The 46,353-nt window shown below is 62.9% G+C and carries 49 protein-coding genes; 22 read left to right on the top strand and 27 right to left on the bottom strand.

Annotation, left to right across the window (positions count from 1 at the left end; all coding sequences use genetic code 11):
• Both OKC29_RS20885 and OKC29_RS20880 read left to right on the top strand, forming a co-directional pair.
• Window positions 1-277: hypothetical protein (locus OKC29_RS20885; protein WP_270669607.1), on the top strand; the 277-nt coding region annotated here is incomplete at its 5' end.
• A gap of 89 nt (window positions 278-366) precedes the next feature.
• Complete coding sequence (locus tag OKC29_RS20880; protein WP_026080495.1) at window positions 367-906, top strand: gamma carbonic anhydrase family protein; 540 nt, start codon at window positions 367-369, stop codon at window positions 904-906.
• Between the two features lie 79 nt (window positions 907-985).
• Here OKC29_RS20880 and polA read toward each other — a convergent pair whose 3' ends face one another.
• Window positions 986-3,739: a DNA polymerase I gene (polA, locus tag OKC29_RS20875; protein ID WP_073348612.1), complete on the bottom strand. Its 2,754-nt coding sequence runs from the start codon at window positions 3,737-3,739 to the stop codon at window positions 986-988.
• 399 nt (window positions 3,740-4,138) lie between these two features.
• Here polA and elbB point away from each other — a divergent pair, with 399 nt between their 5' ends.
• The gene (elbB, locus tag OKC29_RS20870) at window positions 4,139-4,789 is read left to right on the top strand and encodes an isoprenoid biosynthesis glyoxalase ElbB (RefSeq protein ID WP_073348611.1); all 651 of its coding nucleotides are present in this window, start codon (window positions 4,139-4,141) and stop codon (window positions 4,787-4,789) included.
• A gap of 72 nt (window positions 4,790-4,861) precedes the next feature.
• On the opposite strand, the gene OKC29_RS20865 is transcribed toward elbB, so the two are convergent.
• The 4 genes from OKC29_RS20865 to fieF form a co-directional block, all read right to left on the bottom strand.
• On the bottom strand, window positions 4,862-5,071 hold the full coding sequence (locus OKC29_RS20865) for a cell division protein ZapB (protein WP_016349028.1): 210 nt from the start codon (window positions 5,069-5,071) through the stop codon (window positions 4,862-4,864).
• Between the two features lie 246 nt (window positions 5,072-5,317).
• Entirely contained in the window at window positions 5,318-6,598 is a 1,281-nt protein-coding gene (locus OKC29_RS20860; RefSeq protein WP_065480264.1) for a hypothetical protein, read from the bottom strand.
• A 21-nt stretch (window positions 6,599-6,619) separates the two neighbouring features.
• On the bottom strand, window positions 6,620-7,399 hold the full coding sequence (cysE, locus tag OKC29_RS20855) for a serine O-acetyltransferase (protein ID WP_011704210.1): 780 nt from the start codon (window positions 7,397-7,399) through the stop codon (window positions 6,620-6,622).
• 8 nt (window positions 7,400-7,407) lie between these two features.
• Entirely contained in the window at window positions 7,408-8,319 is a 912-nt protein-coding gene (gene fieF, locus OKC29_RS20850) for a cation efflux pump FieF (protein ID WP_073348610.1), read from the bottom strand.
• Between the two features lie 86 nt (window positions 8,320-8,405).
• Here fieF and OKC29_RS20845 point away from each other — a divergent pair, with 86 nt between their 5' ends.
• The 3 genes from OKC29_RS20845 (at window position 8,406) to trmL (ending at window position 10,992) form a co-directional block, all read left to right on the top strand.
• Window positions 8,406-9,101, top strand: a complete 696-nt coding sequence (locus OKC29_RS20845) for a response regulator (RefSeq protein ID WP_073348609.1) — start codon at window positions 8,406-8,408, stop codon at window positions 9,099-9,101.
• Complete coding sequence (locus OKC29_RS20840; protein WP_073348608.1) at window positions 9,098-10,453, top strand: ATP-binding protein; 1,356 nt, start codon at window positions 9,098-9,100, stop codon at window positions 10,451-10,453. The genes OKC29_RS20845 and OKC29_RS20840 overlap by 4 nt, the downstream gene beginning before the upstream one ends.
• A 68-nt stretch (window positions 10,454-10,521) precedes the next feature.
• Entirely contained in the window at window positions 10,522-10,992 is a 471-nt protein-coding gene (gene trmL / locus OKC29_RS20835; RefSeq protein WP_162275807.1) for a tRNA (uridine(34)/cytosine(34)/5-carboxymethylaminomethyluridine(34)-2'-O)-methyltransferase TrmL, read from the top strand.
• Window positions 10,993-11,050: 58 nt separating this feature from the next.
• On the opposite strand, the gene dinF is transcribed toward trmL, so the two are convergent.
• The 4 genes from dinF to lexA all read right to left on the bottom strand — a co-directional run bounded on the left by dinF (window position 11,051) and on the right by lexA (window position 14,654).
• On the bottom strand, window positions 11,051-12,436 hold the full coding sequence (gene dinF / locus OKC29_RS20830; RefSeq protein ID WP_073348606.1) for an MATE family efflux transporter DinF: 1,386 nt from the start codon (window positions 12,434-12,436) through the stop codon (window positions 11,051-11,053).
• A 22-nt stretch (window positions 12,437-12,458) separates the two neighbouring features.
• Complete coding sequence (locus OKC29_RS20825) at window positions 12,459-13,085, bottom strand: SCO family protein (protein WP_162275561.1); 627 nt, start codon at window positions 13,083-13,085, stop codon at window positions 12,459-12,461.
• Between the two features lie 221 nt (window positions 13,086-13,306).
• On the bottom strand, window positions 13,307-13,594 hold the full coding sequence (locus tag OKC29_RS20820; protein ID WP_011704202.1) for a hypothetical protein: 288 nt from the start codon (window positions 13,592-13,594) through the stop codon (window positions 13,307-13,309).
• A 436-nt stretch (window positions 13,595-14,030) separates the two neighbouring features.
• Window positions 14,031-14,654, bottom strand: coding sequence for a transcriptional repressor LexA (gene lexA / locus OKC29_RS20815; RefSeq protein ID WP_011704201.1), 624 nt, complete (start codon window positions 14,652-14,654; stop codon window positions 14,031-14,033).
• A gap of 204 nt (window positions 14,655-14,858) precedes the next feature.
• Here lexA and plsB point away from each other — a divergent pair, with 204 nt between their 5' ends.
• Entirely contained in the window at window positions 14,859-17,282 is a 2,424-nt protein-coding gene (gene plsB / locus OKC29_RS20810) for a glycerol-3-phosphate 1-O-acyltransferase PlsB (RefSeq protein ID WP_011704200.1), read from the top strand.
• A gap of 65 nt (window positions 17,283-17,347) precedes the next feature.
• Here the strand turns inward: plsB and ubiA are convergent, their stop codons facing one another.
• Window positions 17,348-18,211: a 4-hydroxybenzoate octaprenyltransferase gene (gene ubiA, locus OKC29_RS20805; RefSeq protein WP_011704199.1), complete on the bottom strand. Its 864-nt coding sequence runs from the start codon at window positions 18,209-18,211 to the stop codon at window positions 17,348-17,350.
• A complete protein-coding gene (locus tag OKC29_RS20800; protein WP_073348603.1) occupies window positions 18,208-18,744 on the bottom strand; it encodes a chorismate--pyruvate lyase family protein in 537 nt (178 codons plus the stop codon). The genes ubiA and OKC29_RS20800 overlap by 4 nt, the downstream gene beginning before the upstream one ends.
• 145 nt (window positions 18,745-18,889) lie before the next feature.
• Here OKC29_RS20800 and OKC29_RS20795 point away from each other — a divergent pair, with 145 nt between their 5' ends.
• Both OKC29_RS20795 and OKC29_RS20790 read left to right on the top strand, forming a co-directional pair.
• The gene (locus OKC29_RS20795) at window positions 18,890-19,324 is read left to right on the top strand and encodes a flagellar basal body-associated FliL family protein (RefSeq protein ID WP_011704197.1); all 435 of its coding nucleotides are present in this window, start codon (window positions 18,890-18,892) and stop codon (window positions 19,322-19,324) included.
• A gap of 105 nt (window positions 19,325-19,429) precedes the next feature.
• On the top strand, window positions 19,430-19,600 hold the full coding sequence (locus OKC29_RS20790) for a hypothetical protein (RefSeq protein ID WP_162847503.1): 171 nt from the start codon (window positions 19,430-19,432) through the stop codon (window positions 19,598-19,600).
• Window positions 19,601-19,613: 13 nt separating this feature from the next.
• Here OKC29_RS20790 and OKC29_RS20785 read toward each other — a convergent pair whose 3' ends face one another.
• The 4 genes from OKC29_RS20785 to OKC29_RS20770 form a co-directional block, all read right to left on the bottom strand.
• A complete protein-coding gene (locus OKC29_RS20785) occupies window positions 19,614-19,955 on the bottom strand; it encodes a DUF2799 domain-containing protein (RefSeq protein ID WP_011704195.1) in 342 nt (113 codons plus the stop codon).
• Window positions 19,956-20,084: 129 nt separating this feature from the next.
• Window positions 20,085-20,207 carry a hypothetical protein gene (locus OKC29_RS20780; RefSeq protein ID WP_016349017.1) on the bottom strand — a complete coding sequence of 41 codons (123 nt, stop codon included), beginning with the start codon at window positions 20,205-20,207 and terminating at the stop codon, window positions 20,085-20,087.
• 74 nt (window positions 20,208-20,281) lie between these two features.
• Entirely contained in the window at window positions 20,282-21,262 is a 981-nt protein-coding gene (acuI, locus tag OKC29_RS20775) for an acrylyl-CoA reductase (NADPH) (RefSeq protein ID WP_044798849.1), read from the bottom strand.
• 29 nt (window positions 21,263-21,291) lie between these two features.
• Window positions 21,292-22,314 carry a LacI family DNA-binding transcriptional regulator gene (locus OKC29_RS20770; protein WP_270669601.1) on the bottom strand — a complete coding sequence of 341 codons (1,023 nt, stop codon included), beginning with the start codon at window positions 22,312-22,314 and terminating at the stop codon, window positions 21,292-21,294.
• A gap of 252 nt (window positions 22,315-22,566) precedes the next feature.
• Between OKC29_RS20770 and OKC29_RS20765 the strand changes: the two genes are divergently transcribed.
• Genes OKC29_RS20765 through OKC29_RS20755 form a run of 3 tightly spaced genes read left to right on the top strand, consistent with a single transcriptional unit; the run spans window position 22,567 to window position 24,647 of the window.
• Window positions 22,567-23,010, top strand: coding sequence for a PTS sugar transporter subunit IIA (locus tag OKC29_RS20765; protein ID WP_005307534.1), 444 nt, complete (start codon window positions 22,567-22,569; stop codon window positions 23,008-23,010).
• Between the two features lie 32 nt (window positions 23,011-23,042).
• Window positions 23,043-23,330 carry a PTS sugar transporter subunit IIB gene (locus tag OKC29_RS20760; RefSeq protein ID WP_073348600.1) on the top strand — a complete coding sequence of 96 codons (288 nt, stop codon included), beginning with the start codon at window positions 23,043-23,045 and terminating at the stop codon, window positions 23,328-23,330.
• Between the two features lie 60 nt (window positions 23,331-23,390).
• A complete protein-coding gene (locus OKC29_RS20755; protein WP_011704190.1) occupies window positions 23,391-24,647 on the top strand; it encodes a PTS ascorbate transporter subunit IIC in 1,257 nt (418 codons plus the stop codon).
• A 69-nt stretch (window positions 24,648-24,716) separates the two neighbouring features.
• On the opposite strand, the gene waaA is transcribed toward OKC29_RS20755, so the two are convergent.
• Together waaA and waaF are read right to left on the bottom strand one after the other, a co-directional pair.
• A complete protein-coding gene (waaA, locus tag OKC29_RS20750) occupies window positions 24,717-25,982 on the bottom strand; it encodes a lipid IV(A) 3-deoxy-D-manno-octulosonic acid transferase (protein WP_073348599.1) in 1,266 nt (421 codons plus the stop codon).
• Window position 25,983: 1 nt separating this feature from the next.
• Window positions 25,984-27,099, bottom strand: coding sequence for a lipopolysaccharide heptosyltransferase II (gene waaF, locus OKC29_RS20745; RefSeq protein WP_016349010.1), 1,116 nt, complete (start codon window positions 27,097-27,099; stop codon window positions 25,984-25,986).
• Window positions 27,100-27,340: 241 nt separating this feature from the next.
• On the opposite strand from waaF, the gene OKC29_RS20740 reads away from it, so the two are divergent.
• Window positions 27,341-28,129 (top strand): glycosyltransferase family 2 protein, encoded by a 789-nt coding sequence (locus OKC29_RS20740; RefSeq protein WP_073348598.1) that lies wholly within the window; start codon window positions 27,341-27,343, stop codon window positions 28,127-28,129.
• A 68-nt stretch (window positions 28,130-28,197) separates the two neighbouring features.
• On the opposite strand, the gene OKC29_RS20735 is transcribed toward OKC29_RS20740, so the two are convergent.
• Complete coding sequence (locus OKC29_RS20735; RefSeq protein ID WP_039214867.1) at window positions 28,198-29,241, bottom strand: glycosyltransferase family 9 protein; 1,044 nt, start codon at window positions 29,239-29,241, stop codon at window positions 28,198-28,200.
• 223 nt (window positions 29,242-29,464) lie between these two features.
• Here OKC29_RS20735 and coaD point away from each other — a divergent pair, with 223 nt between their 5' ends.
• Window positions 29,465-29,947: a pantetheine-phosphate adenylyltransferase gene (coaD, locus tag OKC29_RS20730; protein WP_011704185.1), complete on the top strand. Its 483-nt coding sequence runs from the start codon at window positions 29,465-29,467 to the stop codon at window positions 29,945-29,947.
• Between the two features lie 54 nt (window positions 29,948-30,001).
• On the opposite strand, the gene OKC29_RS20725 is transcribed toward coaD, so the two are convergent.
• From OKC29_RS20725 to radC, 6 genes are all read right to left on the bottom strand, one after another.
• The gene (locus OKC29_RS20725) at window positions 30,002-30,883 is read right to left on the bottom strand and encodes a VirK/YbjX family protein (RefSeq protein WP_044798845.1); all 882 of its coding nucleotides are present in this window, start codon (window positions 30,881-30,883) and stop codon (window positions 30,002-30,004) included.
• A 178-nt stretch (window positions 30,884-31,061) separates the two neighbouring features.
• Window positions 31,062-31,874 (bottom strand): bifunctional DNA-formamidopyrimidine glycosylase/DNA-(apurinic or apyrimidinic site) lyase, encoded by an 813-nt coding sequence (gene mutM / locus OKC29_RS20720; protein WP_017411132.1) that lies wholly within the window; start codon window positions 31,872-31,874, stop codon window positions 31,062-31,064.
• A 29-nt stretch (window positions 31,875-31,903) separates the two neighbouring features.
• The gene (locus tag OKC29_RS20715) at window positions 31,904-32,359 is read right to left on the bottom strand and encodes a hypothetical protein (protein ID WP_039214865.1); all 456 of its coding nucleotides are present in this window, start codon (window positions 32,357-32,359) and stop codon (window positions 31,904-31,906) included.
• A gap of 93 nt (window positions 32,360-32,452) precedes the next feature.
• Window positions 32,453-32,620 carry a 50S ribosomal protein L33 gene (gene rpmG, locus OKC29_RS20710; protein WP_005307500.1) on the bottom strand — a complete coding sequence of 56 codons (168 nt, stop codon included), beginning with the start codon at window positions 32,618-32,620 and terminating at the stop codon, window positions 32,453-32,455.
• Window positions 32,621-32,631: 11 nt separating this feature from the next.
• Window positions 32,632-32,868 (bottom strand): 50S ribosomal protein L28, encoded by a 237-nt coding sequence (gene rpmB / locus OKC29_RS20705; protein ID WP_005307492.1) that lies wholly within the window; start codon window positions 32,866-32,868, stop codon window positions 32,632-32,634.
• Between the two features lie 136 nt (window positions 32,869-33,004).
• A complete protein-coding gene (gene radC, locus OKC29_RS20700) occupies window positions 33,005-33,679 on the bottom strand; it encodes a RadC family protein (RefSeq protein ID WP_073348597.1) in 675 nt (224 codons plus the stop codon).
• A 147-nt stretch (window positions 33,680-33,826) separates the two neighbouring features.
• On the opposite strand from radC, the gene coaBC reads away from it, so the two are divergent.
• From coaBC to OKC29_RS20680, 4 genes are all read left to right on the top strand, one after another.
• Window positions 33,827-35,029 (top strand): bifunctional phosphopantothenoylcysteine decarboxylase/phosphopantothenate--cysteine ligase CoaBC, encoded by a 1,203-nt coding sequence (gene coaBC, locus OKC29_RS20695; RefSeq protein ID WP_073348596.1) that lies wholly within the window; start codon window positions 33,827-33,829, stop codon window positions 35,027-35,029.
• Window positions 35,030-35,069: 40 nt separating this feature from the next.
• Window positions 35,070-35,528 carry a dUTP diphosphatase gene (dut, locus tag OKC29_RS20690; RefSeq protein WP_017411128.1) on the top strand — a complete coding sequence of 153 codons (459 nt, stop codon included), beginning with the start codon at window positions 35,070-35,072 and terminating at the stop codon, window positions 35,526-35,528.
• A 68-nt stretch (window positions 35,529-35,596) separates the two neighbouring features.
• Window positions 35,597-36,193, top strand: a complete 597-nt coding sequence (gene slmA / locus OKC29_RS20685; RefSeq protein WP_011704178.1) for a nucleoid occlusion factor SlmA — start codon at window positions 35,597-35,599, stop codon at window positions 36,191-36,193.
• 186 nt (window positions 36,194-36,379) lie between these two features.
• Window positions 36,380-37,216 carry a mechanosensitive ion channel domain-containing protein gene (locus OKC29_RS20680; RefSeq protein ID WP_060389807.1) on the top strand — a complete coding sequence of 279 codons (837 nt, stop codon included), beginning with the start codon at window positions 36,380-36,382 and terminating at the stop codon, window positions 37,214-37,216.
• Between the two features lie 125 nt (window positions 37,217-37,341).
• Here OKC29_RS20680 and OKC29_RS20675 read toward each other — a convergent pair whose 3' ends face one another.
• A complete protein-coding gene (locus OKC29_RS20675) occupies window positions 37,342-37,530 on the bottom strand; it encodes a holin (protein ID WP_005323764.1) in 189 nt (62 codons plus the stop codon).
• 416 nt (window positions 37,531-37,946) lie between these two features.
• Here OKC29_RS20675 and pgi point away from each other — a divergent pair, with 416 nt between their 5' ends.
• Window positions 37,947-39,596 carry a glucose-6-phosphate isomerase gene (pgi, locus tag OKC29_RS20670; protein ID WP_017411125.1) on the top strand — a complete coding sequence of 550 codons (1,650 nt, stop codon included), beginning with the start codon at window positions 37,947-37,949 and terminating at the stop codon, window positions 39,594-39,596.
• Between the two features lie 148 nt (window positions 39,597-39,744).
• On the opposite strand, the gene ilvC is transcribed toward pgi, so the two are convergent.
• Window positions 39,745-41,226 (bottom strand): ketol-acid reductoisomerase, encoded by a 1,482-nt coding sequence (gene ilvC / locus OKC29_RS20665; protein ID WP_182859679.1) that lies wholly within the window; start codon window positions 41,224-41,226, stop codon window positions 39,745-39,747.
• Between the two features lie 220 nt (window positions 41,227-41,446).
• On the opposite strand from ilvC, the gene ilvY reads away from it, so the two are divergent.
• Window positions 41,447-42,340, top strand: coding sequence for an HTH-type transcriptional activator IlvY (gene ilvY / locus OKC29_RS20660; protein WP_016349000.1), 894 nt, complete (start codon window positions 41,447-41,449; stop codon window positions 42,338-42,340).
• On the opposite strand, the gene OKC29_RS20655 is transcribed toward ilvY, so the two are convergent.
• Window positions 42,329-43,201 carry a substrate-binding periplasmic protein gene (locus tag OKC29_RS20655; protein ID WP_060389811.1) on the bottom strand — a complete coding sequence of 291 codons (873 nt, stop codon included), beginning with the start codon at window positions 43,199-43,201 and terminating at the stop codon, window positions 42,329-42,331. The two genes, ilvY and OKC29_RS20655, sit on opposite strands and share 12 nt — an antisense overlap.
• Before the next feature lie 169 nt (window positions 43,202-43,370).
• Here OKC29_RS20655 and OKC29_RS20650 point away from each other — a divergent pair, with 169 nt between their 5' ends.
• Together OKC29_RS20650 and OKC29_RS20645 are read left to right on the top strand one after the other, a co-directional pair.
• Entirely contained in the window at window positions 43,371-43,562 is a 192-nt protein-coding gene (locus OKC29_RS20650) for a hypothetical protein (protein WP_011704172.1), read from the top strand.
• Between the two features lie 72 nt (window positions 43,563-43,634).
• A complete protein-coding gene (locus OKC29_RS20645) occupies window positions 43,635-46,211 on the top strand; it encodes a bifunctional acetate--CoA ligase family protein/GNAT family N-acetyltransferase (RefSeq protein ID WP_073348594.1) in 2,577 nt (858 codons plus the stop codon).
• Window positions 46,212-46,353 lie beyond the last annotated feature (142 nt).

Here is a 46,353-nt window from a genome sequence, read left to right as displayed (position 1 = left end):
ATATCAAAAATTGTTTTTGATGCTCGATGCTGTGAGTGCCCACACAGATTGCTTGATTCAAATTGTTAAAGAGCGACGCAGCTTTTGGCTGCTGCGGGAGTGGCATTCTACTCAACCGCCTTCTCGAGTCAAGCCTTATTTTCAAAGGCTTTTCGAGGCTACCGACCGGCTGTTTGCGTTGCCGCTTGCCGTGTCGATGGAGGCGCATTATAGGGAACGGATTCTTTCTGGCAACCCCTCATCGGCAATAAAATTGCAAAAAACTGCAGTTTTTTAGTTATTCATATCCAAGCACAGCTTTTATACAAACTTATCCACAGAAACCGGTCTCGAATTGCTAGAATGGCCGAAAACAAGGAGGCCGAGATGGACTTGCGACTGAGACCTTACAAAGGAAAACGCCCGCAATTGGGCAAACGGGTATATGTGGACCCCTGCGCCACCCTGGTGGGGGATATCCAGCTGGGTGACGATGCCAGTATCTGGCCCATGGTGGCGGCGCGGGGGGATGTGAACCATATCCGCATCGGTGCGCGCAGCAATATTCAGGACGGTACAGTGCTGCACCTGACCCGCAAGAGCGCCAGCAACCCCGGCGGCTATCCACTGCTGATCGGCGAGGATGTCACGGTCGGTCATAAAGCCATGCTGCACGGTTGCACCATCGGCAACCGGGTGCTGGTCGGCATGGGTGCCATCCTGCTGGATGGGGTGATCGTTGAAGACGATGTGATGATCGGGGCGGGCAGCCTGGTGCCGCCAGGCAAGCGGCTCGAGGCAGGCTTTCTTTATATGGGCAATCCAGTCCAGCAGGCCCGCGCCCTCAAGCCGGCCGAGATTGCCTTCCTCAAGACCTCGGCTGACAACTATGTACTGCTCAAGGACGAGTATCTGCAAGAAGCCTGACACCCCGCCACCACAAACAGGAAGCCCGGCATCATGCCGGGCTTCTCTTCTTATATAGCTATATGACTGTCAGACGGGGTCAGTGGGCCTGATCCCAGTTGTCACCGGTACCCGCTTCCACCACCAGCGGCACATGCAGCTCGGCTGCGGCTGACATCTTCTCCTTGATGATGGTGATGTACTCTTCCAGCTTCTCTTCGCGGATCTCGAACACCAGTTCATCGTGCACCTGCATCAGCATGCGGATCGACTGGTCTTCAATCCCGCGGATCCAGCCATCCACGTTGATCATGGCGCGCTTGATGATGTCGGCGGCCGTACCCTGCATAGGTGCGTTGATGGCGGCCCGTTCGGCCGCCTTGCGCAGACCGGCGTTGCGCGACTTGATATCCGGCAGATAGAGGCGACGGCCAAACAGGGTTTCGACATAGCCCTGGGCATCCGCCTGCTGGCGGGTGCGCTCCATGTACTCCAGCACACCTGGGTAGCGTTCGAAGTAGAGATCCATGTACTTCTGCGCTTCGGCGCGACCGATCCCCAGCTGCTTGGCCAGACCGAAGGCACTCATTCCATAGATGAGGCCAAAGTTGATCGCCTTGGCACTGCGGCGCATGTCGCTGGTCACTGCCTCGAGCGCTACCCCGAACACCTCGGCAGCGGTCGCCTTGTGGATGTCCTTGCCCTCGGCGAAGGCGGTCAGCAACCCCTTGTCACCGGAGAGGTGCGCCATGATGCGCAGCTCGATCTGGGAGTAGTCCGCCGCCACCAGCTTGTAACCGGCGCACGGGATGAAAGCCTGCCGAATGCGGCGTCCCTGTTCGTTGCGCACCGGGATGTTCTGCAGGTTGGGATCGGTGGACGAGAGCCGGCCGGTCGCCGCCACCGCCTGATGATAGGAGGTGTGCACCCGCCCAGTCTGCGGCTTGATCATCAGCGGCAGCTTGTCGGTGTAGGTGGACTTGAGCTTGGCCAGCCCACGGTGCTCCATCAGCAGTTGCGGCAGCTCATAGGTCTCCGCCAGCTCGGCCAGTACCTCTTCCGCAGTGGATGGCGCTCCCTTGGGAGTCTTTTTGATGATCGGCAGCCCCAGCTTGGTGAAGAGGATCTCCCCCAGCTGCTTGGGCGAGGAGAGATTAAACTCCTGCCCGGCCAGCTCGTGAGCCTGTTTCTCCAACTCTGCCAGACGCACTTCGATCTCCTGACTCTGCTGGTGCAGCAGCTTGGGCTCGATGGTGGTACCGAGTCGCTCCATCCGCGCCAGCACCGGCAGCAGCGGCAGTTCGATCTCGCTGAACACCTTGGCGAGACCCGGTTCGGCAGAGAGCTTGCCCCACAGCGTCTGATGCAGACGCAGGGTGATGTCGGCATCTTCCGCCGCGTAAGGAGCCGCCTGCTCCAGTTCAATCTGGTTGAAGGTGAGCTGCTTGACCCCCTTGCCGGCGATATCCTCGAACGAGATGGTCTCGACGTTCAGATATCTGCGAGCCAGCGAATCCATGTCGTGGCGGCTGGCAGTGGAGTTGAGCACATAGGACTCGAGCATGGTGTCGTAGGCGATGCCCTGCAGCTCGATACCGTGATTGAGCAGCACGTTGCGATCGTACTTGAGGTTCTGCCCCACCTTGAGACGGGTCGGATCTTCCAGCAGCGGTTTGAGCTTGCCCAGTACCACGGCTTCGGTCAGCTGTACCGGCGCCCCCAGATAATCGTGACCGAAGGGCACGTAGGCCGCCTTGCCCGGCTCGATGGCAAAGGAGACACCCACGACGCGCGCTTCCATATAGTCGAGACTGGTGGTCTCGGTATCGAAGGCAAACAGCGGCGCCACCTGCAGACGGGCCAGCCACTCATCGAATTCAGCCTCATCCAGGATGCAGCGATAGTCGGTTTCGATGGCGGCTACCGGGGCAGCGCCTTCATCATCACCCTCGGCGCCGCTCTCCTCCGCGCCGCCGGACTCCAGCTCTTTGATCAGGTTGCGCAGCTCGTACTCACGATAGACCGCCAACAGAGCCTCCTTGTCGATGGGGCCGAGCTGCAGCTCTTCCAGGCTCTGCTCCAGCGCCACGTCGGTCTTGATGGTGGCCAGCACGTAGGAGAGGCGCACCTGCTCTTCCTGCTCGCGGAACTTGTCAGCGAACGCCTTGGAGCCGCGGAAGCCAAGCGCCGCCACCTTGTCGAGGTTGGCGGCAATCTCGTCGATGCTGCCGATCCCCTGCAGCAGGGCCAGTGCGGTCTTCTCGCCGACGCCGGTCATGCCGGGGATGTTGTCCACCTTGTCCCCCATCAGGGCCAGGTAGTCGATGATGAGCTCGGGCGGTACGCCGAACTTCTCGATCACCCCTTCCCGATCGGTCTTCACATCTTTCATGGTGTCGATCAGGGTGACATGGTCGGAGACCAGCTGCGCCATGTCCTTGTCGCCGGTACTGATCAGCACCGGCAGCTGTTTCTCGGTCGCCTGACGGGCCAGAGTACCGATCACGTCGTCGGCCTCCACTCCCTCCACCATCAGGAAGGGGAAACCCATCGCCTTGATCATCTGGTGGATGGGGGCAACCTGGCTGCGCAGATCGTCCGGCATGCTGGCCCGGTTGGCCTTGTATTCGGGATAGATGTCGTCGCGGAAGGTCTTGCCCTTGGCATCGAACACCACGGCCACGTGGCAGTCGGGGTACTGCTTGCGCAGGCTGCGCATCATGTTGGCCATGACACGGACGGCGCCGCTCGGCAAACCGGTCGAGGTGCGCAGATCGGCCTGCTGGGAGGCAAAGAAGGCGCGGTAAAGATATGAAGAGCCGTCGACCAGAATAAGGGGGTTGCTAGGGGCCATGAAATCGTCCTGCCAGAGATAAACAGCCGCTAGGATGCCACAGGGCCCCCCTCACACCAAGAGGGGCAAAGACCCTGTCGGCGGATCCTCACAGGCCATCAATCTGTGGATAACTCTGTGTTCAAAAATGAGGGGCAGTATGAACCACAGTGATAAAACTGTGCGCAAAATATAAAAACCAATAAATAACAACTGGTTGCACATGTAAAAACCGATCGCGAGACGACTTGAATGATCTCGATCAATGTGGAAAAAAATTTAAGGGAGTAAGTACGGCAGGATCCAAAACGAAACAATCCTAGCACAGCAAGATGACTTGACCAGCTGAGGACGAACGATAACCATACAAAAGTACAACAATCCATTCTGGCTCACATTTTCAACAACGAGGAGTCTGTCATGAAAAAAGTGGCCGTGATCTTGAGTGGCTGTGGCGTCTTTGACGGGGCCGAAATCCACGAGGCCGTCATCAGTCTGCTGGCGCTGGCCAGGCAGGGCGCAGCAGTCCAGTGCTTCGCTCCCAATGTTCCACAGCTCCATGTGATCAACCACCTGACCGGGGAAGTGAGTGAAGGCGAGCGCCGCAACGTGCTGGTTGAAGCGGCCCGCATCTGTCGCGGCCAGATAAGGGACGTGGCCGAGCTGGATGCGGCCGACTACGATGCCCTGCTGGTGCCGGGTGGCTTTGGCGCCGCCAAGAACCTGTGCGACTTCGCCATCAAGGGGGCTGAGTGCCAAATCCAGCCGGATGTATTGAAGGCGTGCCAGAGCTTCGCCAAGGCCGGCAAGCCGGCCGCCTACATCTGTATCGCACCGGCCATGATCCCGCTCATCTATGGCGCCGGCACCCTGGCTACCATAGGCCACGACGAGGGTACCGCCAACGCCATCGAGGCGATGGGAGGCAGCCATCTCAACTGCCCGGTCAACGAGTTCGTGGTGGATCAGGAGCGCAAGGTGATCTCTACCCCCGCCTACATGCTGGCCAACAATATAGCGGAAGCGGCGGACGGCATCGAGAAGACCGTCAAACAGCTGCTGGCACTCTGATTGCCAGACTGACCCAAACAAACGGGCCGCTCATGGAGCGGCCCGTTTTCAATTCTCGCGGATGGCGACGACTCAGATGCTTTCGCCCATCTGGTCCATCTTGCCCAGCAGGGCACGCAGACGCTCTTGCCAGGCGACGTGCTCGTTGCGCAGCTGATGGTTCTCGTCTTGCAGCTTGTTGTTCTGCTCTTTCAGCTCGTCCAGCTCCATCTTCAGCAGGGAGATGTTGTCGACGGCGGATTGTACTTTGGATTCGAGTTGCTCAAGGACTTCTAGTGACATATGCATACCTGTATGTTCAATTGCGATGCCCCACAGAGGGCGATTCAAGCGCGTGAAGCCAGCATACCCCGAGCCTATCGGCACAAACAAGCCGGTGCGCTGTAAAATGCGCCTTCCATGGATGTATTGCCTAAATATGCGTCTATTTTTCTCGCATCCTGCGCCCGGGCCACGGCCGGCCCCGCACAAGTCGCCACCCAGCCCCTGCGCAACCTCCCTGCACGCCCTTGCCGAAAGCCCGCATCATCAAGCGTGCAGGGCGATATAAGCCCCCAGCAGCAGACAGGCAACCCCGTACATCAGCAAGCCGTAGAGCAGGTTGCCGCGCAAAATCGCCCCGGCACTCAGGTTGTAGCGGGAGGCCAGCGCCAGGTTGGAGCCGGAGAGCGGGCTGGTGCCGGTGGCCAGCCCCCAACCCAGCAGGAAGCACATGCCGAGCAGGCTGGGATCCGGCGAGAGCGGCCACAGCAGCGGCGCCAATCCTGAGATGCTGATGAGCGGGTGCACTCCGACGATGGCCACCAGCAGGATCAGCAACAGGGTGAGCGAAGACTCCAGCCAACCGAAGTGATGGAAGAAGGGCAAACCGTGGCCGCCACCCAGCTCGAGCACCGACAACGCACTGTTGATGCCGGCGGCCAGCAGACCCGCCCCCAGAAACAGCACCAGTTGGCCACCGATGGCGGGGAAGCGTTCCACCACCTGCCGCTTGAGGGCCGGGCCGCGCCCAGCGCTCGGCATGAAGGCAAAGGCCAGCAATGGCGCCACCAGGGCGATCACCGCCAGGATGCCGAGATCCGGCCAGATCTGCTTGATCAGCAGCACCAGCAGGGCCAGGGCCACCGGCAATCCCAGAGTCTGCAGCCGCAGCGGATAGCCGGCAAAGTCCGCCACCCCCAGCCGCTCCACCTGCCAGGCGGTCAGCCCCATCGCCAGCAGGGTCGCCACCACCCCGAACGGCAGGATGCGCGACAGCTGCAAGCCGGGCGCATAGGTGAGCGCCACTGCCATGGCGACGAAGAAGGGGGACCAGAAGGCCGCCGCGCAGAAGATCCGGCTCAGTACCAGCACCTGGCGCCGCTCAAGGGTGCCGTTACGTTCCAGCCGATCGCCGATGATGAACAGCACCGAGAGGTTGATGACGGCCCCCAGCAGGTTGAGGCTGGCCATGGTGCTCCACAGCCCCTTGCGACCTTGCCATGAGGTGGTGCCGGTCAAGAGGCCCGAGGTGGCGAGATTGAGGGTGCTCACCGCCGCAAACATGGTGAGCATGTTGATGTTGGGCAGCAACCAGTCACCGGCGGTGAGGCTTGCCCCCCGCCAGCAGGAGAAGATCAGCAGCGCCAGCGCCGCCCCGTACAGGGCCAGCGCCTGGCGCCGCGCCGCGCCCACCAGCCAGGGCCAGGTGAGCAGGGAGGCCCCCCAGGCCGCGATGGCCGCCGGCCAGGGGGAGAATCCCAGATAGAGGTGCAGCAGATTGAGCAGCCACATCCCCAGGATCAGATAACCCGACCAGCGCTTGGCCATCGATGCACCTCGGTCAGGGGATCAGAGACACTGATCCATGTCCAGCGAAGGCTTGTCGCACTCCGGACGACCCACGATCTTAGCGGGTACGCCCGCCACCGTGGTGTGTGGCGGCACCGGGTTGATCACCACGCTGCCGGCGCCGATCTTGGCCCCCATGCCCACCTCGATGTTGCCGAGCACCTTGGCGCCCGCCCCTATCATCACCCCTTCCCGGATCTTGGGGTGACGATCGCCGCTCTCCTTGCCGGTACCGCCCAGGGTGACGCTCTGCAGGATGGAGACATCGTCCTCGATCACCGCCGTCTCACCCACCACTATGCCGGTGGCATGGTCAAACATGATGCCCTTGCCGATGCGGGCGGCCGGGTGCACGTCGACCCCGAACACCACAGAAATCTGGTTCTGCAGGTAGAGCGCCAGCGAACGACGCCCCTGGCGCCACAGCCAGTTGGCGACCCGGTAGCCCTGCAGGGCATGGAATCCCTTGAGGTAGAGCAGCGGGGTGGAGAAGAGATCGACCGCCGGGTCGCGCTCCTGCACCGCACAGATGTCGGCCGCCACGACCGCCAGCAGCTCGGGCTCGCTGCGCAGGGCCAGCTCGATCACCTCGCGCAGGGCGATGGCAGGCATGGTGGCGCTGTCGAGCTTGTTGGCCAGCTGGAAGCTGAGGGCCGAACGCAGGTTCTTGTGATTGAGAATGGTGGAGTGGAAGAAGCTGGCCAGCATGGGCTCTTCGGTCGCCATGCTCGCCGCTTCTTGCTGAATTTTTTGCCAGGTTCTGGCAACCAGATCATCCATGTTGCAGCCTACTGTTGTTCTGAGGGAGTGCCTTGCTGTTCCTTGTGCACCACGGAGATGGGGTCCATATGAATGATGACATCCATGCGCTCGAACGCCTGACGAACCGCCAGTTCGGCTTCATCGGCAATCTGATGGGCCTTGACCAGAGGGAGCTGATCGTCCAGTTCCAGATGCAACTGCACGAAACGGGTCGGACCGGATTGGCGGGTGCGCAGATCATGCACCCCGTGTACACCTTCGACGTCACAGCAGAGGGCCATTATTCTCGCTTGTTCCCCGGCTGGCAACTGACGATCGAGCAGCGCCTGCACCGATTCATAGCCGATATGCAGCGCCCCCCACAGCAGGAACAGCCCGATCAGGATGGCAAACAGGCCGTCGGCCCAGTACCAGCCCTGTCCCGCCAGCACCAGTGCCAGCAACACGCCGCCATTGAGCAGCAGGTCGGAGCGGTAGTGCAGCATGTCGGCCTTGATGGCCACGCTGTTGGTCTTGCGGATCACCAGGCTCTGGAAGCTGACCAGCAGCAGGGTCAGCACGATGGAGCCACCGCTGACCCACAGACCCGCTTCGAGCCGCTCCAGCGGCGCCTGCTTGAGCAGGGAGGAGATGCCGTGCATCACCAACAGCAGCGCGGAACCGGAGATAAAGGCCGCCTGGATCAACCCGGCCAGCGACTCCGCCTTGCCGTGGCCGAAGCGGTGTTCGTCGTCGGCCGGTGACAGGGCGTAGCGGATCGCCAGCAGGTTGATGATGGAGGCGCTCACGTCCATGAAGGAGTCGGTGAGGGAGGCCAGCAGGCTCGAGGAGTCGGTCATCAGCCAGGCGATCAGCTTGCCGGTAATCAGCAGGGTGGCGGTCGTGACGGCGGCCATGCTGGCCAGCGTCACCCAGCGGGAATATTGTTGATGGCTCAAAACCGGCTTTCCTCTTGCGGTTAAAAATCTATTATACCCTGACCCCGACGCCGGATTGGCGCGAAAAATCAGCGGAATGACTTCAGATGCACAAAATACTCCTGGTCGACGACGATCTCGAGCTGACCCAGTTGCTCACCGAAATTCTGACCCTGGAAGGCTTCCAGGTGACCGTCGCCGAGGATGGCGAAGAGGGCTTGCAACGGCTGGCCGAACAGCACTTCAACCTGGTGCTGCTGGACGTGATGATGCCCAAGCTCAACGGCTTCGCCATGCTGGCCCGACTGCGCAAGAACCACGACACTCCGGTGCTGATGCTGACCGCCCGCGGCGACAGCCAGGATCGGGTCAACGGGCTGGAGGCCGGGGCCGATGACTACCTCGCCAAGCCGTTCGACGATCGGGAGCTGCTGGCCCGGGTGCGCGCCATTCTGCGCCGTACCCAGGGCACCCAGCCCCAGCGCGGCGGCAGCTCGGAAGAGGTGCGCTTCATGGATCTGGTGCTGCAACCCGGCCTGCAGCAGGCCAGCTGCCACGGTGAACTGCTGGAGCTGACCGCCACCGAATTCGGCCTGCTGGAGTGCCTGCTGCGCAACCCGGGCCAGATCGTCAGCAAGAGCCAGCTCTCCGAGCTGGTGCTCGGCAAGAAGCTCGAGCCCTTCGATCGCGCCATCGACATGCACCTGAGCAACCTGCGCAAGAAGCTGCCTGAGCGTACCGATGGCCAGCCTCGCTTCAAGACGGTGCGCGGCAGAGGCTATCTGTGGCTGGAACAGGCATGAGAACCACCCGCACCTTCAACGGTCTCTCCACCCAGATCTTCCTCTGGTTCTGGTTCATGCTGTTGCTGGTGGTGGCCGCCGTGGTGATCCTGCCGACCCTGGATCCCCGCAACATCATTCCGCTGCCGGCCCACGAGATCACCCGCCTCAACAACAACCTGAAGGCACTGCAGAAGGGGGCCGACCCCAATCAGGATTTCGATCTGGCCCAGGCCATCGATGCCGCCGGCCTGCTGCCGGTCGACAACATCTATTTGCGCGATGCCAAGGGACAGATGCAGTCCAGCACCCGCCTGAGCAAGTTCGTGATCCGTTTCATGCTCGACTCGGACAACCCGGCCAAACCCATGCTGGGCAGCGAGCACAAACGGGCCATCGCCGGCCCCTTCCAGATGACGCATCACGGCCAGATCTACCACATCTACTTCGGCCTCAACGTCGAGAACTCCTATCTGTTCCTGTTCATCCAGATCCTGGATCACCCGATCCAGATCCTCGGCATCGCCATGCTGGTCAGCACCCCGCTCTGCCTGCTGCTGGCCTGGCGGCTGACCCGCCCCATCCTGCAGCTGCAGCAGTCGGTCTCCCAGCTGGCGGAGGGCAATCTGGAGGCGCAGATCCCCAACCTGGGGCGGCGGGACGAGATCGGCCAGCTGGCGGATCACGTCAGCCACATGGTCGATACCCTCAAGAACATGATCCAGAAGCAGAAGCAGCTGCTCTCCGACATCTCCCACGAGCTGCGCAGCCCGCTCACCCGCATCCAGCTGGCGCAGGCGCTGATCCGTCGCAAACAGGGGGACAGCAACGAGCTGGTGCGGATCGAATCGGAGATCGGCCGGCTCGACAAGCTGATCGGCGACCTGCTCGACCTGTCGCGGGTACAGCAGCATGTGGAAGCGCCGGTGGTGATGCCGTTGGCCGAGCTGCTGGAGCCCATCCTGGACGATGCCATGTTCGAGGCGAACCAGAGCGGCAAGCAGCTCAGGCTGCCGCCGCTGCCGGCTGAATCGCTGCGGATGTGGCCCGATCTGCTGGCCCGGGCACTGGAGAATCCACTGCGCAACGCGCTCAAATACGCCCGCGAGTTCATCAAGGTGGACTGGTATCGGGAGGGACTGGAGTGGGTGATGACCATCCGCGACGACGGTCCCGGCGTGCCGGTGGAGCAGCAGGCCCAGCTGTTCCTGCCCTTCTTTCGGGTGGACGATGCCCGCAACGCCAAGACCGGTGGCACCGGGCTGGGGCTGGCCATCGCCGCGGAGGCCATTGCGCGCCACGGCGGTACCATCCGCGCCAGCAGCAACCAACCGGCCGGGCTGACCATCACCATCCGCCTGCCCATCAGCTGAGCAGACTCTTTTCATCCGTACGGGCGCTGGGTATGCTGGCGCCCTTTTCGCCCCATCAGGACGCCGTCATGCTCGACATCGTGCTCTACCAACCGGAAATTCCGCCCAACACCGGCAACATCATCCGCCTCTGCGCCAACACCGGCTATCGGCTCCATCTGATAGAGCCGCTGGGGTTTGAGTGGGATGACAAGCGGGTGAAGCGGGCGGGGCTCGACTACCACGAGTTTGCCGAGGTGAAGCGCTGGCCGAACTTCGAGGCCTTTCTGGCGGCGGTGGCGCCGACGCGGGTATTCGCCTGTACCACCAAGGGGCGCACCGCCCATTCGGCGGTGCAGTTTGCCGCGGGCGATGCCCTGCTGTTCGGACCGGAGAGCCGCGGCCTGCCCATCCAGATCATCGAGAGCCTGCCGTTCGAGCAGCGGCTGCGCATCCCCATGCTGCCCCAGAGCCGCAGCATGAACCTCGCCAATGCGGTGGCGGTGTTTGTCTACGAAAGCTGGCGCCAGCTGGGCTACGCCGGCTCGCTGCAGGAGTAACCCCGACAGGCCGGCTCGCTGCAGGAGTAACCCCGACAGCTCCAGGCAGACGTCAACGTCAGGAGGAAGCCTGCTGCGCCGCTCCCGCCCCGTGGGCTGAATGCAGCAGCCGGCCATCGCGCTCCAGCTGCCAGCAGAGCCAGCCCAGCGTCAACCCCCGCCCCGCCATCAGGGCCGCCATCGCGGCCCACAAGGCCGCCACGCCCCAACCCTGACAGAGCCACCAAACCGGGAAGAAGCCGCACAGTGCCGCCACCAGCATGCTGTTGCGCATCTCCCGCGCCCGGGTCGCTCCGATGAAGACCCCGTCCAGCAGGAAGCACCAGACCGCCAGCAGCGGCATGGCGATGAGCCAGGGCAGCTGCGCGTTGGCGGCGGCGATCACCGCTGGCAGATCGGTGATGTGCGCGATCAGCCGGCTGCCGCCCACCGCAAACAGCAGGCTGAACGTCAGGGCAATCAGCAGCGCCCAACCGAGATTGAGCACGATGGCCTCCCGCAACCCCTGCCGATCCCGCCGCCCGATGGCGCGGCCCACCATGGCCTCCACCGCGTAGGCTAAGCCATCCAGCCCGTAGGAGATCAGCATCAGGAAGTTGAGCAGCACCGCATTGGCCGCCACCGCCACATCCCCCAGCCGAGCCCCCTGCAGGGTCATGAAGGCGAAACAGAGTTGCAAACAGAGTGAGCGGATGAAGATGTCCCGGTTCAGGGCCAGCAGTCGCAACAACGCAGGCCACTGGCGCCAGCGCTGCCAGGCTCCCTGCCACGCCGACGCGGCCAGCCGGCGCAGGTGACGACTCACCAGCCAGAGCCCCAACCCGAGTGCGCTATAGTCCGCCAGCAGCGAAGCGGCGGCGACCCCCTTCACCTGCCAGCCCAGTCCCAGCACGAACCAGGCATCGAGCCCCATGTTGACCAGGTTGGTGAAGATCAGCAGCAGCATGGGGCTGCGCGCATCCTGCATGCCCAGCAGCCAGCCCATGATAACCAGGTTGCAGAGCGCCGCCGGGGCGCTCCAGACCCGCACCGAAACATACTCGGCGGCATAGTGCTGCACCTCGGCGGAGCCACCGCTGAGGGCGATGAGAGTGGGGATCAGCGGCAGCAACAGCAGCAGCAACGTCACTCCCAGCCCGACGGCGAGCCCCAGCGCACGGGCCAGGGTGTCGAGCTGGCCGGCCGGGCTGCTGGCGCCATGAGCCTGGGCGGTCAGCCCCGTGGTGGACATCCGCAAAAAGCCGAGCAGCCAGAACAGCAGGTTGATGAGGGTGGCGCCGACCGACACGCCGCCGAGGAACCAGGCCTGGCCGAGATGACCGATCACCCAGGTATCCACCAGCCCCAGCAGCGGAGTGGTGACATTGGAAAACACCATGGGCAGGGCCAGGGCAAACACGGCGCGGTGGCGCCGCCCGTCCCGCCACCAGATGGGGGTCAGCATGTCGCAGGGAGTCCGTTGCTCATCATGCGTCGTCCAGCCGCACTATCTTGGCAAAGTCCGACACCATGCTCGCCATGACGACCCTGGGCACACTGCCCTCGCTCACACGGGGGCGAAACACGGCCTCCAGCTTGCCAGCCGGATTGATCAGCACGATGGAGGCTGAGTGGTCGATCAGGTAATCCTTCTCCCCCTGGTCGGCGATGGAGTAGATGAGCCCCAGATTGCGCACGAAGGGGAACAGCTTGTCGTGAGGGCCGGTCGCCGCCTTGAACTCCGGATTGAAGAAGGCGGTATAGGTCTTGAGGCGGGCCACGTCGTCCCGCTGCGGATCCGCCGAAATGAACACCACCTGGCTGCTCGGGGCGATCTTTTTCAGCTCGGGGTAGACGGAACGCAGATCCGCCAGGGTGGTCGGGCAGATGTCGGGGCAGAAGGTGTAGCCGACGAACAGAAAGGTCCAGTGGCCGCTCAGGCTGGCAGGGACGAAGGGTTGGCCATCCTGATCGGTGAAGGCGAACGGATTGATGTCCCGCCCCGCCGGGTAGTAGTCGGCATGCTCGGGCAGGGAGGGCTGGTTCCAGTAAAATCCGGCCATCATGCCCCCGACCAGCAGCAGAAACAGCAAGGGGTAACGCGGTTTAACCATAAGAGAGCAGACCCTTTCACTTCGACATACCCGCCAACCGGGCCCGAATGGAAGAGCCATTGTAACCCAGCCGGCGCCGGACCGGTCACCCCCTTGTAGCGGATGCCCGTTCGCTGGCCAACTTCCGTCAGAAGATGACGCAAGGGCCGGTGATGCCGGCCCGAACCCGCCCAAAACAACAGCCCCACAATGGGGTGGGGCTGTACAAGAAGCAGTGATGCTCAGGGCTGCTGTCGACGCCGCTCATGCGGGCGTCTGGACTGTGCCCGCAGCGGGATGACGGGGGCTGTCCAGGGGGCGTCGGCCAGCCCGCCGTCATGATGGCTGTGAAACAGGCGCACCAGCCGGACAATCTTGTCCTTGGGGCATCCCAGCCAGATGGTCCAGCAGGCACCCTTGTGGTGTACCCAGAGGGCATAGAAACGGGTCATCCGATTACCCTTGATGAAACGGGTGATGGAAGAAACGGGTGATGCCAGACCCGGATCCCATGGCGAGCTTGAAGCCATACCTGTCCTCCTCGATCAACAGGTCACGCCAACAGGCACCGCCCATCACCACCGGGGTGAATGAGTCGATGACTGCCGCGTGTCGACTGCGCGAGTGTGCCGCTGCGGGGCCGACTGCCGGCGCCCTGGCCACTCTCCCTTCTATCCCGCAAGCGCCTCTTTGCCAGGTGTGCGCCGCACACCTCACGAGGCTGTTGTTTTTCCCTGCTGCCCTCCGGGTTCCTGCTACCAGCAATCTGGATAACGCGCGTCATGGCGAGCAGCGGGGGCGGCTCAAGCCAACGAGTCCGCCTTACCAAATGATATATCTGAAATGAATCGCCTGCGGTCACCGCCCGCAGACAAAAGTGGCGGGTATCAGGATCTGATTGAAATCATGGGGAAAGGAGTACAGAAACGAAACGGCCTCCTGCAGGAGGCCGTTTCATGGCAGGGATTACATCCAGTCGGCGTTGCGAATCACACCGACCGCCAGGCCCTCGATGGTGAGCTGCTGGCAGGAGAGATCCACCTCGATGGGGGAGAGCTCTTCGTTCTCCGGCAGCAACCACACCTGGCTGCCCTTGCGCTGGAAGCGCTTGACGGTGACATCCTCGTCGAGCCGGGCCACCACCACCTGGCCGTTGCGCACCTCCTGGGTCTTGTGCACCGCCAGCAGGTCGCCATCCAGAATGCCGATGTTCTTCATGCTCATGCCCTGCACTCGCAGCAGGAAGTCGGCCCGCGGATGGAACAGGGCCGGATCCACCTGATAGTGGCTCTCGATATGCTCCTGCGCCAGGATGGGCTCGCCGGCGGCAACCTTGCCGATCAGCGGCAGGCCGCTCTCTTCCAGCGGCTCTTCCTCTTCGAGCAACAGGCGGATGCCGCGGGACGTGCCCGGCATGATCTCGATGACCCCCTTTTTGGCCAGGGCCTTCAGATGTTCCTCGGCCGCATTGGCCGACTTGAAACCAAGCTTTTGGGCTATCTCGGCGCGAGTCGGCGGCATGCCGGTTTCGTTCATGTTCGCCTTGATCAACTCCAGCACTTCGGCCTGGCGGGGAGTAAGGGGTTTCATAGCATGGGCACCTGTCTTTTTATACAGCACACTGGCAGTATATACAGTGCAGTGGCCAAGGCAAGGCGCAGCTGACATTTGTCGCGGCCCGGCACTCATTTGCTGCAGATTTGATCCCGCGCAGCCGACTCATCGTACCTCTCGGCGACAAGCAGTCGGTGATTTGCTATGCTCACGCCGCATTTTTTTGGAGAGCAGACGCACATGTCCCTTGGACAGAACATTTCCAGAGCCATCTTGCAATGGCCGGTCAGCGGCTTGGTCAATCACAAGAGCCTGCCGGAAAATCCCATCACCGAGCTCAAGCTGGATCCAGCCAGACCCATCGTCTACGCCCTGAAGACCAGCTCGATCACCGACCTGATGACCCTGCAACAGTGCTGCGAGGATCTCGGCCTGCCCGGCCCCTTCACCCCGCTGGAGCTGAACGGCCAGTTGCTGCCCCGTTATGTCTGTCTGGACCGTCCGCCTCCCCTGTTCGGCAAGCGCAGCAAGCCGCTGCCCTTCCTGCAGGAGTTCCACCAGCTGCTGGATCTGCACAAGCAGGATCCGGCGCTGGATATCCAGGTGGTGCCCGTCACCCTGTTCTGGGGCCGTGCCCCCGGCCGGGAAGGCGAGGAGGCCTCCGGCTGGAACATCATCAGCAGCCTGGCGCCCAACCGCCTCAAGAAGGCGTTGATCGTGATCCTCAAGGGGCGCGAGAACCTGGTGCGCTTCTCCCCGCCGCTCTCCCTGCGTCACATGGCGGACAAGCATGGCACCGACGAGGCCATCGCCCACAAGCTGGCGCGGGTCGCCCGTACCCACTTCAGCCGCCAGCAGCTGGCCGCTACCGGCCCCAAGCTGCCCAACCGCAACCTGCTGTTCAAGCAGCTGCTCGATTCGAACGTCATTCAGCAGGCCATCGAGGAAGAGGCCCAGCGCGAGGGGATCAGCCTGGAGAAAGCCCAGAAACGGGCCCACGGCTACATGGACGAGATCGCCTCCGACTTCTCCTACCGGCTGATCCGGCTCGGCGAGAGCTTCCTCGGCTGGCTGTGGAACAAGCTCTACCGCGGCCTCTCGGTCAACGGCGCCGAGAAGGTGCGCCAGCTGGCCCAGGAAGGGCACGAGATCGTCTATGTGCCCTGCCATCGCAGCCACATGGACTATCTGCTGCTCTCCTACGTCATCTACCACCAGGGCATGGTGCCGCCCCACATCGCGGCGGGCATCAACCTCAACTTCTGGCCGGCGGGCCCCATCTTCCGCCACGGCGGCGCCTTCTTCATCCGCCGCACCTTCAAGGGCAATCCGCTCTACAGCACGGTATTCCGGGAATACCTCAACCTGCTGTTTGCCAAAGGCTATTCGGTGGAGTTCTTCACCGAAGGCGGGCGTTCGCGTACCGGCCGCCTGCTGCCGCCCAAGACCGGCATGCTGGCGATGACCCTGCAGGCCATGATGCGCGGACTGGACAGGCCGGTGACCCTGGTGCCCGTCTATCTGGGCTACGAGCACGTGATGGAGGTGAACACCTACCACAACGAGCTCAAGGGCAGCCGCAAGGAGAAAGAGAGCTTCCTGCAGGTGCTCGGCATCCTGCGCAAGCTGCGCAACTACGGCCGTGGCTTCGTCAACTTCGGTGAGCCGCTGACCCTCAACAATTACCTCAACGAGCACGTGCCCAGCTGGAAGGAGCATATCGGCGAGGAGGAGCGTCCCGAGTGGATGGCGCCTACCGTCAACCAGCTGGCCGAGCTGCTGATGACCCGCATCAACGGGGCCGCCGCCGTCAATGGCCTGACCCTGAGCGCGCTGGCGCTGCTGGCCGCCGAGCGCCATGCGCTGACCCGCGACGAACTGCAGGCCCAGCTCAACACTTATCTGGATCTGCTCAAGCAGGTGCCCTACAGCCCGCACAGCACCATCCCGGACGAGGATGCCAAGACCCTGCTGGATCAGGCGATGGAGCTCAACAAGTTCGAGGTGAGCGAGGACAAGCTGGGCCAGATCGTCAGCCTGGACCGCTATCAGGCGATCCTGCTGACCTACTACCGCAACAACATCCTCCATCTGTTTGCCATGCCCTCCCTGGTGGCGGCCCTGATCGAGCGCTGCGAGGGGATCTCCCGCAGCGAAATCGTTGCCCGCTGCATCGACATCTACCCGCTGCTCAAGACCGAGCTGTTCCTACGCTATGAAGAGGACGAGCTGCCGGAGCTGGTCGATGCCCTGCTGGCCGAACTGCAGCGCCAGCAGTTGATCGAGGCCCGCGACGGCGGCTTCTGGGTCAATCCGGTCAACCAGACCCGCCTGCTGCTCTTGGCCGAGAGCATTCAGGAGACCCTGCAGCGCTACGCCATCGTGCTGACCCGGGTGCTGGCCCAGCCCCGCATCGAGGCCGAGCAGCTGGAGGCGGACGGCCTGATGATGGCGGAGCGCCTTGGCACCCTGCACGGCATCAACGCCCCCGAGTTCTTCGACCAGAAGCTGTTCAGCACCCTGATCCACACCCTGCGCAGCGAAGGCTACCTCGACCCGGGCTGCAAGCCGGATCTGGGCCGCTTCCAGGCGCTGGCCGACAACATAGTGCCGCTGCTGAGCACCAAGATCCGCCGCACCATCCAGGCCGGCAACCGGCTCTGACCCCGCTCGCACGACACCATAAAAAAGGCCGCAACATGCGGCCTTTTTTCATGACAGGGGCTGGCTTACAGGTAGTTGATCACTACCCCGGCAAAGATCAGCGCCCCGACGTAGTTGTTGTTGAGAAACGCCTGGAAGCAGGCCTCCCGCTGCCGCTCGCGGATCAGCCGCTGCTGATAGACGAACAACGCCGCCGCCGCCAGCAACGACCAGTAGTAGCTGGAGCCCAGCTCGCTCAACTGCCCCACCAGCAGCAGGATCAGCAGGGTCAGCAACTGCAGCGCGCCGATGATCCGCTTGTCGTGGCGGCCAAACAGGATGGCGCTCGACTTGAGGCCGAGCTTGAGGTCGTCGTCCCGGTCCACCATGGCGTACTGGGTGTCGTAGGCGATGGTCCACAGCAGGTTGGCGAGAAACACCAGCCAGGCCACCGCCGGCAAGGCGTTGGCCTGGGCCGCATAGGCCATGGGAATCGACCAGGAGAAGGCCATGCCGAGCACCAGCTGGGGGATCGGGATGTAGCGCTTCATGAAGGGGTAGCAGACCGCCAGCAGCAGGGCCGCGAACGACAGGCCGATGGTGAGCGGGTTCATGGTCAGCACCAGGGCGAACGAGATGAGCGCCAGCACCGCAAACAGCGCCAGCACCTCCCGCGGCTTGACCTTGCCCATGGGCAGCGGCCGGCCGGCGGTGCGCTTCACGTGACCATCGAAGTTGCGATCCGCATAGTCGTTGATGACGCAACCGGCGGAGCGCATCAGAAACACCCCCACCACGAACACCAGCAGGGTCCAGAGATCCGGCAGCCCGTCAGCCGCCAGCCACAGTGCCCACAGGGTCGGCCACAGCAGCAGCAGGGTGCCGATGGGCTTGTCGATGCGGGCCAACTGCACGTAGGCCAGTCCCCGCTCCTTGGTTAACAGATTCACTCCAGCTCCTTGTTGCATGACAGAGAGGGCAAGAAGAGTTCATGGACCAGCAGTGGCCATTGCCCCAGAAACAGACGGGAACGACGTCCCCAGACGGTGCCGGCCGGACACCAGGGATTGCTCGCAATCTCGAAACAGGCCAGTTGTAGATTATCGCGCCGGGCAGGCTCGTCACCGAAGATACGTTCGCCCAGGGGTTGCTCACCCAGCTCGCGCAGACCGCTCTCTTGCAGGGCCGCTTCGGCAAACAGGGTCCAGCCCAGCACGGCCGGCCCATGATCGCCGTGCAGGATCACCTCGCGGCACAGCCCCATGGGCTGCTCGGCGACCACCAGCTGCTGCTCGTCGACGTCGAGGGCGACGCTGCGATTGCCAAACAGTTGTACCGAAAAGTGGCGATTGTGGCGACGCAGGCGCCGGGTCATGGAATCGGCCTCCAGCAACCAGGGCAGCAAGGCCTCGGGCGGCTCGCACTGCGCGGGCGTCTGCCAGGGCGCGAGCCGGGCAAGGGGAACAGTCAACTCGGACTTCACAGCTTCACCATCCGGAGATTTCCGTTATCAGGTTAAAATCCGGTTTATTATCCGTAAATCAATCGAGAATTGTAAGAACATCCGTGCTTGACGGCCCCGATGGCAGCATCAAAAATGGGGTATCTCTTGCTGATGAGCCATCCCTATGAAGCTATTCAAATTTCTGCTGGTGTTGTTGCTAAGCTGCGGTGCACTTCAGGCCTATGCCTCCGAAGGGGGGGAAGCCCCTGCAGAAGGGGAAGCTGCCGCCGCCAAGCCGGGTTTCTTCTATCACCTGCTGGATCCCGACATCATCACCAACTACCTGAGCGATGGCAAAACCCTCGGCTACGTCCGGGTGACGGTGGAGCTGATGGCCGAGAACGAGGCAGACCTCAAGCTGCTGGAGCAGCATGACCCCCTCATCCGTGACGCCATCATCCGGCTGATGGGCAGCAAGAGTGCCGACCAGATCAAGTCGCTGGTCAGCCGCGAAGACCTGCGCAAGGAGTGCCAGACCCGGGCCAATGAGCTGCTGGTGAAGGAAACCGGCAAGAAGGCGGTGCGCGAGCTGATCTTTACCAAGTTCCTCTATCAGTAATCTCCCGTCACCACGAGCGGGCCGCGAGATCATCCTGGCCCGCTCGCTGTTTTAGAAATGAAAATTGATTACACTAGGGCCCACCGAGTTGTCGAGGTAGTCGAGATGGGCAACAAGACCCTGTGTGAATGGCGTCGCAGCGAGATCCCGGCCGATCTCAAGACCCTGCGCAAAATCGTGCGCAAACCCAAGTTCGTCTGCGGCAAGTGTGCCCGCAGCGCCAACGACAAGAACTATCTGTGTCAGCCGCTGCGGTTGAAAGAGAAAGAAGCCTGAGCCACCCGCCCGGCTACTGATCGGTCCAGCCCTGGCGGCCCTGCTCGAACAGCCGGCGCGCCTGGACGTCATTGGGACAGACCCCGCGATACTCGCCACCGGAACGGCCCGCCAGATAGAGATGCTCCGGCCGGCAATACCAGGCCAGTCCCTTCTGATGCCCCTGTTTCCACAGCTCGGCATCCACCTTCTCACCGCACTGGGCCTGATGAAACTCGACCCGCTCGGCGGTAAAGCCCAGCTTGCCATCGGCCTCCCCCACCTCGCTCCACACCTTCTCGCACGGATCGTCCGAATGGGAGGCGCAGCCCCCGAGCAGAACGGCAAACACTATCACCGAGAGTCGCATAATCATCCTTGAGTGTCGTTTGGGCAGTTCATTCTAGCCAGAGCCGCAGCCCCCTCCAAGCACCTCTCCCCATTCCTGTGAGCCGCCCAAAAAAACAGGCGGGCCCGAGGCCCGCCTGTGTATTCAATGCGCGGATTACTGGTCGTCGAGAGGGTCATCATCCTGCCAGCTCTCGTCTTCCCATTCATCCAGCTCTTCTTCCCAGGATTCCGGCTCCCAATCGTCATCGAGATCGTAATCCGGCTTGTGTCCACCCATGCTCATTCTCCTTGGATAGTGCACCCGCACTCAAAGTCTATCCAGAAAAATGGGGCTCGCCAGTCAGGGCTGGATCAAAGTTTGACCAGGGTGCGCCCCGCGATTTGTCCTTGGGTGATGGCTTCGGCGGCCTCCGCCACCTGCTCCAGCCCGATCTCGGTGACCGCCTGCGCAAAGAAGCTGGCGGGCAGATCCCGCGCCAGTCGCTGCCACGCCAGTTGGCGGCGCGCCAGCGGGCACATCACCGAATCGACCCCCTGCAACCGCACGTTGCGCAGGATGAAGGGCATCACGCTGGTGGGCAGATCGAAGCCACCCGCCAGCCCGCAGGCCGCCACGGCGCCGCCGTAGTTCATCTGGGCCAGCAGCTTGGCCAGCACCTGACTGCCGACGGTATCGACCGCCCCGGCCCACAGTTGTTTCTCCAGCGGCTTGGCGGGCTCCAGCAGCTCGCTGCGCGGCACGATGCGGCTGGCGCCGAGCGCGGTCAGCAGCTCGCCCTGCGCCTCTGGGCGGCCGGTCAGGGCCGCCACCTGATAACCCAGCGCGGCCAGCAAGGCGACGGCGGTGGAGCCCACCCCGCCAGCGGCGCCGGTCACCAGGATCTCGCCGCTCTGCGGGGTCACCCCCGCCTCTTCCAGCGCCAGCACGCAGAGCATGGCGGTCAGACCGGCGGTGCCGATACACATGGCCTGCCGCTCATCCAGCCCGGCCGGCAGCGGCACCAGCCAGTCGGCCTTGACCCGTGCCTGTTCGGCCATGCCGCCCCAGTGCCCTTCCCCCACGCCCCAGCCAGTCAGCACCACCCGGTCGCCCGGTTGATAGCGGTCGTCGGCAGATTCCAGCACGGTACCGGCGAAGTCGATGCCGGGCACCAGCGGCCACTGGCGCACTATCTTGCCCTTGCCGGTGATGGCCAGCCCGTCCTTGTAGTTGAGGGAGCTGTAGCTCACCGCCACCCGCACCTCGCCGGCCGGCAGCTGGCTCTCGTCCAGCCGGGTCAGGGTCGGCACCGTCTTGCCGTCTTGGTTTTCCAGTAACAGAGCCTTGAACATGGTTGCCTCTTTGATGAGTGTGAAAGGGGTCAGCTGCTTTGCCGCTTCTGCAGCTGGAAATCGAGGGTCAGCGCCGAGCCCATGACGGGTTCACCGGCCAGCTGACGCAAGATGAGATCGGCGGCCTCCTGCCCCATCCGCTGATAGGGGATGCGGACCGAGGTGAGGGCCGGATAGCAGGCACGCGCCACGTCCAGATCGTCGAAACCGGCGATGGCGAGCTTGCCCGGCACGTTCAGATGGCGGCGCTGGCATTCGAACAACACCCCGGCCGCCAGCTCGTCGTTGACGCAGACCAGCGCATCCAGTTCGGGCCAGCGCAGCAGGAACTCCCCCAGCATGGCCGCCCCCGTGCTGAAGCTGGGCCGCTCCGAGGTGTTGATGATGGCGTCGGGGGAGAGGTAGTTGTCCAGCAGCGCCTTCTGCCAGCCCTGCATGCGCTGCTGCAGCATCCACTGCTCCTGGCGGGCACAGAGAAAGCCGATATTGCGGTAGCCGCGCTCGATCAGGTGGCGGGTCAGCTGGTAGCCGGCATCGAAGTTGGAGACCCCGACGTTCATGTCGATGGGGCTGCGCGCCATCGCCCCCACCTCCACCACCGGCAGGCGGGCTGCCTGCAGCCGCATGCGGATGGTCTCGCCGGGATCGCTGCCAAACAGCACCACGGCCGCCGGATTGTGCTGCAAAAAGCTGGTCAGCAGGCTCTCCTCCTGCTGTTTGAGGTGCTGGGCATCCCCCAGCATGATCTGGTAGCCCTCTCCCCGCAGCGTCTGCTGCAGCCCGGCGATCACCTCGCCGCAGCCACACTCGGTCAGGCTGGGCACGATCACCACTATGGTCTGGGAGGTGGCGAACGCCAGCGCCCCCGCCGCCCGATTGGGGATATAGCCGAGTTCGTCCACCGCCGCCTCGATGCGCTCGCGCATCTTGTCGGACACCAGCTCGGGGGTGCGCAGGGCGCGCGACACCGTCATGGCCCCCACGCCGGCCAGCTGGGCCACATCGTTGAGGGTCACCCGACCCGTGCTACGGCGTTTCTTCGCTTCTGACATCCTTTCCCTTCCTCGGCATACGGGTGCTCACTTTAAGGCAAAAGCGGGGCACTGACTATTTGCTCAAACCGGATTTTACCTCCTTTGAGCCAGAGAAGGGGCAAGATGAATCCCTTCCATGAGAGAAATGATAGCGCTATCACAGATCGATGTTAGCGCTATCTGGTAGCGCTAACTTTCGCGATCAGGCTCACAGTTATCAGCCGGCAAGATCGCTAGATTGGCGCCATCTTATCCAGCCCGGACATTGCCATGCTGACCCAATTGCTGACCGAGGAGGTCATTTCCATCGAAGCGGGCGCCCGCGACTGGCGTCACGCCATCGAGCTGGCCACCGCCCCCCTGCTGGCCAACGGCACCATCGAGCCCTCCTATGTGGCGGCGCTCTATCGCTCCCACGAAGAGCTCGGCCCCTACTACGTGCTGGGTCCGGGCCTGGCCATGCCCCACGCCCGCCCGGAAGACGGCGTCAACCGGCTGGGGCTGGCGCTGACCGTGCTGAAGGAGGGGGTCAACTTCGGCTCCGAGGGCAACGACCCGGTCCGGCTGCTGGTCACCCTGGCCGCCAGCGACAGCAACTCCCACGTGGAGACCATCGCCCAGCTGGCCGAGCTGTTCATGAATGAAGAAGACGTGGCGGCCATCATGGCAGCCACCAGCAAAGACGACATCCTGCGCATCCTGGCGCGTTATTGAGTGGCGCCCTGCGCCCGACAGAGGAAGAGAACATGAAGATTCTGGTTGTATGCGGACACGGCCTGGGCACCAGCCTGATGATGGAGATGAGCATCAAGAGCATTCTCAATGAGCTGGCCGTGACGGCCGAGGTGGATCACCGGGATCTCGCCTCCGCCGGCAGCGAGCGCGCCGAGATCTTTGTCGCCACCCGCGACATCGCCGAACAGCTGGTCAGCATGGGGGTCGACGGCCGGCTGGTATCGCTGGACAACATGGTCGACAAGGCCGCCATGAAAGAAAAACTCGCCATCGCCCTGCGCGAGCTGGGCGCACTCTAACCCCTTTGCAACTGTCTGGGCGGCCGGTGAGCCGCCGCTTCCATCTGCTTGGAGCTGACCATGGAATTTTTCAATTTTCTGATGTTTGACGTGCTGTCGGAGCCGGCCGTGCTGGTCGGCCTGATCGCCCTCATCGGCCTGATCGCCCAGAAGAAACCGGTGACCGAGTGCATCAAGGGCACGGTCAAGACCATCATGGGCTTCGTCATCCTGGGGGCCGGCGCCACCCTGGTGGTGAACTCGCTGGGCGACTTCGCCACCATCTTCCAGCATGCCTTCGGCATCAAGGGGGTGGTACCCAACAACGAGGCCATCGTCTCCATCGCCCAGCAGTCGTTCGGCAAGGAGATGGCGATGATCATGTTCTTCGCCATGCTGGTGAACATCCTGATCGCCCGCCTCACCCCGTGGAAATTCATCTTCCTGACCGGTCACCACACCCTGTTCATGTCGATGATGGTGGCGGCCATCCTCTCCGCCGGCGGCATGAGCGGCATTCCGCTCATCGCGGTGGGCAGCCTGGTGGTCGGCGTGACCATGGTGCTGTTCCCGGCCCTCGCCCACCCCTACATGAAGCAGATCACCGGCTCCGATGACGTGGCACTCGGCCACTTCTCCACCTGCTCCTACGTGCTGGCCGGCTGGATCGGCGCCAAGTTCGGCAACAAGGCCCACAGCAGCGAAGAGGTGCAGGTGCCCAAGAGCCTGCTGTTCCTGCGCGATACCCCGGTGGCCATCTCCTTCACCATGGGCATCATCTTCCTCATCACCTCCGCCTTCGCCGGCCCCGAGTTCGTCGCCAGCGTCGCCAAGGGCAAGCACTGGTTCATGTTCTCCCTGATGCAGTCCATCACCTTCGCCGCCGGGGTCTACGTGATCCTGCAGGGGGTGCGGATGGTCATCGCCGAAATCGTGCCGGCCTTCAAGGGGATCTCCGACAAGCTGGTGCCCAACGCCAAGCCGGCGCTGGACTGCCCCATCGTCTTCCCCTACGCCCCCAATGCGGTGCTGATCGGCTTCCTGTCGAGCTTTGCCGCCGGTCTGGTGGGCATGGTGCTGCTCTACCTGCTGGGGCTCACCGTCATCATTCCGGGCGTCGTGCCACACTTCTTCGTCGGCGCGGCGGCCGGGGTGTTCGGCAATGCCACCGGCGGCCGTCGCGGCGCCCTGCTGGGGGCCTTCGCCAACGGCCTGCTGATCACCTTCCTGCCGGTGTTCCTGCTGCCGGTGCTGGGGGATCTCGGCTTTGCCAACACCACCTTCAGCGATGCCGACTTCGGCGTGGTGGGGATCCTGCTTGGCCTGATCGTGCGCTAACCCTCAGCCCCAGCCAAAACAGAAACGGAGCGCCATGCGCTCCGTTTTTTTATGTCCGTCTGCCCGGCTTCAGTCGTTCTCCAGGCTGGCGAGGCAGTGGGAAAGGGTGCGTACCAGCGCCCCCTGATTGCGCAGCACCACGGCGCGGGCCTGCTCGCCCATCTCCCGGCGCCGGCTCTCGTCGGCCAGCAGCGCGCTCACCTGTTCCCCCAGCTCGGCGGCATCGGCCACCACGGCGGCGCCACCCTGGGCCACCAGCTGGCGGGTGATGTCGCTGAAGTTGAAGTAGGCGGGGCCGCTCAGGCAGGGTTTGCCGAGCGCAGCCGGCTCCAGCAGGTTGTGGCCGCCCACCTTGACCAGGCTGCCGCCGACGAAGGCCACGTCGGCCGCCGCCAGCATCAGCGGCAGCTCGCCCATGGTATCGCCCAAGTAAACCTTGTCGCGCTCGCCGACCACACTGCCCGCCGTGCGCCGCACGCAGCCGTAAGGGGCGCACAGCGCCGCCACCCGCTCGAACCGCTCCGGGTGACGCGGTACTAGGATCAGCAGGGCCGACGGCTGCGCCGCGAGCACCCGATCGAAGGCGGCCAGCACCTGCTCGTCCTCCCCCTGATGGGTGCTGGCGGCGATCCAGACCGGCCGATCCGCCCCCAGCAGTTGGCGCAGGGCACGGCCCTTGGCCTGCACCTGCTCATCGAGCTGGATATCGAACTTGATGGAGCCGGTCACCGCCAGCCGCTCGCGCCCCAGCCCCAACCGATGGAAGCGATCCGCGTCGTCCTGGTGCTGGCAGAGCAGGTGGGTCAGCGGCCGGCTGAGGGCATCAAACGCCCCCTGAAAATGGCCATAACGCCGGCAGGATCGCTCCGAGAGGCGGGCATTGATGATGGTCACCGGCAGGTGGCGCGCCTCGCAGGCGGCCAGCCAGTTCGGCCACAACTCGGTCTCCATCACCCAGAGCGCGCGCGGTTTGACGGCATTGAGAAACGCCGCCACCGCCCAGGGGTAGTCGAGCGGCGCGTAGCGGTGCTCCACCAGATCCCCCAGCCTGGCAGCCTGCTCGGCGCCGGTGCGGGTGGTGGTGGTGAGCAGGATCGGCAGATCGGGCCGCTCGACCTTGAGGGCGCGGATGAAAGGAGTGATGGCCAGCGTCTCCCCCACGCTCACCGCATGGATCCAGAGCGGCGCCTCCTGCCCGGTGGCGGGCGTTCGCCCCAGGTGCTCGGCCCAGCGCTTGCCAAAGCCGGGCTTGCCCTTCTTCGGCTTGTAGAGCGCCAGCAGCGCCAGCGGCAAGCCCAGATGGATCAGCAGGTTGTAGAGCAGCCGATAGCCCATGCTAGTGCGGCTCCCCGCGCTTGCCCGGCTCGGCGACGAAACGGGGCGGTTCACCGGGCGGCAGCGCCAGCGGCGGGGCCGGTGTCTCGCTGCACTCCAGCCGGCGGCCAGCCTCGATGACCTGCTCCGGCATCAGCTCGATCAGGCACTTGAGGTGGCCGAACTTGCAGGTGCGCTTGAAGCAGGGGCGGCACTCGATGTCGGTGTGGACAATCTCGACCCGGTCCGCCAGCGGCGGGGTGTAGAGCGGCGAGGTGGAGCCATAGACCCCGATCAGCGGCCGGTTAAGGGCGGCGGCGACGTGCATCAGGCCGGAGTCGTTGGCGATCACCCGCCCGGCCAGCGCCATCAGGTCGATCGCTTCGTACAGATTGGTCTTGCCCGCCAGCACGTGGCAGTTGGGGCGCGACAGCGGGTTGATCCGGTCGCGGATGGTGTTGGCCACCGCCGCGTCCTTGGCGGAGCCGAAGATCCACACCTGCCAGCCCTCGTCGAGGTGTTTTTGCGCCACCACGGCGTAGTGGCCCTCCGGCCAGCGCTTGGCCGGGCCGAACTCGGCCCCCGGGCAGAGCACCAGCACCGGGCGGGCGCGATCCAGTCCGAGCCGCTCCAGCGCCTTCTCCTGGTTGATGAGATCGACGTTGAGGGCCGGCTGGGGAATGGTCGGGATGTCGGCCCGGCTCTTCATCTGTGCCTTGGGATAGGCCAGCGCCAGGTAGGCCTCCACCATCAGCGGAAAGGCGGACTTGTTGCTGCGCATGTCGTTGAGCAGACCGAAGCGGTGCTCACCCTTCCAGCCGGTACGCACCGGGATGCGGGCAAACCAGGGGATCAGCGCCGACTTCATGGAGTTGGGCTGGATGATGGCCTGATCATACTTCTCGGCTGCCAGCTGCTTGCCGAGCCGGCGGCGGGCCCCCAGCTTGAAATCGCCGTGGCCAAGCGGCATCGGGATGGCTTTGTCCACCTCCGGCATCCGCTCCAGCAGGGCACCACACCAGGCGGGCGCCATCACGTGCAGCTCGCTGTCGGGGTGATTGGCCTTGATCGCCTTGTAGAGGCTCTGGGACATCACCATGTCGCCGACCCAGGAGGGGCCGATCACCAATATCTTCATCTCGCGCGTCTCTTGGGCCAAGCCCTGCGGTTAATCGTTGCTGGCCGAGATTATGCCCCAAGAATGGCCCGAGAAATAACAGAAGATCCCCGCACCACCCGCTCTCATGCCAAAAAGCATCCCATTTGAAACTGATGCAGCCCCGGCAGCCGGAACCATGCTCCGCCTGCCGTTTTAGGCTAGAATGGGCGCCAATTTGAGCATGGCCCGCCAGCCGGGCGCCAACAAGAGCCTTTAATCCGTGAACAAACCGACTCTGGCGGCTGTCCTTATCGTCAAGAATGAAGCCGAAAACCTGCGCCCCTGCCTCGCCTCCCTCGACGGGCTGGTCGACGAGATCGTCATCATGGACTCCGGCAGCCAGGACGAGACCCCGGCCATCGCCGCCGAATTCGGCGCCCGCTTCTTCGTCAACCCGGTGTGGCCGGGCTTCGGCCGCCAGCGCCGCCTCGCCCAGTCCCACGTGCAATCCGACTGGGTGCTGTGGCTGGATGCGGACGAGCGGCTCACCCCCGAGCTGAAAGCCGCCATCGCCGCCGTCATGGCCAACCCGGCCAGCGACACCATCTACTCGATCCCGCGCCTCTCCTGGGTGTTCGGCCGCTTCATCCGCCACAGCGGCTGGTATCCGGACCGGGTGCTGCGCCTCTATCCCAAGGCGCTCACCAGCTACAACGAGGTGCTGGTGCACGAGAAGGTGGAGGTGCGCGCCAACATGAAGATCGTCAACCTGCACGGCGACCTGCTCCACTTCACCTATCGGGATCTGGAGCACTACCTGGTCAAGTCCGCCGGCTATGCCCGCGCCTGGGCCGATCAGCGCACCGCCCGCGGCAAGAAGGGCTCCCTCAGCCATGGGCTGGTGCACGCGCTGGGCTGCTTCCTCAAGATGTACCTGCTCAAGGCTGGCTTCCTCGATGGCAAGCAGGGGCTCTTGCTGGCCATCCTGTCGGCCCACTCCACCTTCGTCAAATACGCCGACCTCTGGATCCGCCAGCAGCCGCAGGCGCCGGATCAGGCTGACCAGTAAGCCGCCAGCACTCCCCCAAATGAGACAGGGCCCTTCAAGGGCCCTGTCTGCATTCACACCATCTGGTATCAGTGTTCAGTGCGCCAGAACGGCGGCGCCCAGCGGGCGATCGCCGCCGCCATGGTCTTGGGATCGAGCTGGCTCATGTCTTCCGGGTGATCGCTGTCTTCCGGCGGGCTGAACGCCAGGTGGCGCCCCTCGCTGTTGAGCGGACGCCAGCGCAGCGGCGTCGCCGAACGATGCGCCGGGAAGAAGCCGATGGTGGGCACATCCAGCGCCGCGGCGATGTGCAGCGGCCCGGTGCTGCCCGCCACGAACAGGGCGGCATTGGCCATCACCTGGCAGAACTTGGGCAGCCCCTCGTCGGAGCGGTAGATCCAGCCGTTGCCGCCGTGGGCCAGCAGCTCGGCCGCCAGCTGTTCGGCGATCTTCTCCTCCCCCGGCCCCGCGGTCAGGATGCACTGCAGCTCGGGACAGGCCTGATTGAGCTTGATGATGAGGCGGGCGTACTGCTCGATGGAGAGGTTGTTGGCCGAGCCACCGCTGCCGGCATGCACCATCAGCCAGGGGCGACCGGCATCGAGCCGCAGGCGGGCGGCGACCTGCTCGCGCACCTGTTGCAGACTCTCGGCATCGAAGCTGAGGTAAGGGCCCTGCGGCTCCACCGCGCTCACCTGCTGGTCAGCGAGGAAACGGCGCACCAGATCCAGGTTGTATTCGTACTCCGGCTTCTGTGAACGGGAGCGGCGCTGGATCAGGCGCTGGTTGTAGAGCACCTGGGCCAGCTTGGTGGCCGGTGCCAACCGGTAGGGGATGTGCGCCTTCCACACCAGCATGGCGTTGCGGGAGTTGGAGAAGAGGCAGATGGAGGCATCGAAGGCGGCGGCCTTGATGCGCGCCTGCAAGGCGCGTTGCTGTTCCTTGTCGGCCCGTGAGCCCGGATCCAGGATGATCTCGTCAATCCAGGGGCAGAGGCGGGCCAACGGTGCCGTGTAGGCAGGAACCAGGGCAGTCACATGACACTCCATGGAGCGCTTGAGCATGGCAAAGCTCGGCCAGGCCAGCATGAAGTCACCAATCTTGTCATTGCGGACTACCAGAATACGTTTCATAAAAAATCCCTTTGCTCCCTGTCACCAATGCAAGGAGGCTTGATGCGCGGTGCGGGTATTCTTGCCTGATGTATCGCTATTCTCAAGCGAAGAGACCCGGTGACCCCGATTTGGATCGGCAAAGCCGGCATCGGGGCGCCAAAACTCGCCCCAAGGCGGTCGCGCCAATCCCCCAACAGACCCTATAATGCGACCAAATTTCCCGGTTGCAGGAATCAGCAGCATGACCAACAAGGTAATCTATCCCGGCACCTTCGATCCCGTCACCAATGGCCACACCGACCTCATCGGCCGGGCCGCCAAACTGTTTGATGAAGTGGTGGTCGGGGTGGCCAACAGCCCGAGCAAGCGGCCGCTGTTTGATCTGGACGAGCGGGTACAGCTGGCTCGCCAGGTGACCGCCCACCTGCCCAACGTCAAGGTGGTCGGTTTCTCCGGCCTGCTGGTGGATTTCGCCAGGGAGCAGCAGGCCAACGTGCTGATCCGCGGTCTGCGCGCCGTCTCCGACTTCGAGTACGAATTCCAGCTGGCCAATATGAACCGCCGCCTGATGCCGGAGCTGGAGAGCGTATTCCTTACCCCGGCCGAGGAGAACTCTTTCATCTCTTCCACCCTGGTGAAGGAGGTGGCCCTGCACGGCGGTGACATCCGCCAGTTCGTCGACCCCGCCGTGGCCGCCGCCATCAAGGCCAAACAGACCAAGTAACAACGAAACAGGCTACCCGAGGGTAGCCTGTTTGCTGCTGGGGGCCTGTGCGGCTCAGCCCGCCAGACGCGGGCCCAGCAGTTGCTGACTCGCCAGGGTCAGCTGATCGAGCCACTCGTAACGGCGTCGGTACATGGCCCGCTTCTTGGAAGCGATCTCCTCCAGCGGCTTGCGCTGAGCGGGCTGCAGCCGTACGAAGTTGTCATCCAGATCGATAGCGCCAAACTCCTGCCACAGCTCGTCATAGTCCGCCTGCAGACAGGCTTTCTTCTTCTTGCTGTAACGGCGGGCCTGATAGATGTGGGCCTTCATCCGCACCGCCGAGATGTGCTCGGCCTGCATCGCCTCGGCCAGCTCCATCACCAGCATCACCACCAGCGACTTGGGCCGCAGACCGTGGCCCTCCTTGGTCAGCGCGCGCACCTTGTCCTGCGCCTGCTCGATGCAGGGCTCCGGCCCCTGGACCGAACCGATCACCACTGCCAGCCGGTTGGGGGTGCCGGCCAGCGAGAAGGCGCAGCTGTAGAGCCGCTTGCCTTGCGGGTCGACGATGGAGAGGGCCAGCTCCGCCTCGCGGCGGAAGGTGCCGTCGTGGCGCAGCACGATGCGGCAGCCGCTCTCGGGATAACGGCCGAGTTCGATGCCATCCCCCAGATAGAGCGGGTCGATCAGATCCGGGTAGCGGGCCAGCATCAGCCGATAGTGGTTTTCCAGCATCTCGGCCCGCTCGGTCGCGGTGGAGCCGGCAAAGCGATAGGGCCGCATCGGCTTGTCGAGCAGCTCGGGATAGTGGGCAGGCAGGGCCTTGAGCGGTTCAGCCTGAAACAGCTCGAACACGCGGCTCAGCTGCTGCCGATAGAGCAGGCTGCGCAGCACGAACTTGGCGCGATTGAAGGTTTTGCGGGCGCTGTCATCGGGATAGAGGAAGCGCGCCATTTTTTGGGCACAATAGTGCCCCTGCCGGGACAAATGGTCCCAGTCTATTGATTTAGCTGTCATTTTATTTTCTCAAACCGCCTGAACGGTCGAGATAGTAGTGACAGGCGAGCAAATCTTCAACAGACTGGAAATACTCTCTTACAACTTGGCCATTTCAGGCCAAAAAAACCGCAATTCAGCGCTGGCAGTGGGAACAGAACACGGTCGTACGCTGTCCCAGCCGGATTTCACTGAGCAGGGTGTGGCAGTGAAAACAGGGCTGGCCGCCCCGCCCGTACACCTGCAACTGCTGCACAAAATAGCCCGGTTTGCCGTCTGCGCTGGTGAAATCCTTGAGGGTGGTGCCACCCTGCCGAATCGCTTCGGCCAGCACCCGCTTGATCTCGGCCACCAGGGTGCCCAGCCGCTCGGCGCTGATGTTGCCCGCCGCCCGCTTTGGGTGAATGCCGGCGGCGTAGAGCGCCTCGTTGGCGTAGATATTGCCCACCCCGACCACCACATGGTTGTCCATCAGGAAGGTCTTGATGGCGGTGCTACGCCCCTTGGCGCGCTCACGCAGGTAATCGGCATTGAACGCGTCGGTGAGCGGCTCCGGCCCCAGCTTGGCCAGCAGCGCGTGCGCCTCCGCCGGCTCGCGGGTCCACAGCAGGGCGCCGAAGCGGCGCGGATCGTTGAGCCGCAGCAGCTTGCCGTTGGCCAGCTCGATATCCACGTGATCGTGCTTCTCGGCCGGGGTGCCGATGTCCAGCACCCGCAGGCTGCCCGACATGCCCAGATGGAGGATGGCGGTACCGAAGTCGGTCTCCAGCAGCAGGTACTTGGCGCGGCGACTGACCCGGTGGATGGTGAGATCCACCAGCTCCTGGATTTCCCCCGGCACCGGCCAGCGCAGACGGCCGTCCCGCACCACTACTCGGGTGACCTTGATGCCGGTAAGCCAGGGCGAGATACCCTGGCGGCTGACTTCGACTTCCGGTAATTCAGGCATGGGATCCTCGTGCTGACGCTGAAAAAGGGTTAGGGAGCGGGACGCAGCAGGCTGCGGTACTGCTCCTGGCTCAGGCTGAGCCAGGTCGAGGGCGGCAGCAGGGCGGCAAACTTGCCGCTGTCCTGATACAGGCCCACCTCGATGGGATCGCTCTGGCCGGCGACCCAGATCTTGAGGGTAACCGGGTTGCCGCGCACGGATTCGCCGGGCGGCAGCAGCCAGCCCTGCCAGGCTTCGATGTGCGCCGCCAGCTGGGCACTGCTGAGCCCCAGATCCGGCCCGCTGCGCCAGCCCTGCCCGATCCGTTCGATCTGCCAGCTAGGACCCTGCCAGGTGAGCACCACGGCGCTCTCCGGCAGCAGCGGACGCGCCCGTTTGGCGCTGTTCTCCTGCTGGGCCAGCTCCAGCCGGTGCAACAGGGTGATCACGATCAGCACCACCACGATGATCACGTTGTTCCAGCCTTTGCGGCTCAGTTTGAACATGGCAAGCCTCCCTTAGAACCGGCAGTGTACTGAATTTCGGCCATAAAAAAACCCGGCACTAGGCCGGGTTTTTGGGAATGCAGCATCAAGCAATTACTTGATTTTGCCTTCCTTGTAGATCACATGCTGACGAACAACGGGATCAAACTTTTTGATCTCCATTTTTTCGGGCATGGTGCGCTTGTTCTTGGTAGTGGTATAGAAGTGACCAGTACCGGCGCTGGAGTTCAGGCGAATTTTCTCGCGAATACCTTTAGCCATGATCTAATTCCTTATACCTTAACACCGCTGGCGCGCAGTTCAGCCAGAACCACTTCAACGCCACGCTTGTCGATGATACGCATGCCTTTTGCGGATACGCGCAGGCTTACGAAGCGTTTTTCACTCTCAACCCAAAAACGGTGAGTGTGCAGGTTCGGCAGGAAACGACGCTTGGTAGCGTTGTTAGCGTGCGAACGGTTGTTACCAACTGCCGGGCGCTTGCCGGTTACTTGGCATACTCTAGACATGTCAGTCTCTCCAAATCTTACTTCATTGCTCGAGCAAATATCTGCCCCGCTGGCCTTCGATTGCGGGGCAAACAGAAGGCGGCATTTTATACAGCATCCGTGATCAAAGATCAACTAATACGGCGCCAGAGCACAGTCATAACCAACCGCGCTCGGCGAAAGAAACCGTGATGCCGTCACCGATCACCAAGTGATCCAGCACTCTGATATCGATCAGGGCCAAGGCGGCCGTGATCCGATCCGTGATCTGGCGGTCGGCCCGACTGGGCTCGGCGACGCCGGACGGGTGATTATGCGCCAGAATCACGGCGGCTGCATTATGTTTGAGTGCGATCTGCACGATTTCTCTGGGCCAGACGCTCGCCGAGTCGAGGGTGCCGTAAAAAAGTTCAACGAATTGAATCACTCGGTGCTGGTTGTCGAGCAGCAGCAGGGCAAACACCTCGCGGGGTCGATCCCGTAGCTGGGCCTGCAGATAGTCACGGGTCAACTGGGGCGAAGTGAGCGGATCGCCTCTTTGCAACTGTTCGGCCAGATGGCGCTTGCCCATCTCCAGCACGGCCTGCAGCTGGGCATATTTGGCCGGCCCAAGGCCGTGCGCCGCACAAAAGGCCTGCTGTTCGGCGCCAAGCAGCGCCCGCAACGAACCAAATTGCTGCAACAGATGGCGGGAGAGATCGACCGCACTCAGGCCACTGACCCCGGTGCGCAGGAAGATCGCCAGCAGCTCGGCGTCGGACAAGCCGCCAGGCCCCTGACGCAGCAGCTTCTCGCGCGGGCGTTCATCTTCCGGCCACTCCTTGATGCTCATTTGTCTCTCCCTCATGCCTATTGAGAGAAAACATAGCAAAAAATCGCGGGAGCCCGACCACAAGTCCCCCATGTCAGCCTCTGTCGTCGTCCGCTGCCTGTGGTATCTTAGCCGACCAGTCAGAGTGAGCCGGAAGAGAAGCAGCAGATGAGATTGGCCGATAAACGCATCCTGTTGGGTGTCAGTGGCGGGATCGCCGCCTACAAGAGTGCCGAACTGGTACGCCGCCTGAAAGATCAGGGGGCCGAGGTACGGGTGGTGATGACCCGTTCCGCCAAGGAGTTCATCACTCCGCTCACCCTGCAGGCCGTCTCCGGCCACCCGGTGGCCGACAGTCTGCTGGATCCCGCCGCCGAGGCGGGCATGGGTCACATCGAGCTGGCCAAGTGGGCCGATCTGGTGCTGATCGCCCCGGCCAGCGCCAACCTGATGGCCCGCATGGCCGCCGGCATGGCCGACGAACTGCTGACCACCCTCTGCCTGGCCACGCCGGCACCGGTGGCACTGGCGCCCGCCATGAACCAGCAGATGTACCTCAACGCCGCTACCCAGGCCAACCTCAAGACCCTGGCCAGCCGCGGCATCCTGCTGTGGGGGCCGGACTCCGGCAGCCAGGCCTGCGGTGACGTAGGACCGGGCCGGATGCTGGATCCCCTCGAGCTGGTTGAACGCTGCTGCCAGCAACTCGCCGCCGAGCCGCTGCTGGCCGGGGTCAGGCTGCTGCTCACTGCCGGGCCGACCCGCGAGGCGCTCGATCCGGTGCGCTATATCAGCAACCACAGCTCCGGCAAGATGGGTTACGCCATCGCCCGCGCCGCCCGTGAAGCGGGCGCCGAGGTCACTCTGGTGAGCGGCCCGGTGACACTGGCCACCCCGGCAGGGGTCACCCGTGTCGACGTGGAGAGCGCCGAGCAGATGCATCAGGCGGTGATGAGCCGGGTTGGCCAGTGCGACCTCTTCATCGGCTGCGCCGCCGTCGCCGACTACCGCCCCGCGCAGGTGGCCAACCAGAAGATCAAGAAGACCGGTGACAACGACCAGATGCAGCTGACCCTGGTCAAAAACCCCGACATCATCGCCGCCGTGGGAGCTTTGTCAGACAAGCCCTTCACCGTCGGATTTGCCGCAGAAACCGTGGATGTGGAACAATACGCCCTCGACAAACTGCAGCGTAAGCGGCTGGACATGATCGCCGCCAACGACGTATCTCGTGCGGGCCAGGGCTTCAACGCCGATGACAACGCCCTGACCGTGTTCTGGCAAGGGGGTCAAGCACCCCTGCCCCTGGCCGATAAGCTGACGCTGGCTCGTCATCTCATCGCCCTGATTGCAGACCACTACCGGCACTGAGCCAGTCAATCGACCTCCTCCACTCCATTAAAAACGATTTATGACAACACAAATTGAACTGAAGATTCTGGATGCCCGCATCGGCACCGATTACCCGCTGCCCGCCTATGCCACACCGGGTTCCGCCGGCATGGATCTGCGCGCCCTGCTGGATGCGCCGCTGACCCTGGCCCCGGGTGATACCACCCTGGTGCCGACCGGGCTGGCCATCCACATTCAGGATCCGGGCCTGTGTGCCACCATCCTGCCCCGCTCCGGCCTCGGCCATAAGCACGGCATCGTGCTGGGCAACCTGGTCGGCCTCATCGATTCCGACTACCAGGGCCAGCTGATGGTCTCGGTGTGGAACCGTGGCAATGACAGCTTCACCATGCAGCCCGGCGAGCGCATCGCCCAGCTGGTGATCATGCCGGTAGTTCAGGCCAGCTTCCAACTGGTCGATGAGTTCAATCAGAGCGAACGGGGTGAAGGCGGTTTTGGTTCTTCTGGTCGCCAATAACAGACCACACCAGCCCGCGCGGCGGTGCCTAATAACAGAATCAGGCCATTGTTTTTTTAGGGGAATCCATGGCAAGCAGTAATCAGAAACAGAGTCGGCGCGATCAGATCCTGCAGGCGCTCGCCCACATGCTGGAGACCAGCCCTGGCCAGCGCATCACCACGGCCCGTCTGGCGGCCGAGGTGGGGGTATCCGAGGCCGCGCTCTATCGACATTTTCCCAGCAAGGCGCGAATGTTCGAGGGGCTGATCGACTTTATCGAGGATTCCCTGCTGTCACGGGTCAACCTGATCATGGCCGAAGAGAAGGACACCATGGCCCGCTGCCACCACATACTGCAGCTGCTGCTGGTGTTCGCCGAGCGCAATCCCGGCATCACCCGCATCCTCAATGGCGATGCCCTCTTGGGCGAGCACGACCGGCTGCGAGATCGCATCAGCGTCCTGTTCGACAAGCTGGAGACCCAGATCAAGCAGGTGCTGCGGGAAAAGCGGCTGCGTGAAGGCCAGGGCTTCCAGCTCGATGAGACCATGCTGGCCAACCTGCTGCTGGCCTATACCGAGGGACGCATCAGTCAGTTCGTCCGCTCCGAGTTCAAAATCAAGCCCACTGCCGGCTTTGAAGATCAGTGGCAGTTTATCCGCAGCCAGCTGCTGCAGAGCTGACAAGCTCAATTTGCAATCTGTAGCGGCAACGCCGCTCCAGACGGGTTGCAGTAAAGAGGGAGGCCTTGGCCTCCCTTGTTTTTTGTGGCACAAAAGAGGCGATGAGCACCAGATGCGACCCGGATTGTCGCATTCCAGTGTTAGATTCATGCGTCATAAACCTTTTATCGCCTGACAGGACACCCTATGGAACCCGAAATCATCACCGAAGCGCAGACCTGGCTGGTCAACAACCAGGGCCTGCTGATCGAGTATGCCGTCAACATCGCGGCCGCCCTGATCACCCTGCTGGTCGGCTATATCGCCGCCAACCTCATCAGCAGCGCCGTGGTCAAGGTGATGCAGGCCCGCAAGCTGGACACCACTGTCACCCACTTCGTCGGCAGCATCCTCAAGTACGCCATCCTGGTGTTCGTGGTGATCGCCGCGCTGGGCCGGGTCGGGGTGCAGACCGCCTCCTTCGTCGCCATTATCGGTGCCGCCGGCCTGGCAATCGGTCTGGCGCTGCAAGGTTCGCTCTCCAACTTTGCCGCCGGCTTTCTGCTCATCATCTTCCGCCCCATCAAGGCAGGGGAATTCATCGAGGTGGCAGGCACCAATGGCGTGGTGCAATCCGTTCAGCTCTTTACCACCACCCTCACCTCCGGTGACAACAAGATGGTGGTAGTGCCCAACTCCGCCATCCTCAACGGCACCATCGTCAACTACTCGCGCATGGATACCCGCCGGGTCGACATGACCTTCGGCATCGGCTACGGCTCGGATCTGCGCAAGGCCAAGCAGATCCTCGAGCGTCTGGTGAATGAAGAGCCACGCATCCTCAAGGAGCCGGCAGCCACTATCGCCGTCGCCGCGCTGGCCGACTCCTCGGTCAATATCGTGGTGCGCCCCTGGGTCAAGACCGGCGACTACTGGGGAGTCTGGTTCGACTTCCACGAGAAGGTGAAGCTCACCTTCGATGCCGAAGGCATCGAGATCCCCTTCCCGCAGATGGTCATGCACATGCAAAAGCCGCAGGCCTGAACCGTCTCCTGAATGACACAATGCCAGCCTCCGGGCTGGCATTGTCGTTTCCGGCCCCCTGACGGGCATAAAAAATCCGGCCACCCTGGGCCGGACTTTGTTTTCAGCATGTCGGGAGCGTCGACTTACACCAGCCGACGAGCCACCCGGTTGAGCAGCGGTTGCACCAGCACATAACCTCCCAGCACGGCACCGATCACCGCCAGCACCCGTAACGGCAAGGTCGGCGCCGCACTGGTCAGTACCATGGTCAGCAGGCCGATGAGGCCGGTGGCGATCAGGCTCAGAGCAAACAGGGACAACACAGCTTTCATAGCGATCTCCTCATTCCAGACAGTGGCCATCCCTGGGAGATCTCGTCCATTCGCTCATATGCTAGCCAGCCTCCAGTGCCAACAACTTGCGCTTGCGCATGAAATGAGCGAAAAGGCGCCTGTCGAATACTCTTTTGGCTGCCAGGCCAAACTGCCACCCCACTCGCAGCAGGCTCTCGCCCTGAAAGCCCTTTCAGCCGCGGTAAGCCCGACCAAGTATGCGCAAACGCAAGATCCGGCTGCCATCAGTGACTCATAATCGCAGCGTTTTGGTTGTAAACTCGGTCGATGGCAGACAATTGGTAAAGCTCTGTTACACGGGCCGCGCAGCTGGCCCGGTATAATGCTCGAATAATAAGGTTTGGCGGGAGCCTTGCCTGCAAGGTTCATACACAACTTGGAAGACTGATAATCCTATGAAAAACATCAATCCAACCCAGACCCAGGCCTGGCAGGCACTGGAAGCCCACTTTGCAGCGAACAAAGAGACCCGGCTCAAGGATCTGTTTGCCCAGGATCCCCAGCGTTTCGACAAATTCTCCCTCACCTTCGGCGGCGACATCCTGGTTGACTACTCGAAGAACCTGATCACCGAAGAAACCCTCAAGTTGCTGGTTGATCTGGCCAAAGAGACCGATCTTCGCAGCGCGATCGACGCCATGTTCAATGGCGACAAGATCAATATGACCGAAGGCCGCTCGGTGCTGCACGTGGCTCTGCGCAACCGCTCCGACCGCCCCATCGAGAGCGACGGCAAGGATGTGATGCCGGAAGTGAACGCCGTGCTGGCCAAGATGAAAGGCTTCTGCGAGAAGATCATCTCAGGCGAGTGGAAAGGCTACACCGGCAAGGCGATCCAGCACGTGGTCAACATCGGTATCGGTGGCTCCGATCTCGGCCCGGTGATGATCACCGAGGCACTGCGTCCCTACAAAAACCACCTGCAGATGCACTTCGTCTCCAACGTCGATGGCACCCACATCGCCGAAACCCTGAAGAAGATCGATCCGGAAACCACCCTGTTCCTGGTGGCCTCCAAGACCTTCACCACTCAGGAGACCATGACCAACGCCCTGACCGCCCGTGACTGGTTCATCAAGATCGCCGGTGACAAGGCCCACGTTGCCAAGCACTTCGCTGCGCTCTCCACCAACGGCAAAGCCGTGGCCGAGTTCGGTATCGACACCAACAACATGTTCGAGTTCTGGGACTGGGTTGGCGGTCGCTACTCCTCCTGGTCTGCCATCGGCATGCCTATCGCCCTGTCCGTCGGTTTCGAAAACTTCGAAGCCCTGCTGCAAGGCGCCTTCGAGATGGACATGCACTTCGCCACTGCCTCCTATGAGCAGAACGTGCCGGTGCTGCTGGCGCTGATCGGTCTGTGGTACAACAACTTCTACGGTGCCGAGTCCGAAGCCATCCTGCCGTACGATCAGTACATGCACCGCTTCCCTGCCTACTTCCAGCAGGGCAACATGGAGTCCAACGGCAAGTACGTGGATCGCAACGGCAAGCCGGTTGACTACCAGACCGGCCCCATCATCTGGGGTGAGCCGGGTACCAACGGCCAGCACGCCTTCTATCAGCTGATCCACCAGGGCACCAAGCTGATCCCCTGTGACTTCCTGGCACCGGCCATCAGCCACAACCCGATCGGCGACCACCACCCGAAACTGCTGGCCAACTTCTTCGCCCAGACCGAGGCGCTGGCCTTCGGCAAGAGCAAGGAACAGGTCGAAGCCGAGTTCCTGGCGGCTGGCAAAACCCTGGAGCAGGTCAAGGATCTGGTGCCGTTCAAGGTGTTCGAAGGCAACCGCCCGACCAACTCCATCCTGTTCAAGAGCCTGACCCCGAAGACGCTTGGCTCTTTGATTGCCATGTACGAGCACAAGATCTTCGTACAGGGCGCAATCTGGAACATCTTCAGCTTCGACCAGTGGGGCGTGGAGCTGGGCAAACAGCTGGCCAACAAGATCCTGCCGGAGCTCAACACCGATGCGGCTGTCACCAGCCACGACTGCTCCACCAACGGTCTGATCAACACCTGGAAAGCGTGGAAAGCCTGATTTAGCCGGCCTTTCTCAATGCAAAAGCCCCGCTCGATGAGCGGGGCTTTTTTATGGCCGGGTTTTCTGGCTGGCCGGTCGGGTGTCCAGCCCGGCCGGCGACGGGGATCGTCATCCCCGCCCCTTCATCATCCTGCCTTATGCCGGCTTAACCGCCGACGGCGATGCGCTTCATGTCTTTCATGTAACCGCGCAGTACCTGACCGATCGCTTCGATGGGGTGGTTGCGGGTCGCTTCGTTGGCCGCCAGCAGCGCCAGGTTGTCGACGCTCTGCCCTTCCGCCTTGCTGGCACCCAGGTCGCCCGCTTTCAGGGTCGGCATGAAGTGCTCGCGCAGCAACGGCACGGCGGCGTTGGCGAACAGGTAGTTGCCGTACTCGGCGGTGTCGGAGATGACCACGTTCATCTCGTACAGACGCTTGCGGGCAACTGTGTTGGCGATCAGCGGCAGCTCGTGCAGGGATTCGTAGTAGGCAGACTCTTCATAGATGCCGGAGGCCACCATGGTTTCGAACGCCAGCTCGACACCCGCCTTGACCATGGCCACCATTACCACGCCATTGTCGAAGTACTCCTGCTCGGCAATCTTGCCTGCAAACGCCGGGGCGTTTTCGAAGGCGGATTTGCCGGTCTCTTCGCGCCAGCCGAACAGCTTGGCATCGTCTTCGGCCCAGTCGGCCATCATGCCGCGGGAGAACTCACCGGCGATGATGTCGTCCATGTGCTTCTCGAACAGCGGGCGCATCAGGGTCTTGAGCTGCTCGGAGAGCTCGAAGGCGCGCAGCTTGGCCGGGTTGGACAGACGGTCCATCATCAGGCTGATACCACCCTGCTTCAGGGCTTCGGTGATGGTCTCCCAACCGAACTGGATCAGCTTGCCGGCATAGGCCTTGTCGGCCCCTTCGGCAACCAGCTTGTCGTAGCAGAGCAGGGAGCCGGCCTGCAGCATGCCGCACAGGATGGTCTGCTCGCCCATCAGGTCAGATTTCACTTCCGCCACGAAGGAGGACTCCAGCACCCCGGCACGGTCGCCGCCGGTGGCAGAGGCCCACGCCTTGGCGATGGCCATGCCTTCGCCCTTGGGATCGTTCTCCGGGTGAACGGCGATCAGGGTCGGTACGCCGAAGCCGCGCTTGTACTCTTCACGCACTTCGGTGCCCGGGCACTTGGGCGCCACCATCACGACCGTGATGTCGGAGCGGATCTGCTGACCCTCTTCCACCACGTTGAAGCCGTGGGAGTAGCCCAACGCGGCGCCCTGTTTCATCAGCGGCATCACGGTTTTGACGACGTCGGAGTGCTGCTTGTCCGGGGTCAGGTTCAGCACCAGATCGGCGGTCGGGATCAGCTCTTCATAGGTGCCGACCGCGAAGCCGTTGTCGGTGGCCTTCTGCCAGGAGGCGCGCTTCTCGGTGATGGCGGCCTTGCGCAGGGCGTAGGAGATATCCAGCCCGGAGTCGCGCATGTTCAAGCCCTGGTTCAGGCCCTGGGCACCACAGCCCACAATCACCACCTTCTTGCCCTTCAGCACGTTGCAGCCGTCTGCGAACTCTTCGCGCTGCATGAAACGACACTTGCCCAGTTGGGCCAACTGCTGACGCAGGTTCAAGGTGTTGAAATAGTTAGCCATGGTGATTGCTCCGTTCGATTGATTCCATGCCGGATGGCGGCGTTGTCGAACCACTATAGCGCGGGACACTTATTGCCTGAACTGATATATTCGAAACAGTACGTTGCAATAATTGAAACGTTAACCCTTCATCATCGCAGGCAAGGCCTACCTCCAGACGGTAGATTGAAGCCGCCCAGAACAGGATCTCGGGCAGAGATGCCGCACCAGGAGTTGAAAGATGGACCTTCGCAATCTCGAGCTGTTTCTCCACCTCGCCGACTCCCTCCACTTCGGCAAGAGCGCCGATGCCATGGCGGTCAGCCCCTCCACCCTCAGCCGCGCCATCCAGCGGCTGGAGCAGGAGACCGGCTGCGTGCTGTTCGAGCGGGACAACCGCTCGGTGCGGCTCACCCCGGCGGGGGAGAAGCTGCGGGAATTTGGCGGCGCCCTGTTGCAGGAGTGGCGTCAGCTAAAACAGGAGCTCAAACGCAGCGATGAGCCGCTGCAGGGTCGGCTGCGGGTCTTCTGCTCGGTCACCGCCAGCTATTTTCTGCTGCCCGAGGTGTTGGAGCGCTTTCGCCGCCGCTATCCCCAGCTGGAGATCAAGCTGGAGACCGGCGACCCGGCGCTGGCGGTGGACAAGATCCTGGCCGACGAGGCCGATCTGGCCATCGCCGCCCGCCCGGATGCCCTCTCCTCCAAGCTGGAATTTGCCAGCCTGCAGCAGGTGCCGCTGGTGTTCATCGCCCCCCGCACCGCACCGCAGCAGAGCCAGTGGTTTTCCCAGGGAGAGCCAGACTGGGAGCGGCTGCCGCTGATCCTCTCGGAGCAGGGGCTGGCCCGCAAACGCTGCGATCAGTGGCTGCGCAACAAGGGGATCGCCCCCAACATCTATGCGGAGGTGGCGGGCAACGAGGGGATTGTCGCCATGGTGGCGCTCGGCTTCGGAGTGGGGTTGGTGCCGGCGGCGGTAATCGACCACAGTCCCATGGGAGAAAAGGTACGTATTGTCGAACCCAAACCGGCGCTCAAGCCGTTCGATGTCGGCATCGCCGTGCTCAAGAAGCGGCTGGAAGAGCCGCTGATCCGTGCCTTCTGGGATACGGCACGAGGCCAGGGCTCACTGCGCTGACACGGCGGGCAGCGCCGGAGCATAAATGAGCGAGGGATCCTGCATCATGGCGCGGCTGCCGGCCGGCAGATCGGGATTACTCAGCTCCAGCATCACCCGCCGATCAAGCTGCAGCCGCCGGATGGTGCTGCCAAAGCCCGCCTCGAAAACCCGCTCATAGTCACCGGACTGACGGGCTCGCTGCAGACCCAGCTCGATGCGCTTGGCCAGTTCCGGGTACTTGGGGGAGACGAAAAACAGCAGCGCCAGCGGATAGCGAAACACCAGGTGCGGCTCGATGGCCAGCTCAGGGTGCTGCTTGAGCTCCTCCTCGATCTCGATGACCGAGCGCAGGAAGCAGTCGAAGCGCTGCTTGCGCAGCATGTTGAACAGAGCATCGTAGAGGCTGCCCACCACCACGTTGAGGCCGTTCTCCTTGAGCAGACGGGTATCAGGCCAGGATCTGTGCTGGCCGATGCGAAGCCCGGCCTGCTGCCAGTCGGTCAGCGAGCGTATGTTGGCGAACCGTCCCTCATCCCCCTGCCGAATGAGGCACACCCGCCAGCCCAGCAGCCCTTTTGCCAGCGGAACATGAATGGCCAGCAGGGTGCGCTCGCGCTCCTCATCGGGGGCAAACACCCCGATCTGCACCAGCTCGCCGCTTTGCAACTCCTTGACCGCCCGCCCCTGCTCCATCGGCGGGCTGGCAATCAGCCGATAGGGACCGTACTCCGGCACGGTCAGATCGAGCGAGAGTCGCAGCAGACCGGCCACCGCAGGATTGGGATGGTCCAGCAGCAGGTTCCAGGCCCTGATGGGCACCTCTGCCGCCAGCACGCTGCCGGCAAACAACATGACGCAACACAACCAGATCCTGATCATCGCGCACCTCCCCCGCCATCCATTCACTATAACCTCAGGCCTGGCCCCCTTGATGCAGGACGCCGCAGATGTGTGAGCCACTTCGTGTCAAATCTGACACTGGTCAGTCTGAGGAGCGATTCACCGACTAGACTGGATGTTCAGCCTGAATGGAACAAGGAGCCGCGCCATGATGCCCCATCTGATCGAAATCAACAGCTCGCTGCTGTTCGATGAGTACCTGCAGAGCCTGGGAGTACCGCAAACACAGCTTGATCAGGAGCAGGATATCTATCTGCAGGAGCGCCACCTGGCAGCGGTACGCCAGATCCAGGGTGAGCTGAAGTTTTACCTGCGAGCCAGTGCCCTGACCAGGCAGTGATCCGCAACCGGTCACAGAACCGGCGCTGAAAGCGTATTACACTGGCACCATCCGCCACCCACGGGAGTGCCCATGAAACCAAGCGGCCTGGATCGGCTCTTCAAACCCCAGTCAATCGCCGTCATCGGTGCCTCGACCGACCCGCAGAAGGCGGGTCACGTGGTGATAAGACACCTGCTCGCCGGCCAGTTCAAAGGCCCCATCCTGCCAGTCAGCCCGCACAGCAAGGCCATTGCCGGTGTGCTGGCCTATGCCGATATTGACAGCCTGCCGCTGGCCCCGGATCTCGCCATCGTCTGTACCCGGCGGGAACGGGTGCTGGCCCTCATCGAAGCGCTTGGCAAACGGGGAACGGGCGCCGCCATCATACTGGCGGCAGACTTCACTGCGCCGGAGCGGGAGCAGCTGCAGCAGCTCAGCCGGCAATACGGCATCCGCCTGCTCGGCCCCAACAGCATGGGGATGCTGCTGCCGGGTCAGGGCATCAATGCCAGTTTCTCGCCGATTGCCGCCAAGCCCGGTCAGGTTGCCTTTCTCTCCCAGTCGGCCGCCGTCAGCACCACCATCCTGGATTGGGCCAAGCAGCATGAACTTGGCTTCTCGGCCTTCATCTCCCTTGGCGATCACTGCGACATCAACTTCGGCCAGCTGCTGGATCAGCTCTCTCGCGACAGCGTGACCCGCGCCATCCTGCTCTACATGGACAAGCTGCAGGACGCCCGCCATTTTCTCTCGGCCGCCCGCGCCGCAGCCCGCAACAAACCCATCCTGGTGCTCAAGAGCGGCCGCCATGAGCCGGACAACGGGCTCGACAACGTCTATGACGCCGCCATTCGGCGAGCAGGGATGCTGCGGGTGCGAGATACCCACGAACTGTTTGCCGCCGTCGAGACCCTGAGTCACTCCTTGACCCTCAAGGGGGAGCGGCTCGCCATCATCTCCAATGGCCGTGGCTTGGCCAACATGGCGATCGACAAGCTGCTGGAGCGGGGCGGCAAGCTGGCGATGCCGCCTCGCGACATCGGCAGCGATGCCGACATCAATGACTATCAGCAGGCTCTCGACGACCTGCTGCAAGGGGACGAGGCTGACGCTATCCTGCTCATCCATGCCCCGTCACTCACCGCCCGTGGCGCCGCCCTGGCGCGCAGCCTGATCGACTACGTCAAACAGCACCCCAGGGCCAGACGCTTCAATATCCTGACCAACTGGGCGGGAGAATATTCAGCCCAGGAGGGGCGTCGTCTGTTCAGCGAGGCAGGCTTCCCCACCTACCGCACCCCGGAGAGCGCAGTCGCCGCCTTCATGCACATGGTGGAATACCGGCGCAACCAGAAGCAGCTGATGGAGACCCCCGCCTCCCTGCAGGGTGACAGGCTCAACCTAGAGCTGTGCCAGCAGTTGATCAGACAAGCGCTGGAACGCAAACAACTCACCCTCGACACCCATCTGGCACACCCCATTCTGCAGGCCGCTGGGCTCTCCACTCTGCCGACCTGGATCGTCTCCGATGCCATCGAGGCAACCCTGACCGCGGAGCAGATCGGCTATCCCGTTGCGGTCAAGCTGCGCTCACCGGACATCCTCCACAAGTCGGCGGTACACGGCGTCATGCTCAACCTGCGTACCTCCGCCGAAGTCGCCCAGGCTGCGGACGCCATTCTGGATCGGGTCAGGCAGCACGATCCCGGCGCCCGTATCGAAGGCCTGCTGGTGCAGCGTATGGCGCGGCGTAGTGGAGGGCTGGAGCTGCGGATCCGGCTGCAACAAGACCCCGTATTCGGCCCCGTCATCCTGCTCGGCGAGTCAGGAGCCGAGCCGCAGGAGATGATGGCGGCCCTGCCGCCGCTGAACCAGGCGCTGGCGCGCTACCAGATCATTGGAGCGCTCAAGAGCCGCAAGATCCGCGAGCAGGCCAGTCCGGAGCAACTCGATATCGATGCCCTCGGCCAGGTGTTGTGCCAATTGTCGGAGTTGCTGCTCGCCTTCCCCGAGATCCAGCAACTGGATCTGCACCCACTGCAGGCCTGCGGCGCCGAAATGGTGGTGCTGGATGCCAGCCTGACCCTACAACCTGCTGAAGAAGGGCGCTGCAGACTGGCTATCCGCCCCTATCCCACCGAACTGGAAGAGGGAGCCTGGCTCAAGGATCAGAGCCATGTGCTGCTCCGCCCGATCCGACCGGAGGATGAACCGGCTCACAAGCAGTTTGTACTCAAAGTATCGGACGAAGACAGGTACAAGCGCTTCTTCGCCGACGTGGGGGAGCTGGGACATGAAGAGCTGGCCCGCATGACCCAGATCGATTACGACCGGGAAATGGCGTTTGTCGCCGTGGGGCAGGAGGGTCCGTTTGACCAGCAGATCCTGGGGGTAGTACGCGCCATTTCCAACCCGGACCTGTCTGATGCAGAGTTTGCCATCCTGGTGCGCTCCGACCTGAAAGGGCTGGGGCTTGGCAAGCTGATGATGGAGAAGATAGTGCGCTATGCCAGAGAGCGCGGCATTGGCCAGCTGTCGGGCATGACCATGCCCAGCAACCGCGGCATGATCAACCTGGCCAAACGGCTTGGCTTCAAGATCGATATCCAGCTGGAAGATGGGGTGGTCAACATGGAGCTGCCCTGCGCCAGTCAAGGGCAGGCATAAAGCAGAGAAATCAGCGAGTTATGGCCATAAGTCGCTGATTTTAGATAATAAAAAACCCCGCTCAAATGAGCGGGGTTTCTCGTGTTGGGTGCCTGGCAGTGTCCTACTCTCGCATGGCGAATGCCACACTACCATCGGCGCT

This window comes from Aeromonas sp. QDB34 (assembly GCF_027705405.1).
Classification (GTDB): Bacteria; Pseudomonadota; Gammaproteobacteria; order Enterobacterales; family Aeromonadaceae; genus Aeromonas; species Aeromonas hydrophila.
The sequence above is the reverse complement of the archived record's forward strand: the minus strand, read 5'-3'. Positions and strand labels throughout refer to the sequence as shown.

Excerpts from the sequence above, each read along its gene's own strand:
- waaF (WP_016349010.1), bottom strand. The coding sequence starts at position 27,099 with ATGAAGATATTGGTGATCGGCCCCTCCTGGGTCGGCGACATGGTGATG.
- OKC29_RS20645 (WP_073348594.1), top strand. The coding sequence starts at position 43,635 with ATGAAACCAAGCGGCCTGGATCGGCTCTTCAAACCCCAGTCAATCGCC.
- OKC29_RS20880 (WP_026080495.1), top strand. The coding sequence starts at position 367 with ATGGACTTGCGACTGAGACCTTACAAAGGAAAACGCCCGCAATTGGGC.
- OKC29_RS20680 (WP_060389807.1), top strand. The coding sequence starts at position 36,380 with ATGGAACCCGAAATCATCACCGAAGCGCAGACCTGGCTGGTCAACAAC.
- OKC29_RS20780 (WP_016349017.1), bottom strand. The coding sequence starts at position 20,207 with ATGGGTGGACACAAGCCGGATTACGATCTCGATGACGATTGGGAGCCG.
- OKC29_RS20795 (WP_011704197.1), top strand. The coding sequence starts at position 18,890 with ATGAAGCTATTCAAATTTCTGCTGGTGTTGTTGCTAAGCTGCGGTGCA.
- OKC29_RS20845 (WP_073348609.1), top strand. The coding sequence starts at position 8,406 with ATGCACAAAATACTCCTGGTCGACGACGATCTCGAGCTGACCCAGTTG.
- rpmB (WP_005307492.1), bottom strand. The coding sequence starts at position 32,868 with ATGTCTAGAGTATGCCAAGTAACCGGCAAGCGCCCGGCAGTTGGTAAC.
- plsB (WP_011704200.1), top strand. The coding sequence starts at position 14,859 with ATGTCCCTTGGACAGAACATTTCCAGAGCCATCTTGCAATGGCCGGTC.
- OKC29_RS20715 (WP_039214865.1), bottom strand. The coding sequence starts at position 32,359 with ATGTTCAAACTGAGCCGCAAAGGCTGGAACAACGTGATCATCGTGGTG.
- OKC29_RS20760 (WP_073348600.1), top strand. The coding sequence starts at position 23,043 with ATGAAGATTCTGGTTGTATGCGGACACGGCCTGGGCACCAGCCTGATG.
- OKC29_RS20725 (WP_044798845.1), bottom strand. The coding sequence starts at position 30,883 with ATGGCGCGCTTCCTCTATCCCGATGACAGCGCCCGCAAAACCTTCAAT.
- OKC29_RS20650 (WP_011704172.1), top strand. The coding sequence starts at position 43,371 with ATGATGCCCCATCTGATCGAAATCAACAGCTCGCTGCTGTTCGATGAG.
- OKC29_RS20655 (WP_060389811.1), bottom strand. The coding sequence starts at position 43,201 with ATGATCAGGATCTGGTTGTGTTGCGTCATGTTGTTTGCCGGCAGCGTG.
- cysE (WP_011704210.1), bottom strand. The coding sequence starts at position 7,399 with ATGGATGATCTGGTTGCCAGAACCTGGCAAAAAATTCAGCAAGAAGCG.
- coaD (WP_011704185.1), top strand. The coding sequence starts at position 29,465 with ATGACCAACAAGGTAATCTATCCCGGCACCTTCGATCCCGTCACCAAT.
- OKC29_RS20755 (WP_011704190.1), top strand. The coding sequence starts at position 23,391 with ATGGAATTTTTCAATTTTCTGATGTTTGACGTGCTGTCGGAGCCGGCC.
- OKC29_RS20860 (WP_065480264.1), bottom strand. The coding sequence starts at position 6,598 with ATGGCCAAGCGCTGGTCGGGTTATCTGATCCTGGGGATGTGGCTGCTC.
- OKC29_RS20865 (WP_016349028.1), bottom strand. The coding sequence starts at position 5,071 with ATGTCACTAGAAGTCCTTGAGCAACTCGAATCCAAAGTACAATCCGCC.
- OKC29_RS20765 (WP_005307534.1), top strand. The coding sequence starts at position 22,567 with ATGCTGACCCAATTGCTGACCGAGGAGGTCATTTCCATCGAAGCGGGC.
- mutM (WP_017411132.1), bottom strand. The coding sequence starts at position 31,874 with ATGCCTGAATTACCGGAAGTCGAAGTCAGCCGCCAGGGTATCTCGCCC.
- pgi (WP_017411125.1), top strand. The coding sequence starts at position 37,947 with ATGAAAAACATCAATCCAACCCAGACCCAGGCCTGGCAGGCACTGGAA.
- OKC29_RS20735 (WP_039214867.1), bottom strand. The coding sequence starts at position 29,241 with ATGAAACGTATTCTGGTAGTCCGCAATGACAAGATTGGTGACTTCATG.
- acuI (WP_044798849.1), bottom strand. The coding sequence starts at position 21,262 with ATGTTCAAGGCTCTGTTACTGGAAAACCAAGACGGCAAGACGGTGCCG.
- OKC29_RS20820 (WP_011704202.1), bottom strand. The coding sequence starts at position 13,594 with ATGGCTTCAAGCTCGCCATGGGATCCGGGTCTGGCATCACCCGTTTCT.
- elbB (WP_073348611.1), top strand. The coding sequence starts at position 4,139 with ATGAAAAAAGTGGCCGTGATCTTGAGTGGCTGTGGCGTCTTTGACGGG.
- OKC29_RS20785 (WP_011704195.1), bottom strand. The coding sequence starts at position 19,955 with ATGATTATGCGACTCTCGGTGATAGTGTTTGCCGTTCTGCTCGGGGGC.
- OKC29_RS20825 (WP_162275561.1), bottom strand. The coding sequence starts at position 13,085 with ATGGTTAAACCGCGTTACCCCTTGCTGTTTCTGCTGCTGGTCGGGGGC.
- OKC29_RS20840 (WP_073348608.1), top strand. The coding sequence starts at position 9,098 with ATGAGAACCACCCGCACCTTCAACGGTCTCTCCACCCAGATCTTCCTC.
- dut (WP_017411128.1), top strand. The coding sequence starts at position 35,070 with ATGACAACACAAATTGAACTGAAGATTCTGGATGCCCGCATCGGCACC.
- OKC29_RS20675 (WP_005323764.1), bottom strand. The coding sequence starts at position 37,530 with ATGAAAGCTGTGTTGTCCCTGTTTGCTCTGAGCCTGATCGCCACCGGC.
- ilvC (WP_182859679.1), bottom strand. The coding sequence starts at position 41,226 with ATGGCTAACTATTTCAACACCTTGAACCTGCGTCAGCAGTTGGCCCAA.
- coaBC (WP_073348596.1), top strand. The coding sequence starts at position 33,827 with ATGAGATTGGCCGATAAACGCATCCTGTTGGGTGTCAGTGGCGGGATC.
- OKC29_RS20770 (WP_270669601.1), bottom strand. The coding sequence starts at position 22,314 with ATGTCAGAAGCGAAGAAACGCCGTAGCACGGGTCGGGTGACCCTCAAC.
- ilvY (WP_016349000.1), top strand. The coding sequence starts at position 41,447 with ATGGACCTTCGCAATCTCGAGCTGTTTCTCCACCTCGCCGACTCCCTC.
- lexA (WP_011704201.1), bottom strand. The coding sequence starts at position 14,654 with ATGAAACCCCTTACTCCCCGCCAGGCCGAAGTGCTGGAGTTGATCAAG.
- OKC29_RS20790 (WP_162847503.1), top strand. The coding sequence starts at position 19,430 with ATGGGCAACAAGACCCTGTGTGAATGGCGTCGCAGCGAGATCCCGGCC.
- dinF (WP_073348606.1), bottom strand. The coding sequence starts at position 12,436 with ATGCTGACCCCCATCTGGTGGCGGGACGGGCGGCGCCACCGCGCCGTG.
- rpmG (WP_005307500.1), bottom strand. The coding sequence starts at position 32,620 with ATGGCTAAAGGTATTCGCGAGAAAATTCGCCTGAACTCCAGCGCCGGT.
- trmL (WP_162275807.1), top strand. The coding sequence starts at position 10,522 with ATGCTCGACATCGTGCTCTACCAACCGGAAATTCCGCCCAACACCGGC.
- polA (WP_073348612.1), bottom strand. The coding sequence starts at position 3,739 with ATGGCCCCTAGCAACCCCCTTATTCTGGTCGACGGCTCTTCATATCTT.
- waaA (WP_073348599.1), bottom strand. The coding sequence starts at position 25,982 with ATGGGCTATCGGCTGCTCTACAACCTGCTGATCCATCTGGGCTTGCCG.
- radC (WP_073348597.1), bottom strand. The coding sequence starts at position 33,679 with ATGAGCATCAAGGAGTGGCCGGAAGATGAACGCCCGCGCGAGAAGCTG.
- slmA (WP_011704178.1), top strand. The coding sequence starts at position 35,597 with ATGGCAAGCAGTAATCAGAAACAGAGTCGGCGCGATCAGATCCTGCAG.